Origin of the sequence: Pseudoduganella sp., assembly GCF_041914865.1 — a bacterium.
Classification (GTDB): domain Bacteria; phylum Pseudomonadota; class Gammaproteobacteria; order Burkholderiales; family Burkholderiaceae_D; genus Rugamonas.
Genome location: NZ_JAYSCO010000046.1, coordinates 1 through 43,143, shown reverse-complemented (window position 1 = coordinate 43,143; position 43,143 = coordinate 1). Strand labels below are relative to the sequence as shown.

Annotated in this window: 40 protein-coding genes and 1 tRNA gene; 15 read left to right on the top strand and 26 right to left on the bottom strand. The window is 65.7% G+C overall.

Annotation, left to right across the window (positions count from 1 at the left end; genetic code table 11):
• The 11 genes from ACE3TQ_RS19330 to ACE3TQ_RS19280 all read right to left on the bottom strand — a co-directional run.
• Positions 1-246 (bottom strand): hypothetical protein (locus tag ACE3TQ_RS19330; protein ID WP_374584002.1); only part of this gene is annotated, 246 nt, incomplete at its 3' end.
• 12 nt (positions 247-258) lie between these two features.
• Complete coding sequence (gene rpoE, locus ACE3TQ_RS19325; RefSeq protein WP_374584000.1) at positions 259-837, bottom strand: RNA polymerase sigma factor RpoE; 579 nt, start codon at positions 835-837, stop codon at positions 259-261.
• 24 nt (positions 838-861) lie between these two features.
• Positions 862-1,245, bottom strand: coding sequence for a protein YgfX (locus ACE3TQ_RS19320; RefSeq protein ID WP_374583998.1), 384 nt, complete (start codon positions 1,243-1,245; stop codon positions 862-864).
• A gap of 84 nt (positions 1,246-1,329) precedes the next feature.
• Positions 1,330-2,574, bottom strand: coding sequence for a beta-ketoacyl-ACP synthase II (fabF, locus tag ACE3TQ_RS19315; RefSeq protein ID WP_374583996.1), 1,245 nt, complete (start codon positions 2,572-2,574; stop codon positions 1,330-1,332).
• Between the two features lie 39 nt (positions 2,575-2,613).
• Positions 2,614-2,853: an acyl carrier protein gene (acpP, locus tag ACE3TQ_RS19310; protein ID WP_028104092.1), complete on the bottom strand. Its 240-nt coding sequence runs from the start codon at positions 2,851-2,853 to the stop codon at positions 2,614-2,616.
• A gap of 143 nt (positions 2,854-2,996) precedes the next feature.
• A complete protein-coding gene (fabG, locus tag ACE3TQ_RS19305; protein WP_374583994.1) occupies positions 2,997-3,743 on the bottom strand; it encodes a 3-oxoacyl-ACP reductase FabG in 747 nt (248 codons plus the stop codon).
• 12 nt (positions 3,744-3,755) lie between these two features.
• Positions 3,756-4,697 (bottom strand): ACP S-malonyltransferase, encoded by a 942-nt coding sequence (fabD, locus tag ACE3TQ_RS19300; protein WP_374583992.1) that lies wholly within the window; start codon positions 4,695-4,697, stop codon positions 3,756-3,758.
• Positions 4,698-4,741: 44 nt separating this feature from the next.
• Positions 4,742-5,728, bottom strand: coding sequence for a beta-ketoacyl-ACP synthase III (locus tag ACE3TQ_RS19295; protein WP_374583990.1), 987 nt, complete (start codon positions 5,726-5,728; stop codon positions 4,742-4,744).
• The gene (gene plsX / locus ACE3TQ_RS19290) at positions 5,682-6,782 is read right to left on the bottom strand and encodes a phosphate acyltransferase PlsX (protein WP_374583988.1); all 1,101 of its coding nucleotides are present in this window, start codon (positions 6,780-6,782) and stop codon (positions 5,682-5,684) included. Before plsX ends, ACE3TQ_RS19295 begins: the two co-directional genes overlap by 47 nt.
• Before the next feature lie 84 nt (positions 6,783-6,866).
• Complete coding sequence (rpmF, locus tag ACE3TQ_RS19285; RefSeq protein ID WP_028104096.1) at positions 6,867-7,049, bottom strand: 50S ribosomal protein L32; 183 nt, start codon at positions 7,047-7,049, stop codon at positions 6,867-6,869.
• 144 nt (positions 7,050-7,193) lie between these two features.
• Positions 7,194-7,691: a DUF177 domain-containing protein gene (locus ACE3TQ_RS19280; RefSeq protein ID WP_374583985.1), complete on the bottom strand. Its 498-nt coding sequence runs from the start codon at positions 7,689-7,691 to the stop codon at positions 7,194-7,196.
• 116 nt (positions 7,692-7,807) lie between these two features.
• On the opposite strand from ACE3TQ_RS19280, the gene ACE3TQ_RS19275 reads away from it, so the two are divergent.
• Both ACE3TQ_RS19275 and ACE3TQ_RS19270 read left to right on the top strand, forming a co-directional pair.
• Complete coding sequence (locus tag ACE3TQ_RS19275) at positions 7,808-8,395, top strand: Maf-like protein (protein WP_374583983.1); 588 nt, start codon at positions 7,808-7,810, stop codon at positions 8,393-8,395.
• Between the two features lie 16 nt (positions 8,396-8,411).
• Positions 8,412-9,137 carry an SAM-dependent methyltransferase gene (locus tag ACE3TQ_RS19270; RefSeq protein WP_374583981.1) on the top strand — a complete coding sequence of 242 codons (726 nt, stop codon included), beginning with the start codon at positions 8,412-8,414 and terminating at the stop codon, positions 9,135-9,137.
• Here ACE3TQ_RS19270 and ACE3TQ_RS19265 read toward each other — a convergent pair whose 3' ends face one another.
• The gene (locus ACE3TQ_RS19265) at positions 9,138-10,418 is read right to left on the bottom strand and encodes an EAL and HDOD domain-containing protein (protein WP_374583979.1); all 1,281 of its coding nucleotides are present in this window, start codon (positions 10,416-10,418) and stop codon (positions 9,138-9,140) included. It lies immediately after the preceding gene.
• A gap of 54 nt (positions 10,419-10,472) precedes the next feature.
• Positions 10,473-11,393 carry a 23S rRNA (adenine(2030)-N(6))-methyltransferase RlmJ gene (locus tag ACE3TQ_RS19260; RefSeq protein WP_374583977.1) on the bottom strand — a complete coding sequence of 307 codons (921 nt, stop codon included), beginning with the start codon at positions 11,391-11,393 and terminating at the stop codon, positions 10,473-10,475.
• Positions 11,394-11,463: 70 nt separating this feature from the next.
• On the opposite strand from ACE3TQ_RS19260, the gene ACE3TQ_RS19255 reads away from it, so the two are divergent.
• Positions 11,464-11,928, top strand: a complete 465-nt coding sequence (locus ACE3TQ_RS19255; protein ID WP_374583975.1) for a GNAT family N-acetyltransferase — start codon at positions 11,464-11,466, stop codon at positions 11,926-11,928.
• Here the strand turns inward: ACE3TQ_RS19255 and aceA are convergent.
• From aceA to ACE3TQ_RS19240, 3 genes are all read right to left on the bottom strand, one after another.
• The gene (aceA, locus tag ACE3TQ_RS19250) at positions 11,912-13,210 is read right to left on the bottom strand and encodes an isocitrate lyase (RefSeq protein WP_374583973.1); all 1,299 of its coding nucleotides are present in this window, start codon (positions 13,208-13,210) and stop codon (positions 11,912-11,914) included. The two genes, ACE3TQ_RS19255 and aceA, sit on opposite strands and share 17 nt — an antisense overlap.
• A 234-nt stretch (positions 13,211-13,444) precedes the next feature.
• The gene (gene rraA, locus ACE3TQ_RS19245; RefSeq protein ID WP_374583971.1) at positions 13,445-13,939 is read right to left on the bottom strand and encodes a ribonuclease E activity regulator RraA; all 495 of its coding nucleotides are present in this window, start codon (positions 13,937-13,939) and stop codon (positions 13,445-13,447) included.
• A 133-nt stretch (positions 13,940-14,072) separates the two neighbouring features.
• Positions 14,073-15,290, bottom strand: coding sequence for an MFS transporter (locus tag ACE3TQ_RS19240; RefSeq protein WP_374583969.1), 1,218 nt, complete (start codon positions 15,288-15,290; stop codon positions 14,073-14,075).
• A gap of 99 nt (positions 15,291-15,389) precedes the next feature.
• On the opposite strand from ACE3TQ_RS19240, the gene ACE3TQ_RS19235 reads away from it, so the two are divergent.
• Entirely contained in the window at positions 15,390-16,184 is a 795-nt protein-coding gene (locus ACE3TQ_RS19235; RefSeq protein WP_374583967.1) for a helix-turn-helix transcriptional regulator, read from the top strand.
• On the opposite strand, the gene ACE3TQ_RS19230 is transcribed toward ACE3TQ_RS19235, so the two are convergent.
• The 8 genes from ACE3TQ_RS19230 to ACE3TQ_RS19195 all read right to left on the bottom strand — a co-directional run bounded on the left by ACE3TQ_RS19230 (position 16,113) and on the right by ACE3TQ_RS19195 (position 27,900).
• Positions 16,113-16,763 (bottom strand): HD family hydrolase, encoded by a 651-nt coding sequence (locus tag ACE3TQ_RS19230; RefSeq protein ID WP_374583965.1) that lies wholly within the window; start codon positions 16,761-16,763, stop codon positions 16,113-16,115. The genes ACE3TQ_RS19235 and ACE3TQ_RS19230 overlap by 72 nt on opposite strands.
• Entirely contained in the window at positions 16,744-19,326 is a 2,583-nt protein-coding gene (gene clpB / locus ACE3TQ_RS19225; RefSeq protein WP_374583963.1) for an ATP-dependent chaperone ClpB, read from the bottom strand. Before clpB ends, ACE3TQ_RS19230 begins: the two co-directional genes overlap by 20 nt.
• A 54-nt stretch (positions 19,327-19,380) precedes the next feature.
• Positions 19,381-19,833, bottom strand: coding sequence for a molybdopterin synthase catalytic subunit MoaE (moaE, locus tag ACE3TQ_RS19220; RefSeq protein WP_374583961.1), 453 nt, complete (start codon positions 19,831-19,833; stop codon positions 19,381-19,383).
• Entirely contained in the window at positions 19,830-22,430 is a 2,601-nt protein-coding gene (locus tag ACE3TQ_RS19215; protein ID WP_374583959.1) for a DUF349 domain-containing protein, read from the bottom strand. The genes moaE and ACE3TQ_RS19215 overlap by 4 nt, the downstream gene beginning before the upstream one ends.
• A 79-nt stretch (positions 22,431-22,509) precedes the next feature.
• The gene (locus ACE3TQ_RS19210) at positions 22,510-23,097 is read right to left on the bottom strand and encodes a hemerythrin domain-containing protein (RefSeq protein ID WP_374583957.1); all 588 of its coding nucleotides are present in this window, start codon (positions 23,095-23,097) and stop codon (positions 22,510-22,512) included.
• A 190-nt stretch (positions 23,098-23,287) separates the two neighbouring features.
• A complete protein-coding gene (locus ACE3TQ_RS19205) occupies positions 23,288-25,654 on the bottom strand; it encodes a bifunctional acetate--CoA ligase family protein/GNAT family N-acetyltransferase (RefSeq protein ID WP_374583955.1) in 2,367 nt (788 codons plus the stop codon).
• A gap of 24 nt (positions 25,655-25,678) precedes the next feature.
• Entirely contained in the window at positions 25,679-26,671 is a 993-nt protein-coding gene (locus tag ACE3TQ_RS19200) for a DUF2804 domain-containing protein (RefSeq protein ID WP_374583953.1), read from the bottom strand.
• Complete coding sequence (locus ACE3TQ_RS19195) at positions 26,668-27,900, bottom strand: winged helix-turn-helix domain-containing protein (RefSeq protein WP_374583951.1); 1,233 nt, start codon at positions 27,898-27,900, stop codon at positions 26,668-26,670. The genes ACE3TQ_RS19200 and ACE3TQ_RS19195 overlap by 4 nt, the downstream gene beginning before the upstream one ends.
• Before the next feature lie 263 nt (positions 27,901-28,163).
• Between ACE3TQ_RS19195 and ACE3TQ_RS19190 the strand changes: the two genes are divergently transcribed.
• The 3 genes from ACE3TQ_RS19190 (at position 28,164) to ACE3TQ_RS19180 (ending at position 35,876) form a co-directional block, all read left to right on the top strand.
• Complete coding sequence (locus tag ACE3TQ_RS19190; RefSeq protein ID WP_374583949.1) at positions 28,164-30,722, top strand: diguanylate cyclase domain-containing protein; 2,559 nt, start codon at positions 28,164-28,166, stop codon at positions 30,720-30,722.
• Positions 30,723-30,789: 67 nt separating this feature from the next.
• A complete protein-coding gene (locus ACE3TQ_RS19185) occupies positions 30,790-32,145 on the top strand; it encodes an exonuclease SbcCD subunit D C-terminal domain-containing protein (RefSeq protein ID WP_374583946.1) in 1,356 nt (451 codons plus the stop codon).
• Positions 32,142-35,876, top strand: a complete 3,735-nt coding sequence (locus ACE3TQ_RS19180) for an AAA family ATPase (protein WP_374583944.1) — start codon at positions 32,142-32,144, stop codon at positions 35,874-35,876. The genes ACE3TQ_RS19185 and ACE3TQ_RS19180 overlap by 4 nt, the downstream gene beginning before the upstream one ends.
• Here the strand turns inward: ACE3TQ_RS19180 and ACE3TQ_RS19175 are convergent.
• Entirely contained in the window at positions 35,865-36,029 is a 165-nt protein-coding gene (locus ACE3TQ_RS19175) for a hypothetical protein (RefSeq protein WP_374583942.1), read from the bottom strand. The two genes, ACE3TQ_RS19180 and ACE3TQ_RS19175, sit on opposite strands and share 12 nt — an antisense overlap.
• A 93-nt stretch (positions 36,030-36,122) precedes the next feature.
• Here ACE3TQ_RS19175 and ACE3TQ_RS19170 point away from each other — a divergent pair, with 93 nt between their 5' ends.
• The 5 genes from ACE3TQ_RS19170 (at position 36,123) to ACE3TQ_RS19150 (ending at position 39,191) form a co-directional block, all read left to right on the top strand.
• Entirely contained in the window at positions 36,123-36,611 is a 489-nt protein-coding gene (locus ACE3TQ_RS19170; protein ID WP_374583940.1) for a putative metalloprotease CJM1_0395 family protein, read from the top strand.
• 31 nt (positions 36,612-36,642) lie between these two features.
• A complete protein-coding gene (locus tag ACE3TQ_RS19165; RefSeq protein WP_374583938.1) occupies positions 36,643-36,855 on the top strand; it encodes a hypothetical protein in 213 nt (70 codons plus the stop codon).
• A gap of 61 nt (positions 36,856-36,916) precedes the next feature.
• Positions 36,917-37,840, top strand: a complete 924-nt coding sequence (locus ACE3TQ_RS19160; protein WP_374583936.1) for a hypothetical protein — start codon at positions 36,917-36,919, stop codon at positions 37,838-37,840.
• 74 nt (positions 37,841-37,914) lie between these two features.
• Positions 37,915-39,066, top strand: coding sequence for a methyltransferase (locus ACE3TQ_RS19155; protein ID WP_374583934.1), 1,152 nt, complete (start codon positions 37,915-37,917; stop codon positions 39,064-39,066).
• Between the two features lie 48 nt (positions 39,067-39,114).
• Positions 39,115-39,191: transfer RNA gene (locus ACE3TQ_RS19150), tRNA-Met, on the top strand.
• A 44-nt stretch (positions 39,192-39,235) separates the two neighbouring features.
• On the opposite strand, the gene ACE3TQ_RS19145 is transcribed toward ACE3TQ_RS19150, so the two are convergent.
• Complete coding sequence (locus tag ACE3TQ_RS19145) at positions 39,236-39,625, bottom strand: hypothetical protein (RefSeq protein WP_374583932.1); 390 nt, start codon at positions 39,623-39,625, stop codon at positions 39,236-39,238.
• Between the two features lie 89 nt (positions 39,626-39,714).
• Here ACE3TQ_RS19145 and ACE3TQ_RS19140 point away from each other — a divergent pair, with 89 nt between their 5' ends.
• Genes ACE3TQ_RS19140 through dbpA form a run of 3 tightly spaced genes read left to right on the top strand, consistent with a single transcriptional unit; the run spans position 39,715 to position 43,084 of the window.
• On the top strand, positions 39,715-41,355 hold the full coding sequence (locus tag ACE3TQ_RS19140) for an acid phosphatase (RefSeq protein WP_374583930.1): 1,641 nt from the start codon (positions 39,715-39,717) through the stop codon (positions 41,353-41,355).
• 11 nt (positions 41,356-41,366) lie between these two features.
• Positions 41,367-41,672, top strand: coding sequence for a hypothetical protein (locus ACE3TQ_RS19135; RefSeq protein WP_374583928.1), 306 nt, complete (start codon positions 41,367-41,369; stop codon positions 41,670-41,672).
• 2 nt (positions 41,673-41,674) lie between these two features.
• Positions 41,675-43,084 carry an ATP-dependent RNA helicase DbpA gene (dbpA, locus tag ACE3TQ_RS19130; protein WP_374583926.1) on the top strand — a complete coding sequence of 470 codons (1,410 nt, stop codon included), beginning with the start codon at positions 41,675-41,677 and terminating at the stop codon, positions 43,082-43,084.
• Positions 43,085-43,143: the final 59 nt, after the last annotated feature.

The following is a 43,143-nucleotide window of genomic DNA, read 5'->3' as shown; positions in this document are numbered from 1 at the left end:
GGCCTCCCCGCCCAGTTGCCCGCCGTCGGCGCTGCCGCATACCAGCCCGCCAGCCGCGCCATGCGGCGCGCCGCCCACGCCGCCGCCGGCCGCGCCCCCGGCCGCCGCGTCGAGCGCGGCCGCCAGCCGCGCGGCAAAATCCGGTCCCGGCTCGGCCTCGGCTACGCTTTGCCGCAATGCCTCCCCGATCAGGGCATTGACCTGGGCCGCCACAGGCAGCCCGTCCTCATCCGGCAGCAAGATCATGCCCCCTCCCCCTCACCAACGCTTATCGACCGGCAAATCGAGCAAAGGCCGCAGGCGCCGCGCAATCGCCTCGCGCGCCCGGAAGATACGGCTCCGCACAGTTCCCAGCGGACACTCCATGATTTGCGCAATTTCCTCATAACTCAAGCCCTCGATTTCCCGCAGCACAATGGCGGTACGCAACTCCAGCGGCAAGGCCTCCAGCGCCGCGTCGATGGCCCGCATCACCTGCTTGCTGAGCAACATCGACTCCGGCGTACCGATCTCGGGCGGCGGTGCCGGCGCCTGCGATGGCGCGATGCCCTGCGGTCCGCTGCGCTGCCGGCGCCGCAGGATGGCGTTGCGCGCCCCGTTCACCGCAATCCGGTACAGCCAGGTATAGAACGCCGCCTCGCCGCGGAAGCGCGGCAAGGCGCGGTAAGCCTTGAGGAAAGTCTCCTGCACCACATCCTCCGCCTCGGCCTGGTCGCGCAGCAGCCGCAGCACCAGCCGCAGCAGGCGGCGCTGGTAGCGTGCCACCAGCTGGTCGAACGCCGCCCGCTCCCCGGCCCGGGCCCGCTCCACCAGCTCTCGATCTGGGTCCACCTTCATAAGAGCAGCCCCGCGAAGAATGGTTCATATTTTTTGCAGCTGCGCCCGCACCGCCGCCTGCAGGCAGCGCCATGCGCCGCCCGCCACGCAGTCCGGCAGCAGGACCAGCCACAGGCGCCGGCCATCGTCCAGCTCCGCATGCAGCAGCAAGGCGCACGGCCACAGAGTGCAGTCGCGCAGCAGCCGCGCCCGGTACTGTTGCTGGTATACCGTCAGCCGCAAAACTCCGACACCGGAAATATCAATGTGACTGCAATTGACATCGCGCCGCAGTCCTGCCAGCAGGGCGGCGGCCGGCAGCAGCCAGCCGCTCCAGGCCGCCACGGCCAGCACGGACGCAACAAATCCTGCCCGCAACACGCGCAGGCATGGCGACGCCCGGACAGCGACAGATGCCGCGATCGACATAAGGATTTTTCGTTTTTCTGGGGGGGGGTACAGCAGAAGCGCTCGCCCCGGTGCTATGACCGGGGCGAGGCTGGGAAGTTCCGTTTAGACTTTAGCGAACAGCAGGCTGCCGTTGGTACCGCCGAAGCCGAAGGAGTTCTTCAGCGCATAGTTGATCGTGGCGCTGCGCGCGGTATTGGCGCAGAAGTCCAGATCGCATGCCGGATCCTGGTTGAACAGGTTGATGGTTGGCGGGATCACCTGGTGGTGGATCGCCAGTACCGTGAACACCGACTCCAGGCCGCCAGCACCGCCCAGCAGGTGGCCGGTGGCCGACTTGGTGGAGCTGACAACCAGGTTCTTGGCGTGGTCGCCGAAAGTGCGCTTGATGCCCTGCACTTCCGCCACGTCCCCCTGCGGGGTCGAGGTGCCGTGCGCGTTCACATAATTCACCTGGTCTGGGTTGATGCCAGCGTTGCGGATCGCGTTCTGCGCCGACTTGCTGCCACCAGCGCCGTCTTCCAGAGGCGAGGTCATGTGATACGCATCGGCGCTCATGCCAAAGCCCAGCAGTTCCGCGTAGATCTTGGCGCCGCGCGCTTTCGCGTGTTCGTACTCTTCCAGCACCATGACGCCGGCGCCTTCGCCCAGCACGAAACCGTCGCGGTCCTTGTCCCATGGGCGGGAGGCGGTAGCTGGGTCGTCGTTGCGCGAGGACAGTGCACGAGCCGAGGCAAAGCCGCCCAGGCCCAGCGGCGACACGGTCGATTCCGCGCCGCCGGCGATCATGACATCCGCATCGCCGTATTCAATCAGGCGTGCCGCCGCGCCGATCGAGTGCAGGCCGGTGGTGCAAGCCGTCACGATGGACAGGTTGGGACCGCGCATGCCGTACTTGATCGACAGGTTGCCGGAAATCATATTGATAATGGAGGCCGGTACGAAGAACGGGGAGATACGGCGCGGACCGCGCTTGTCGTAATCTTCCTTCTGTGCTTCGATCATCGGCAGGCCGCCGATACCGGAACCAATGATGACGCCGATACGGTCGGCGTTTTCCTCAGTCACAGCGATGCCGGAATCCTGGATAGCCTGGATGCCTGCTGCCATGCCGAAATGGATAAATTTATCCATGTGACGCGCTTCTTTCGCATCGAGGTATTCCTCGACGCTGAAGCCCTTCACTTCGCCCGCGAAGCGGGTGGAGAAGGCCGACGCGTCAAAACTGGTAATGTTAGCGATCCCGGATTTGCTCTCGGTGATGGCTTTCCACGCGTCGGCAACGGTGTTGCCGACGGGGGAAATCACACCAAGACCGGTAACCACTACACGACGGTTTTTAGAACTCAAGCGAGTCTCCCGGAGTGGATCGGAGAGTCAGCGGGCTGATTAGGCCTTGACGTGTGCAGTTGCGTAGTCGATCGCTTGCTGCACGGTGGTGATCTTTTCAGCTTGTTCGTCTGGGATTTCCATTTCGAACTCGTCTTCCAGTGCCATTACCAGCTCAACGGTGTCGAGGGAATCGGCGCCCAGGTCGTCGACGAAGGAGGATTCGTTCTTGATGTCTGCTTCAGCGACGCCCAGTTGTTCAGCGACGATTTTCTTAACGCGTTGTTCGATATCCGACATGTTATGGCTCCAATATGTTGTTACGGAAAGCGCGCATTTTAGCAGGTTTGCGCGCCGATAAACTAATTTCAGCGTTTGATTTGATCTACGTTGAAATCACTATTAAATGATGCGATCGTGCGGCATTATGCCGCACTTTCGTATCAATTCATATACATACCACCATTAACGTGCAGGGTGGTACCGGTAATATATGCAGCGGCTGGCGAAGCCAGGAAAGCAACGGCGGCGGCAATATCTTCCGGCTGGCCCAAACGGCCCAGCGGGATCTGGGTCAGCAGGGCTGTATGCTGGTCTTCGCCCAGCGCCTTGGTCATATCGGTATCGATGAAACCAGGGGCGACGCTGTTGACGGTAATGTTGCGGCTGCCGATTTCACGGGCCAGGGCGCGGGTCATGCCCTCGACGCCAGCCTTGGCGGCAGCATAGTTCATCTGGCCTGGATTGCCGGCCGATGCGACCACGGAGGTGATGTTAATAATACGCCCAGTTTTCGCTTTCATCATGCCGCGCAGGACGGCGCGCGACAGGCGGCCCACCGACGTCAGGTTGGTGGCGATCACGCTGTCCCACTCCTCGTCCTTCATGCGCATGGCCAGGTTGTCCTGGGTGATGCCGGCGTTGTTGACCAGGATGCCAACGGCGCCGTAGGTCTTCGCAATCTCATCGATGATGGCGGCGCACTGCTCGGCGTTGGTCACGTTCAGCACCATGCCCTTGCCGGCTTCGGCGCCGATCTCGGCCAGGTAGGCGGAAATGGCTTGCGCGCCGGATTCACTGGTGGCGGTGCCGATCACGATGGCACCCTGGCGCGCCAGTTCCTGCGCGATGGCCTTGCCGATGCCGCGCGAGGCGCCGGTCACCAGTGCTACTTGCTTAGCGAGAGTCATTTTTATCCTTTTTTATTTGAGGGTTTCCAGCATGCGCTCGAGGGTAGCCTGGTCGTAGATGGCCTCACCCACCAGGTTGCTGTCGATACGCTTGGCCAGGCCCATCAGGACCTTGCCCGGACCGCATTCAACCACATTCGTGATGCCATCGGCAGCCACTTTCTGCATCGTTTCCACCCAGCGCACTGGCGAGGCAGCCTGGCGCACCAGCGCATCCTTGATCGATGCCGGGTCGTTCAGCACAGCCACGTCCACATTATTAATCAGCGGGATTTGCGGCGCATTGAAGTGGATCGAAGCCATGTACTCGCGCAGGCGGTCCGAAGCAGGCTTGAGCAGCGAGCTGTGGAACGGCGCCGACACTGGCAGGCGCATGGCGCGCTTGGCACCTTTCGCCTTGGCGATTTCGCAAGCCTTGTCGACGGCGGCGGTATGACCGGCCACAACAACCTGGGCTGGCGCATTGTAGTTAACCGCTTCCACGATTTCGCCCGGCACGGCAGCCGCGGCTTCGGCGCAGGCGGCGCGCACGTCCTCGTCGGACAGGCCCAGCATCACAGCCATGGTGCCCTGCCCCACCGGCACGGCTTCCTGCATGGCTTGCGCGCGGAAGCGCACCAGCGGCACGGCATCCTTGAAGGAAATCACGCCCGCCGCCACCAGGGCCGAGTACTCGCCCAGCGAGTGGCCGGCCACCACGGTCGGCACCGGACCGCCGGCGGCGATCCAGGCGCGGTAAGCTGCCACGGCAGCGGTCAGCATGACCGGCTGGGTGTTGGTGGTCAGGTCGAGTTCTTCTTTTGGACCTTCGGCGATCAGCTTCGCCAGGTCAAACTGCAATGCATCGGAAGCTTCGGCAAGGGTCTGTGCGACCACCGGGTTGCCGGCAAAGCCTTCCATCATGCCCACGGCCTGGGAACCCTGGCCTGGGAACACGAAAGCAAATTTATTCATCTTTCAACCTTTAGACTTCTTATTCTAAAAAGGACTGCATTTTATTACATTCGGGCTAGTACGGCACCCCAGGTGAAGCCACCGCCTACACCTTCCATCATCACCACATCGCCCTTCTTCACGCGGCCATCGCGCACCGCGACATCCAGCGCCAGCGGGATCGAGGCGGCCGAGGTATTGCCATGCTGGTCCACGGTCACCACCATCTTCTCCGGCCCCATGCCCAGCTTCTTGGCGGTGCCGTTCATGATGCGGATATTGGCCTGGTGCGGGATCAGCCAGTCGATCTGGTCCGAGCTCATATTGGCCGCTTCCAGCGCCTCATAAGCCACCTTCTCCAGCACCGACACCGCCAGCTTGAACACCGCCTGGCCGTCCATGTACAGGAAGGCGCTGCCGGCAATCGCACCATTCGACAGGCTGCCCGGAACGCGCAGCACATCGGAATGGCGGCCATCGGCATGCAGCTTGCAGGCCAGGATACCCGGCTCTTGCGACGCGCTCATGACAATGGCGCCGGCGCCATCGCCAAACAGCACGCAGGTGGTGCGGTCTTCGAAATTCAGGATGCGGGAGAATACTTCGGCGCCGATCACCAGCACATTCTTGTGCATGCCGGACTTGATGAAGCTGTCGGCCGTCGCCACAGCGTAGACAAAGCCGCTGCACACAGCCTGCACATCGACTGCCGCGCAGTTGTTGCTCATGCCCAGCTTCTTCTGCACGATGCAGGCCGTGCTCGGGAAGCTGCCGTAGAAATCAGGGGTGGAGCTGGCAACGATGATCAGGTCGATATCGTCCGGCTGCATGCCGGCCATCTCCAGCGCGCGCCGGGCAGCGATCACGCCCAGGTCGGACGACGCCTGCTCCGGCTCCGCATAGTGGCGAGCGGAAATGCCGCTGCGCGACACAATCCACTCGTCCGAGGTTTCGATGCCCTTGGCTGCCAGCTGGGCGGCCAGTTCATCATTGGTGACGCGTTTCTCAGGCAGGTAGCTGCCCGTGCCTACGATCTTGCTGTACAGGGTCATGCGTGTCTCTCGTTTCGGTTGTCGGCTCTTCTTGTGGCATCAGTTCGGCGATCATGGCCGACAGGTGCTCTTGTACATTGTTTTTCGCCGCATCATATGCACGACGGATCGCCCATTCATAGGCCTCCGCCTCCGCCCCGCCATGGCTCTTGAACACCAGGCCGCGCAGGCCCAGCAGGCCAGCGCCGTTATAGCGGGCAGGATTCAGGCGATTGCCGATCTGGCGCAGCGCGCTGCGTGCGATCAACGCACCCAGCATGGTGATCGGGTTTCGCTTGAACTCGGTCGTCAGCACCGTCTTCACGAAACGCGCCAGGCCTTCCACCGCCTTCAGCGTCACGTTGCCGACGAAGCCGTCGCACACCACCACATCGGCGGTGCCTTTGAAAATGTCATTGCCTTCCACGTTGCCGTGGAAATTCAGGGCGCCGCGCGCATGGTCGGCCTTCAGCAGTTCAGCCGTCGCCTTGACCACTTCATTGCCCTTGATGTCTTCGGTGCCCACATTCAGCAGGCCGATGGTCGGGCGCTCAATGCCTTCGGCAGCCTGGCACAGCACCGAACCCATAATGGCGAACTGGTGCAGGTGATGCGGTTCGCAATCCACGTTGGCACCCAGGTCCAGCACATAGGTTGGGCCGTTCTTCTGGTTCGGCAAGATGCTGCAGATGGCGGGACGGTCGACGCCCGGCATGGTCTTCAGCACATAGCGCGAGACCGCCATCAGGGCGCCGGTATTGCCGGCGGAGACGCAGGCCGCGGCATTGCAGGACTTGACCTGCTCGATCGCCACGCGCATCGACGAATCCTTCTTGCGGCGCAAAGCGACCTCGAGCGGGTCATCCATGGTGACCTGTTCGGAAGCGTGAAGGATAGTGAGACGCGGCTCGGCGTCGGCGTGGTGCTTCTTCAGTTCAGCGCGAATAACGTCTTCCAGGCCGACGAGGATCAGCTCGGCGTTTGGTTCGTGCTTAAGGAAGGAAAGTGCGGCGGGAATCGTGACTGAGGGGCCGTGGTCGCCACCCATGCAGTCGATAGAGATTTTGATTGTCATTGTATAACTCAAAGAAAAAGCGGCGCGACGTCAGGGGACCTGCGTAGCACCGCTTTGTCTTGTAGCCGAAGCAAAAAACGTCGATTACTCGTCGTTCTTGGTCTTCAGCACTTTGCGACCACGATAGAAGCCGTTAGGCGAAATGTGGTGACGCAGGTGGGTTTCACCGGTGGTTGGCTCTACTGCCAGGTTCGGTGCAACCAGGAAATCGTGCGAACGGTGCATGCCGCGCTTCGATGGGGATTTCTTGTTCTGTTGAACAGCCATGATGACTCCTAATACTAAAGTTCTAAGATTTTAACACATCCGATGCGCAAAAACATGCGAATCGAGCTTCTACATCCATGCCAAACTCGATTACTGCACGCGTTTTGACACGTTCTTTACTACTACAAAACTGATTTAATTCGTTTAGTTTGCTTTCAAGCCCTTCAGGCTTGCGAAGGGCGATGCCTTCTCGCTCTTAGCGCTGTCGACCAGCGAAGTATCAGGACATACTTCGTGTTTCGGCGCTTGAGGCAAGGCCAGCAGGGCCTCGTCTTCCACCAGGTCCATGAGATTCATGGAGCGGGCACCGACGATGACGTCGATGCTTTCATCATCAATGATTTCTTCGATCTCGTCCGCGTCAGCATCGTCTTTACCGAGCATCAGGACAGTGGACGAATCGATTTTGTAGCCAAACGGGGTCAGGCAGCGCTGGCACACCAGTTGCACGTCGCCGGCAACGGTCAGGCGCATCTGCGGGAAGCCCTGTTTGCTGGAACCGCCTTCCACTTTCCAGGTCACCTCACCGGATGGGTCCGCGCATTCCTTGCTCAGTCGGGTCATTTCAGCGACAGGAGTGACTCCTTCACGGCTGCTGTTGGTCCGACAAAATTCAAAGGCGTCGATCTCAAAAGCATTCATTGGCTAAAATTTCCCTCGAAAACCTGCGATAATAACAGGATTTTCCACGCCGCGTCAAAGACTTGCGCATTTTTCGCGCTGTTTGACAGGCGCAGAGAGCATATAACATTTCCCTGATGAAAACAACTGACATCATACTTGCCTCCAGCTCGGCCTATCGCCGCGAGCTGCTGGGCCGCCTGCAACTGCCGTTCGGCGTGGACGTGCCCGACATCGACGAAAGCCCGCACGCCGGCGAAACACCCGCCGCCACCGCCCTGCGCCTGGCGCGCGAAAAGGCCGCCGCCGTCGCGGCACGCCACCCCGGCGCACTGGTGATAGGCTCCGACCAGGTCGCCACGCTCGACGATGAACAAATCGGCAAACCTGGCAACCATGCCAACGCCCTGGCCCAATTGCAGAAAATGCGCGGCCGCGAGGTCATCTTCCACACCGCGCTCTGCCTGTGGGATGGACGCAACAACACGCACCAGCTGGAAGATGTGCAAACCGTGGTCAAGTTCCGCGATTTGCCGGATGAGGAGCTGGACGCCTATTTGCGCATCGAGCAGCCCTATGATTGTGCCGGAAGTGCCAAAAATGAGGCGCTAGGCATCGCCATCCTCGAACGCATTGATTCCAGCGACCCGACGGCGCTCACCGGATTGCCTCTGATTGCACTGACCGGCATGCTGCGCGCCGCCGGCGTGGGCTTTTTCCGCTGAAACCTGACAAGAAACTATGAACGGCACCCTCTACCTCATCCCCAATACGCTCGGCCCCACCGAATCGCTGGACCAGGTCATCCCCCAGCACGTACAGCAACTGACCTCCGAGCTGGGCCACTTCGTCGCCGAAAACGCCAAAACCGCGCGCGCCTTCCTGAAGCAGGTCGGCACCGCCAAGCCGATCCAGGAAATCGCGATCAGCGAGCTTAACATCAACACCCCCGCGCAAGCCCTGCAAGCCCTGCTCGCGCCGCTGCAAGCCGGCCATGACGTCGGCCTGCTGTCCGAAGCCGGCGTGCCGGCCGTGGCCGACCCCGGCGCCGACCTGGTGCGCCTGGCGCACGCCCACGGCATTCCGATACGCCCGCTGGTCGGCCCCTCCTCCATCCTGATGTCCGTCATGGCCAGCGGCCTGAACGGCCAAAGCTTCGCCTTCAACGGCTACCTGCCGACCGACGCCGCGCAGCGCGCCAAGCGCCTGAAAGACCTGGAAACCCGTTCGCGCCAGGAAAAGCAGACGCAGCTGTTCATCGAAACGCCCTACCGCAACGCCGCCATGCTGGAAGCACTGGTCAGCGCATGCGCCGGCACCACGCTGATTTGCGTGGCCACCGACATCAGCCTGCCAACGGAAACGATCCGCACCCAGACGGGCGCGCAATGGAAAAGCCAGCTCACTGCCGGCAAGGCGCCGGACTTCCACAAGAAACCAACGGTCTTCCTGCTGCTGGCCCAGTAACTAAGCAACGTGGTGGGCGTACTCGTTCACCCACTCAAAGGCCTCGCGCTGCAAGGCATACAGCGCCGACGGCGCCAGCTCCAGCTTATGCAGGATGCCGGTCAGCTCCTGCCCCTCCTGCGCCCGCTCGATCAATTCGATCAGGCGCAGCACGTCGCCATAGTCGCCCTCACGGTGCAGCAAGGCATCGCGCACCTCGTCCAGCACATTGACGCAATCAAGGATCTCGCCCATGCGCACCGAGAACAGCGCATCCATCAGCGACATGATGCCGACCGTAAAACCGATATCGGCCGCCACCTTCTCCGCCGGACGCACATGGCCCATCACCAGCTCCATGGTCTTGCCGCGCGTGGTCGCCATCTGCAGCAAAGGCGAATCGAACTCCGCCCCCTTCACATACAGCAGGATCTGCAGCCAGCGCTGCAGCTGGCGCCGCCCCAGCACGATCAGCGCATGGCCGACCGAGTTGATGCGGAAACGCGCCCCCACCGCCGGCGTATTCACCAGCCGCAGCAGGTTCAGAGAAATCAAAGGATCATGTTTGACGCTGCGCTCCACCTCGCGCTGGTCCGCATCGCGGTTCAGCAGGTCGAGCAGCTTCATGATGGACAGCTGTGACGGCGCAATCTTCTTGCCGCTCAAAATCACCGGCCGCGCAAAGTAATAGCCCTGGAAATACTCAAAGCCCAGGTCCATGCACTCGCGGAACTCCTCGACCGTCTCCACCTTCTCCGCCAGCAGCTTCTGGTTCGGATTGCGCAGGCTGCGCGCCAGGGCCGGCAGGCTGCCGCGTTCGATCTGCTTCAGGTCGACCTTGATCACATCCATCAACGGCCGCAGCGCCTCCACCGTCGCGCTCTCGCCCGCCACATCGTCCAGCGCAAACTTATAGCCGGCCTGCTTCAACTCCCGCAAGCGGTTCAACACCTCCGGCGTCGGCTCGACCGACTCCAGCACTTCCAGGATCACCTTATCGTTCGGCAGGAAATGAATAAAATCGCTCATCAGCCCCGTCGTATCGACATTGACGAAGGCCAGCTGGTCGCCCACGACCTGCTCCATGCCCAGCTCGGAAGCATGGGCGATCACGGAAGCGGTGGCATGGGTGCCATCGGTCACACGCGCTTCGTGGACCTCGGCATTTCGGTAAAGCAGCTCGTAGGCCACGAGCCGCTGGGAACGATTGAGGATAGGTTGCCGTGCCAGGAAGAACTGGTTCGCATACGGCATTGGAAGCTGCACTTCATTCTGCGCCACGGCGGTCATGGGTTTCCCCATTGCTAAACTCATAGTTACAAGACTATACCTTTTTGTGTAGTCCTGACAACATTTTTACGCAGTTTTGGACGCACCCTTCTTACCTGTGGCGACCTCGCCACTCTCCAGCGTGAATTGCGCGCCCGAATCGCGGCCCAGCACCTGCACCAGGTAAGGCATCACCTGGCGCAGCATCGGCTCCAGCGTGTACGGCGGGTTAAGCAGGAACATGCCGCTGGTATGCAGCGCGATGCCATCCGGCGTCGGCGTATTGATGCACAAGGTCACATTCAGCCAGCTCTTGGCCGGCAGATGCTTCAGGCGCTCCGCAAAGTTGCGCGCCTCGATGCGCTGCAGCACCGGATACCAGACCGCATACGTGCCGGTCGGGAAGCGCTTCAACGCATCGCCCAGCATATCGGTCACCTTCTTATAGTCCTGCTTATCCTCGTAAGGCGGATCGCACAGCACGATGCCACGGCGCGACGGCGGCGGCAGCAGCGCCTTCACGCCCAGGAAGCCATCCGCCTTGTTCACGATCACCCGCTTGCCGCGCGCCGCCGGACGACGGCCATTGGCCGCCTGGTGCTGCTCCAGCTTGCGGAAGTTATCCTCCAGGATCTTGGCATCGGAAGGGTGCAGCTCGAACAGGCGGATGCGATCCTCCTCGCGCGCCACGATCTCCGCGCAATAAGGCGAACCGGGATAGAAGCGCAGCTTGCCGCTCGGGTTCATATCCTTCACCAGCTGCACATACTCCGCCAGCGGCTCCGGCAGATCATCGCGGTCCCACAACGGACCGATGCCGGTTTCAAATTCAGCGGTCTTGGTCGCCTGGGCGCTGTCCAGCGAATACACGCCGGCGCCGGCATGCGTGTCGATATAGGTATAGGCGACATCCTTCTGGTTCAGGTACTCCAGGACCTGGACCAGGACAAAGTGCTTAAGGACGTCGGCATGATTGCCGGCATGGAATGCGTGGCGATAACTAAACATAGGGAATGCGATAAATGAAGATTAACCCGCATTATCTCATGCGCACACCCGGCCGCGTTACACTAGCCCCATGCTCACCCTCCAACCCGCCAGTCCCGCAGACATTCCCGCCTTATGGGCGCTGCGCACACGCGCCCTGCGCACACAGTGCGCCGGCCACTACGCCCCAGCCGTCCTCGACGCCTGGGCCGCATCCCCAGCGCCCGCCCGCTACCCGGAACTGCTGCAGCAAGGCGGCGGCATCAAAGCCAGCCTGCATGGCGCACTCGCCGGCTACGCCATCCTCGACCAGGCCAATAACGAAGTGGACGCCGTCTTCGTCGACCCGCAATACGGCGGGCAAGGTATCGGCAAAGCCCTGCTGCACGCCCTCGAACAGATGGCAGCGCAGCCAGGGAAGCTGCACCTATACGCCTCCCTGAGCGCAGTTCCCTTCTACCGCGCCGCCGGCTACCGCGCCGCACAAAGCACGCAATACCCGCACCCAAGCGGCGTGCTGCTGGACTGCGTGCACATGGTCAGGCAACCTTCTTAGCGTCGAAGAACTGCTCATCCTCCGTCGAACCATGCAGCGCCGTGGTTGACGACTGGCCCTGCTGGATCGCCTGCGTCACCGCATCGAAATAGCCGGTACCGACTTCGCGCTGATGCTTCACCGCCGTGAAGCCCTTCTCCGCCGCCGCGAACTCCGCCTCCTGCAACTCCACGAAAGCCGACATCTGGCGCCGCGCATAGCCATGCGCCAGGTTGAACATGCCGTAATTCAGCGAATGGAAACCCGCCAGGGTAATGAACTGGAACTTATAGCCCATAGCCCCCAGCTCCTTCTGGAAGCGCGCGATGGTCGCATCATCCAGGTTCTTCTTCCAATTGAACGACGGCGAACAGTTATAGGCCAGCATCTTGCCCGGGAACTTCTCATGCACCGCCTCCGCAAAGGCCTTCGCAAAGGCCAGGTCAGGCTTGCCCGTCTCGCACCACACCAGGTCCGCGTAAGGCGCATACGCCAAAGCGCGCGCGATCGACTGCTCCAGCCCATTCCGCACCTTAAAGAAGCCCTCTACGGTACGCTCTCCGGTGCAGAAAGGCTTATCGTTAGCATCGACATCCGACGTCAGCAGATCCGCCGCCTCCGCATCGGTACGCGCGATAACCAGGGTCGAAGTCCCCATCACATCCGCCGCCAGGCGCGCCGCGGTCAGCTTCTCCACCGCCTCACGCGTCGGCACCAGCACCTTGCCGCCCATATGGCCGCACTTCTTCACCGACGCCAGCTGATCCTCGAAATGCACGCCCGACGCACCCGCCTCGATCATCGCCTTCATCAGCTCGAACGCATTCAGCACGCCACCGAAGCCCGCCTCCGCATCCGCCACGATAGGCGCAAAGAAATCGATATCATCCCGCCCCTCCGACCACTGGATCTGGTCCGCACGCTGGAAGGTATTGTTAATGCGCCGCACCACCATCGGCACCGAATTGGCCGGATACAGCGACTGGTCAGGGTACATCTCCCCCGCCAGGTTCGCATCGCCCGCCACCTGCCAGCCCGACAGATAAATCGCCTTCAAGCCCGCCTTCACCTGCTGCATCGCCTGGTTACCGGTCAGCGCCCCAAGCGCATTCACAAACGGCTCATTATTCAGCAGCGCCCACAGCTTCTCGGCACCCCGCCTGGCCAGCGTATGCTCGACCTGCAGCGAACCGCGCAAGCGCACCACATCCTCCGCCGTATAGGCACGGGTCACGCCCGCCCAACGCGGATTGGACTCCCAGTCATGCTGCAAAGCAGCGATTTGTTCGGCACGAGTAGCCATGATTTATCCCCTTAAGTGCGTATAAAAGCCTGTTAGGGATATCTTAGGCGCAATTGTTCAGTGCACCACATGTCTTATATAAGACATATAAGCACTTTTTACTTAAGCATAATCAAATACTTAAGCCAAATATTGCATGATGCGGAAAGCTGTTTCTCAGTTCGAGAGAAACAGCCTTTGTTGAAATGCTGCACTTTTCATTGCATGAAACGAGCGTTTCACATTATGGAAGGCTTACACAAGTTTACGGCGCGACGCCAGGATGCCATCCGCATCCGCGTAAATCCAATCGCCCGGCGCGATCGGCACGCCACCGAACTGCACCACCACATCGCGCTTGCCGACACCCTCACGCGCGCTGCGTTGCGGATGCGTAGCCAGCGCCATGATGCCGACATCGCACTGCGCCAGCTCCACGCTATCGCGCACGCAGCCATCGACGATGACCCCGGCCCAGCCATTATCCTGTGCCAGCAAGCCCAGCTGCCCACCCACCAAAGCCCGGCGCAAGCTGCTGCCCCCATCCACCACCAGCACCCTGCCCTCGCCCGGCGTTTCCAGGGTAGCCCGCACTAGCGCATTATCCTCATGCACCTTCAAGGTCACCGCCGGCCCCGCAAAGCGCGCCCGCTTGCCGAAGTGATGGAACACCGGAGGCAACACGGTCAAGGAGCCGTCCTCCAGCAAACCAGGGTTGTCATCGCACAGATCGGTCGTAGCAAAGTTCATTTCACTCTCCAAAATTCGGGGTCAGGTCTGACAATCGGACACCCAAACAATATCTTTGATCTACCTCAATACGCAAATCCGGTCGATTTTGCGTATTGAGATATATCAAACTTTGCTACTCCGTGTCCGAATGTCAGACCTGACCCCGAATTTGGGGGCTGAATTTGCGGGTGCGGGTGCCGACGCCGGTGGCGGTGGCGATGGCGAGCAGGAGGAAGAAGGCAATCGTGGCGAATACCAGGGAGGGTTTGCCGGCGTCCATCATCAATCCAAACATCAGGGGGCCTACCGAGAGGCCGCTGTCGAGGCCGGAATAGACGACGCCGTACACGCGGCCAGTGGCATTTTTCGGGGCGGCGGCGCGGATCATCAGGTCGCGCGAGGGGCCGGCGATGCCGGAGAAGAAGCCGACCAGGGCCATCATCACGACCGCGCCCCAGGCGGGCACGATCACCAGCCCCAGCGCCAGCGCGAGTACGGCGGCCAGGGCGAACGCAATGGCAATCGTGCGGTCGTGGTTCTTGCGGCCGGAGGCGAGGAAGCCGCCCAGCAGCATGCCAAGCGCGGACGCAAGCATGTAGGCGGTGAATGCGCTGGTGGCGAGCGCGAGCGACATGCCGTATAGCTTGACCAGCCCGGTGGTGGAGAAGCTTTGGATGCCGCCCAGTGCCAGCGCGGTCAGGAAGAAGAAGGCGAAACACATCCATACCGATGGCAGGCGCAGGAAGTCGAACGAGCCTTCCTGGGCGGCGCCTGCCGGGTGGCGTACGATCGGGTCGGGCCGCAGTGCTTCGCGGTTGATCCACAGGATGGCGAGCACGATCGCCGGCAGCGCGGCGGCGGAGAGCAAGGCGGTGCGCCAGTCGCTGGCTACGGCGACGCCGGTCATGAATACGGGTGCGGCGGCCCAGCCGATGCTGCCGCTCAGGCCGTGCACGGAGAAGCCGTGGGCGACGCGCTCGCGTGACACGCGCTGGTTGAGGATGGTGTAGTCGGCGGGGTGGAAGATGCTGTTGCCCATGCCAGCCAGCAGTGCGCCCGCCACCAGGCCGGCGTAGTTCTGTGCGTTCGACAGCACCAGGGCCGATACCCCGAGCATGGCCATGCCGGAGAACAGCACGCGCCGTGCGCCGACACGGTCGACCACGAAGCCGGCCAGCGCCTGGCCAATGCCGGAGACCACAAAGAACACCGTCATCAGCAGTGCCAGCTGGGAGTAGCTGAGCTCGAAGGCGGTTTTCAGCCACGGGAAGAGCGCAGCCAGGATCAGGTGGTAAAAGTGCGACACGCCATGCGCCAGGCCCACCAGGCCGATCACGCGGGCGTCGTTGCGTAAGGTTTGCTTGTCCATTCCTTGCCTCATTCATTTGAAGAATGAAAACATTGTAGAAAAACCTGCCGCGTCTGTTTTGAGCTAGGATGACATCATTTATCGCAAAACCGCCATCCCATGCCTGTCGCCATCGTCACCCATACCGGTCCCCATGAAAGCCGCCGCGAGCCAACCGAGGTGCAGCCGGTCACCATGATCGCGCGCGACCTGGCCAGCGCCCGCTCCCTGCAGCCGCACAGCCATGATTGTGCACAGTTGACGCTGGCCCTGGAGGGGGTGATCCGGCTCAATGCGCTCGATAGCAGCTGGATCGTGCCGCCGCAGCGGGCCATCTGGACGGCGCCCAACGTCGAGCATTCTCTGACGGTGATCGAGACGGCGCGCCTGCGGCCGGTGTACGTGGCGTCGTCCTTCGATCCCTTCCCCGGCGAGCCGTGCAAGGTGCTGACGGTGTCGCCGCTGCTGCGCGAGCTGGTCATGGCGCTGGAGCAGGAGGATCCGGAGGTGCCGAGCCATCGCTCGCAGCTGATCGGCAACCTGATCCTGGACGAGCTGCCGAAGCTGGCCACGCGCCCCATCCGCGTGCCGATGCCGCGCGATAAGCGCTTGCGCAGTTTGTGCGACAGCCTGCTGGCCGAGCCGGGCTCGCCCCAGACGCTGGAGCAATGGGCGCACAGCGTGGGGGCGTCGGAGCGCACGCTGGCGCGCTTGTTCGAGAAGGAGCTGGGGATGAGCTTCGGCCAGTGGCGCCAGCAGGCGCGCTTGGCGCATGCGGCGCCGCTGATTGCCAGCGGCATGCCGCTGGCGCAGGTGGCCGATGCGCTGGGCTATGCGAGCCAGTCAGCCTTTACGGCCATGTTCCGCAAGACCTTCGGCGTCCCGCCCACCGAGTTCTTCGCGCGCCAGGATTGAGGCGGCGGCGCGGGCGGCGGTCTCGCGGTCGAGCATGGCACGCAGTGCGGCGAACAGCGGCTCGCTCGCGGTGTGCTGGCGGCCGTAGTCCAGGTTGAAGGCGTAGTCGAAGTCGGGCGGGTTGTCGCCCTGGTTGTGCTGCAGGATCGTCTCCAGCTTGTCGAAGGCTTTCACGGCCTTGGCTTCGGGCGTGGCGGCGGCTTCGTATTCGTCCCACAGGGCGATGATGTCGGCGCGCAGCGCTGCGTCGAGGTCGCGCGTGAGCGTCTGCAGGTCGGCCCGTTCCTGGGCCGCCTTGTCCGGGTGGGCGTGCTGGTGGATGGCGGGGATGTCGCCGTGGATGGCTTCGCCCAGGTCGTGCACCACGCACAGCTTGAGCACGCGGGCGAGGTCGAGGCCGGGCAGCTCGTCGGCGAAGACCAGCGCCATCAGCGTCAGGCGCCAGCTGTGCTCCGCCGTCGACTCGGCGCGGCCGGACGAGGTGAAGCCGCTGCGCAGCACGCTTTTCAGCCGCTCCGCCTCGCGCAGGAACGCGAGGCGGCCGGCCAGGCGGGCAGGATCAAGCCTTGTTGAAGACAAGTTCGCTGCCTTCGGCGTCGATGCGGATCGTGTCTTTCGGGCCGAAGCGGCCTTCCAGGATCAGCTTCGAGAGCGGGTTTTCGATCTGCTGCTGCACCGCGCGCTTGAGCGGACGGGCGCCGTAGACCGGGTCGTAGCCTGCTTCGGCGATCTTCTGCAGGGCGGCGTCGGTCACCGTCATGCCCATGTCCATGCGCTTCAGGCGCTGCTCCAGGATCTGCAGCTGGATGCGGGCAATCGAGCCGATATGCTTGTCGTCCAGGCCGTGGAACACCACGATCTCGTCGATGCGGTTGATGAACTCGGGGCGGAAGTGGCCGCGTACTTCGGCCATCACCGCCAGCTTCACCACCGCCGGGTCGGATTCGTCCAGCGACTGGATCTTCTGCGAGCCGAGGTTGGAGGTCATGATCACCACCGTGTTCTTGAAGTCCACGGTGCGGCCCTGCCCGTCCGTCATGCGGCCGTCGTCCAGCACCTGCAGCAGCACGTTGAACACGTCCGGGTGCGCTTTCTCGATCTCGTCCAGCAGGATCACGCTGTACGGCTTGCGGCGCACGGCTTCGGTCAGGTAGCCGCCTTCGTCGTAGCCCACGTAGCCGGGCGGTGCGCCGATCAGGCGCGCCACCGAGTGCTTCTCCATGAATTCGCTCATGTCGATGCGGATCAGCGATTCCTCGGAATCGAACAGGAAGTTCGCCAGCGCCTTGGTCAGCTCGGTCTTGCCGACGCCGGTCGGGCCGAGGAACATGAAGGAGCCGTACGGACGGTTCGGGTCCGACAGGCCGGCGCGCGAGCGGCGGATGGCGTCGGCCACGGCGTTGATCGCCTCGTCCTGGCCCACCACGCGTTCGTGCAGCTTTTCTTCAATGTGCAGCAGCTTGTCGCGCTCGCCCTGCATCATGCGCGAGACCGGGATGCCGGTGGCGCGCGACACCACTTCGGCGATTTCTTCGGCGCCGACCTGGGTGCGCAGCAGCTTGGGCTTGTCGCTGGCCTGTTCGCCGGCGCCAGCCGATTCGGCGTGCTTCAGCTGCGCTTCCAGCTCCGGCAGCTTGCCGTACTGGAGCTCGGACACGCGCTGCCAGTTGGAGGCGCGCGTGGCTTCCTCCATCTGCTGCTTGATGCGCTCGATCTCTTCCTTGATGTGGGTGGTGCCCTGCACATTGGCCTTTTCGGCCTTCAGCACTTCCTCATAATCGTTGTACTCGCGCTGCAGCTTGGCGATTTCGTCGTCCAGCAGCTGCAGGCGGGCGCGCGAGGCGTCGTCCTTCTCGCGCTTGACGGCTTCCTTCTCGATCTTGAGCTGGATCAGGCGGCGTTCCAGCTTGTCCATCACTTCCGGCTTGGAGTCGATCTCGATCTTGATCTTGGAAGCGGCTTCGTCGATCAGGTCAATCGCCTTGTCGGGCAGGAAGCGGTCGGTGATGTAGCGGTGCGACAGCTCCGCCGCAGCGATGATGGCGGGGTCGGTGATTTCCACCTTGTGGTGCAGCTCGTACTTGTCCTGCAGGCCGCGCAGGATGGCGATGGTGGCTTCCACACTCGGCTCGTCGACCAGGATCTTCTGGAAGCGGCGCTCCAGCGCGGCATCCTTCTCGATGTACTTGCGGTATTCGTCGAGCGTGGTCGCGCCCAGGCAATGCAGCTCGCCGCGCGCCAGCGCAGGCTTCAGCATATTGCCGGCGTCCATCGCGCCTTCGGCCTTGCCGGCGCCCACCATGGTGTGCAGCTCGTCGATGAAGACGATGGTCTGGCCTTCGTCCTGCGCCAGCTCTTTCAGCACGGCTTTCAGGCGCTCTTCGAATTCGCCACGGTATTTGGCGCCCGCCAGCAGGGCCGCCATGTCGAGCGAGAGCACGCGCTTGCCGCGCAGGGAATCGGGCACTTCGTTGTTGACGATGCGCTGCGCCAGGCCTTCCACGATGGCGGTCTTGCCGACGCCGGGTTCGCCGATCAGCACCGGGTTGTTCTTGGTGCGGCGCTGCAGGACCTGGATGGCGCGGCGGATTTCGTCGTCGCGGCCGATGACCGGGTCCAGCTTGCCCATGCGGGCGCGCTCGGTCAGGTCGAGCGTGTATTTTTTCAGCGCTTCGCGCTGGCCTTCGGCTTCCTGCGAGTCGACTTTGGAGCCGCCGCGCACGGCGTCGATGGCGGTCTCCAGCGCCTTGCGCTGCAGGCCGTTCTCGCGTGCCAGGCGGCCGGCGTCCGATTTGTCGTCGGAAATGGCCAGCAGCACCATTTCGCTCGAGACGAACTGGTCGCCGCGCTTTTGCGTTTCGCGGTCGGCCTGGTTCAGCATGTTGACGAACTCGCGGCTGACGGTGACGTCGCCGCCCGAGACCTTGGGCATGCGCTCCAGCGCATGCTTGAGGGCCTGCGCCAGGCCGCCGACGTTGACGCCGGCGCGCTGCAGCAGCGAGCGTGCGCCGCCGTCTTCCTGATTCAGCAAAGCCAGCAGCAGGTGGGCAGGTTCGATGTATTGGTTGTCGTTGCCGACGGCCAGGCTTTGGGCGTCGGCGAGGGCTTCTTGCAATTTGGTGGTAAGTTTGTCTTGGCGCATGTCTAACGCTCCTGAATCATTGTCAACAACAATCTAAGGATGCGTTGACAGTTTTCAAGACCACTTTCTCAATGCTTCATCGTCGCTGCTGCGGGCATCGACCCAGCGGGCGCCTTCCGGCGTCTGCTCCTTCTTCCAGAACGGCGCCTCGGTTTTCAGGTAGTCGATGATAAATTCGCAAGCCGAGAACGCTTCGCCCCGGTGCGGCGAGGTCACCGCCACCAGCACGATCTGGTCCATGGGCTTGAGCGGCCCCACGCGGTGGATCACCAGCGCGCCATAGATCGGCCAGCGCGCTTTGGCCTGCTCGATGATGGCCTGGATCGACTGTTCAGTCATGCCGGGATAATGCTCGAGCTCCATCTCCGCCACAGAGGCGCCCTCGTTCAGGTCGCGCACGGTGCCAGCGAAGCTGACTATAGCGCCAACTTTGGGGTTTCCGGCGCGCAGTTGCGCTATTTCCTGGGACAAATCGAAGTCTTCGGCCTGGATACGTACGTCGCTCATTTCCCCTCCGCGCCCAGCTTGCGGAACAGCTGCTCGATGCGGCTGGCCGTGCGGGCGTCCGCCAGGGCGGGCATGGCGCACAGGGCAAGTAACTGGGCGGCGTGGCTGGCCGGTTTCTGGCCGGATTTGAGGGACGATTGCAATACTTCCACCTGCATTTTGAGTCGGTCTTTCGCAAATTCCGCGCCGCTGTCGATGCCGGCCACGATTTCCAGGCGCAGCACTTCGGACAGCAGGCGCTGTCGGTTGTCTTCCAGTTGGGTGGCGTAGGCGGCGCGTCCGCCCTGCCCTGTGCCTTCGACGGCTTTCAGCGCGGCGTCCAGGCGGGCACGCAAAGCGCGCTCCTGCTCCGGCGGCAGCGGCGGCAAGGCCTGCCAGCGGGCGCTCCAGTCGGCGCTGTCGATGGCATCGGCGCCGGCCAGCGCGCTTTCCAGCGCCTGCACCAGGCGCAGTTTCTCGCGCAGGGCGTTGGCCTGTGCCGCGCCGGCGCGCTTGCGGATGGCGTCCGCCTGCGCCTGCAGGGCGCCGACCGCGGCGCGGTAGCGCTGGTCGATGCGCTGCTCGCTGGCGCGCGGCACCACGCCGGAGGCATGCCAGGCTGCGGCGGCTTCCTTCAAGGCCTTGCCGATAGCGGCCAGCACGGCCTTGTCCTCGCCTTCGAACCGGGCGCCTTCCAGGCTGGCGCAGATGGCTTCGCGCGCGTGCAGGTGGGCCTTGCGCTCGTGGTCGGCGGCGTGGGCGTGCTCCTTGCGCTTGGCGAACACCTGGTCGCAGGCGGCGCGGAACTTCTGCCACAGCACTTGCTCGGTCTTGCGCTCCAGCGGCAAGGCGCGCGCGTGGCCCTGCCACGATTCCTGCAGGCCGCGCAGGGTGTCAATGGTGTGGCGGTCGAGCGGGTTCAGCTTGCCCACTTCCTCGATCAGTTGCTCGCGCCGCGCCACTTCGATCTTGCGCTGGGCGTCGAGCGGCGCCATCAGGGTGTCCATGGCCTTGGTGAAGGCCGCGTCGAGGCGCTTCTTGTCCTTGCGGTCGATGGTGCCAAGGCGGCTCCAGGCCTGGCGCAGGCGCTGCGTGCTGGAGGCCAGGGTGCGCCAGTCGTGCGTGTGCGGCAGGTTGCCGGAGGCCGATTCCTCGCGGTGCACCTGGGCGCCGCCGGCCGCTTCCAGCTGCGCCGCGTCTTTTTCAATCAGGGCATTGGCCTCGTCCACCAGCTGCTGCGCCTTGGCGGCGTTGGCGTGGCGCTCGTCGGCCAGGTGCTTGAAGTGGGCGGCGGCCGGGGCGTAGGCGGCGGTGCAGGCGGCGTCGAATTTCTCCCACAGCGATTTGGGGGCGGCGCCGGAGATACTGTCCAGCGCCTTCCAGCGTTCGCGCATGCTGCCGACCTTCTTCGCCAGTTCGCTCATGCCCAGGCCTTCGCCCGGCAGCTGCTCAACGGCATGCACCAGCTCTTCGCGCGAAACATTGCCGCCCCAGCGCGCCCAGTCGCCCAGGCGCTTCAGGTCGGCGCGTACATGGGCCAGTCGCTCGGCCTGGGCCGGCGTCAGGCGGCCGGTCTTGCTGTCTTTCAGGGTCTTGTCGTGTTCGGCGGCAATGTGCAGCTGGCCTTGCGCCAAGGCCGCTTCCATCGCCTCCACCAGGTCCATGAACTGCCGGTTGGCTTCCTGTTCGGCCGGCGTCGGTTTGTGTTTTTCCCGGGGCGGTCGCGGCGGACGCGGGTCGGCGCCGTCATGGCTGGCGGCGGGCGGCAGCTCGGGCGCACCGGCGGCGCCGTTGGGCTGTCCGGCAGCGGCGCTTGTGGCGGACGCTGTGGCGCCTTCATCGTTGGCGCGGGCGCCCGGGGCCGCCGCCGCGGCAGCCGGGGCGGCCGGAGTGGCCGGAGTGGCCGGGGTGGCGGCTGCGGCGCTCGCGGCCTGCGCGGCGCGGCCGGCGGCCAGCGCGGCCTCGAAATCGTGCAGCAGGTGGCGCGGCAGCGAGGCGTGCTCGGGCGCGGCCAGGTGCGCGGCATGCTCGGCCGCCAGGCGCTCGAACGTGGCCGCGTCGGGCTGCTGGCGCAAGGTGGCCAGGGCATCGATCATGGCGCGCTGCAGGGCCACCTGGGCCTCCAGGCGTTCGCCCAGTGCTTGCCGCACATGGGCAAACTCGGCAGCGGCGCCGGGCGCGGCGTCGATCACCTTCCATAGCCGGTCCAGGTCGGCGACCTGGTTGGGCGTCAACTTTTCGTCCGCCAACAGACGCTGCGCCATGGCAATGCAATTGGCCGCCTGCTTCTGCTCGGCCTGGGTGTGGCGGATCGCGTCCAGCCGCCCCTGCACCAGCTTGGCAACGCGCCGGTCCGAATTACGCACGGCGTGCTGGACTTTTTCCAGCGCGTCCTGCGACACCACATGCTCGGCCGCCGCCAGGCGCACATCGGCAAATTCGCTGTTAAGGATGAGCTCGACCGCAGCGGCCTCGTCGCCCGCCAGGTTGCGGGCCAGCGCGGCTTGCGCCGCGCGGCGTTCTGCGGGGGTGCCAAGCGGTGCCTGCGATCCGCCGGCACTCGACTGTCCGGCAACGCTGGCCTGGCTGGCCTGCTGCTTGAAGAGGAACTCAAACATAGTTGTGCTATGAATGGATCAAAACCACCATCATAGCGCAGCGCCGCCCGACCGGGGCGGCGAATGCAGCCACGGCATGTCAGGCCGTGTCCGCAGCGGCGCGATGGGCCGAACGCATGCGCCGGTGGTAGCGCAGCTTCGGCACAGGAACTGCGGCCTCGTCGTCGTTCCGCAGGGATGCGCGCACCTGGCGGGCCTGGGACAAGGCTTTCCTGTCTTTGTCGGCGGCAGCGGGCGAGCGGCGCGCTTCCACCACCTGGGCGTCGTGCGCCAGGAATTTATTCGCGATATCGAACCACGCTTCGCCGCCGATGGCGGTGCGGGCGATGGAGAACAGTTCCTTCTCCTCTTTTTCCAGGCGCTGCAGGAGCACCGTGCAGAACGTTTCAATCGCGGCGCAGATGTCGGCCACCTGCCGCTCGCTGTGTTCGCTGGCCAGGTCCAGCTCCGATTGCAGGCGGCGGATCACGGCCAGCGCGGCCTGGTTCAGCCGGCTCAGTTCGTCCAGCAGCTGGTTGGCTTGCTCAGTGGCATTTTGCAGCGCGGGAATCAGGTACAGCTCGATCTTGCGCCAGTGGCAGGCCTGGTACAGGCGCTCCAGGGTTTCGCAGGCATATTCGAGCTGGGACAGGGTCAAGCGCTGCTGGCGCAGCAGCGTCGATTGCACGTATTTTTGAAACGACAGCAGGCTAAGGCGCACGTTAGCCTGTTCAACGGATAGCGCAACTAATGTATATGTGGCCGTTAACATTCTTGCTCCCTAAGTTCGCTACGCGGAAACGGAAGTACAAGTGTAAATTAGCCCGACAGATACGCTTTGACATTCATCAATGTAACGTCACAGCGCCCTCCACAATTTAGGAGGTTTTCAATTGCAGCGCAAGGCGAAGATCTACCATACCAGCTTCCCGCGACGGCGTCACGGTTCCGCCGAATCTGCGCATCAGTTGTTGCATCCCGCTATTCTCGGACAGGGCTTCGCCCGTGATTTCACGCGTGCCGCGGCTGCGGAAATAGTCAAGCAATTTCTGGAACAGGATATTCCCCAGCCCTTTGCCTTTCAAATCGGAACGCACAATGATGGCGAACTCTGCTTTTTGGTTGTCCGGGTCGGCCACGGCGCGCACCACGCCCAGCGTTTCGGGCTGGCCATCGGCGCCGGTGCGGGTGGCGATAAAGGCCATGGCGCGGTCGTAGTCGATCTGCGTCAGGCGCGCCAGCTGGGCCGGCGGCAGCTCTTTCATGGCGGAGAAGAAGCGCAGGCGCACGTCGTCCGGATCGAGGCGGCTGAAGAAGCGCACATGGGCCGGCGCGTCCTCCGGGCGGATCGGGCGCAGTAGCAACGGCGCGCCCTGCCACTCGATTTCCTGCTCCAGCTCATGCGGATAGGGCCGGATCGCCATGCTGCTTTCCGGCCGGCGCGGACCGAGCGCCAGGCGCGCGCCATGCACCTGCAGCAGGCCGTCGGCTACCGTAAGCGGGTCGATTTCAAGCGCGGCGATTTCGCCGATGTCGGCCACCAGCTCGGCCACGTGGACCAGGGCGCCGCACAGGATCTCGCGCTCGGCGACCAGGGCGCGGCCGACGCCGGTACGGCGCAGCATGTCGCGCGCCAGCACCGTGTTCAGCGGCGGCAGGCCGACCGCGCGGTCGTCCACCACGCGCCCGGCGCTGCCGCCCAGCCCGACGCTGATGGCGGGACCGAACACCGGGTCGACCTGCATGGCGATGCGCAGCTGCTGCACGTCCGGCGGCAGCGCGCTGGCGGGCGCCAGCGGCAAGCCGTAGGCCGCCAGCACGGCCGCCAGGTCGGCCGGCGCCAGTTCCGCTTCGCCGCGCGCCTGCGCCGCCTGCACCAGCTGGCGCGCGGCCTGGCGCTCGGGCACCGAATGGGCCGGCACCTGGCCCGGCACCTCGATCAGCAAGGCCTGGTTGCGCGCGTACTGCACCACCTGGCTGTACGCGCGCACCGCTTTTTCCGGCGTGTCGTAGGTCGGCAGGCCGGCGTCGGCAAAGACCTGGCGCGCGCCGGCCACCGCATCGCCGCCCAGCCAGCAGGACAGCACGCTGCGCCCGCTTTGCCGCAGCAGCGGCGCCAGCGCCTGCGCCACGCCGGTGCTGGCCGCCGCCGAGGACGGCGCGTGCACCAGCAGCAGCGCGTCGGCGTCAGGGTCGGCCAGCAAGGCGCTGGCCACGGCGACGTGGCGCTCGGCGCTGGCTTCGCCGCCGATGTCGATCGGATTGACCGGCGGCAGGCCGGCGGGCAGCTCGCTGCGCAGGCGTTTGCCGGTCTCGGGCGAGAACTGCGCCAGCTTGCCGTGCACGTACTGCAGCGCGTCCGCCGCCAGCTGGCCAGTGCCGCTGCCGTTGCTCATGATGGCCAGGCGTGTGCCGCGCGTGGGCCGCGCGCGCGCCACCGTTTCCACCGCGTCGAACAGGTCGGCCGAGGAATACACGCGCAGCATGCCGGCGCGCCGGATCACGGCGTCGTACACCTTGTCGTCGCCGCTGCGGCCGGCCTTCAGCACCACCACCGGCTTGCTGCGCGCGGCCAGGCGCGCCGCCGAAATGAATTTGCGGGCGCAGGTCACCGATTCAATGTGCATGACGACGGCGGCCGTGTCGTCGTCGGCGGCCAGGTAGTCGAGCATGTCGCCCAGGTCGATATCGCCGCCCTCCACCAGCGACACCACGCGCGAGAAACCGATGCCGTGCTGGCGCGCCCAGTCCAGCACCGCCGTCATCACGGCCGCCGACTGCGCGATGAAAGCGGTCTTGCCCGGCTTGGCGCCGGCGTGGGCAGCGCTGGCATTCAGGCCGGCCAGCGGCGCCAGCAGGCCGATGCCGCCCGGCCCCAGGATGCGCAGCAGGTGCGGGCGCGCGGCGCGCATCACCTGCTGGCGGATGGCGTCGCTGACCGGGGTCAGGATGATGGCGCCGCGCGTGCCGCGCGCGCCCAGCTCGGCGATCAGTTCCGCCACGGTCTCGGGCGGGGTGCAGATGATGGCCAGGTCCGGCGCGCGCGGCAAGGCCGACAGGCGCGCGTAGCAGGGAATGCCGCGCAGCTGCTCGTACTTGGGGTTGACCGGCCAGATGGCGCCGGCAAAGCCGCTTTCCGCCATATTATTCATGACCTGGGTGCCGATGCGGTCCGGCCGCAGCGAGGCGCCGACAATGGCCACCGAAGCGGGCTCGAACAGGCTGTCCATATTCCTGACGCTCATGCGGCTTCCCTTTCCCTGCGCCCGCTACCAGCGCGAATAGTGGTCTTCCGTCACGCCGGGCAGCTGGGTGACGATGCGTTTCGGCGCGTCCGGCGCGCGCCGCACCCAGCCGCTGAAATAGCCGACCGGCTGGATGTAGCGGCTGGCCGCCACCAGCATATTGCGGTCCTGCTTGCGCGCGCCGTCCGGCGTGAAGAACAGTTCCAGCTGGTCGTCCTCGGTGAAGATGTGCCAGCGCTGCATCGGGTCCTTCGGTTCGTAGATGAAGTGCGCCGGGGCCAGCGGCAGCACTTCGCCGTCGATCCAGAGCGCGTTCTCGTTGCCGCCGAAATAGCCCGACTGCAGGTTGAAGCCCAGTTCCAGGTTGTGCGCCGAGGCCCAGCGCCACGAGGTTTCGCGCGCCAGCAGGCCGTTCGAGTAGTCGAAGCTGGCCACGCCGCCGTCCAGGGAGTAGGCGTCGCGGAAGGTGCGCACCTCGCCGCTCAAGGGCATGCCGGGCGACTTCTGCGTGCCGTGCAGCGCCCCGCCCTGCACCGCGCCGGTGGCCAGCAGCAGCGGCGCGCTGGGCGGGCCGAATTCGGCGTCGATCTCCATGTACGGGCAGCGCAGCTTGAGCTGGTAGCGGTTGCCGGGCAGCGGTTCGATGCTGATTTCCGTGCTGCGGGTGCGGAACCAGCTGGGCGCGCCGGCATGGTCGCCGACACCGACCGACAGCCGGCCCGGCAGGCCGTCCTGCGAAAAATTGGCCATCATGTCGCTGTCGTTGCGGTCGAAGGCGTAGGCGAAGCAGGTGCTGGTCCAGCCCAGGTCGACGATGGCGACGGCGGCCATTACCTGCTCCGACACCAGTGCCACATAGTGCCACTTCTTGTGGTGGAAGCGGCGCCACAGGGCGCTGCGCGCATGCTCCCCGGCCAGCAAATGCCAGTCGAAGGCTTGCGCGGCGCCGGCGAAGCGGCCCAGCTGGGGCGCGCCGTCGGCGCCGACGATGCGCGCGGGTGCGCCTGGCAATATCATTGTTCTGCTCCTGCTCGATCCAATCCAGCCTGCAGCGTGGCGGCAAAGCCTGGCGGTTCGCTGGCCGCCACCTGCACCTGCGGGCAGCCATGCCAGCCAGCCAGGCGGCCGATGGCGCCGGCCACGTCGCGTACGAAGCGCCCGGTGACGCGCACGCCCGGCTCCAGCGCCACGTTCTTCAGTTCAAAAATACCGCCGCGGCGGTGCGCCTTGGCGTCGATGCGGCCCACCAGCGCGCCGCGGCGCAGGATGGGCAGGGTGAAATAGCCGTAGCGGCGCTTGGCGGCCGGCGTGTAGCACTCCAGGCGGTAGTCGAAGCCAAACAGCTCCTGCGCGCGGCGGCGGTCCCACACCACCGGGTCGAACGGCGACAGGATGGTGGTCATGGTGGGCGCCAGGGCGCCGTCGGCCGCGGCCTGTGCCACTTGCGCCAGGTCGGGATGGATGTAGACCGGGTCTTTCCAGCCCTGCACGCGGGCGCGCAGCAGCTGCCCTTCGTCCGCCAGCGCTGCCAGGTCGGCACGCGGCGGCCGGGTGCGGTAGTAATCGGCCACCCAGGCGCTGCGCGCCAGGCCCAGGGCGCGCACGGTTTTCAGCGCCAGCTCGCGCCGCGTCTGTTCCATGGCCGGCATCTGGCTGTCGTGCCAGCCCGGCAGCACGCGTTCGGCCAGGTCGTACACGCGCTGGAAATTCTGGCGGCGCGCGATCATCAGCTCGCCGGCGGTAAACAGCACTTCGAGCGAGCGCTTTTCCGGCTTCCATTCCCACCAGCCGCCGCCCTTGCCGTCGGTGCGCTCGAAATCGGCCGATCGCACCGGCCCGTTGCTGCGGATATGCTGCAGCACGCGCTCGACATCGGCGCGCCGCTCGCGCATCCACTTCTCGGAATACTTCCAGCCCATGGCGCCCGGATCGACCATGCGGTGGCGCAGCAGGCGGTAATCCTCCACCGGCACGAAACAGGCTTCGTGCGCCCAGTATTCAAACAGCGCGCCTTCGGCCAGGTGCTCCTCCAGCCAGGGCTGGGGATAGTCGCCCAGGCGGCTCCACAGCACCAGGTAGGGGCTGCGCGCCACCACGTGGATGGTGTCGATCTGCAGCACGCCCATGCAGCGGATGGCATCCAGCACGTCCGCCTTCTGCGCCTTGCGCCGGCGCGGCTGCAGCAGGCCCTGGGCCGCAAGGTGCAGCGCGCGCGCCGTGGCCAGGCTGAAGGTCAATTCGGTCAAGACTCGTTTTCCTATGAAGGTGAACGGCTATTCTAATATCTTATTGACAGTATTTCTTGGCAATTTGCGAATGATGGTGGCCGCCAAGCAGCACTGGCCCGATTTTTTTGCCCGGCAGGCCGCGATTAAGGGCAGAATAGGCAGGTGCCCCCTAACTCGGACCAGGACAATTGACGACCCCCGCTTCCCCTGCCCGCCAGGTCATGCGCAGGTTGTACCGCATGATACTGCTGCCATCATTCACCTTGGTGTTACTGGTGATAATGTGGGCCGACGTTTTCTATCAACTGGAACAGGAAGCCGAAAGCGCGCACTACGACGCGGTGCAGCATAGCCATTCGCTGGCGCGCACGCTGGCCGAACATTCCAGCCACCTGCTGCGCCAGGCCGATCACGCGACCCAGCTGTTCAAGCTTAAATTCGAAGAAACCGACGGCAAGCTGCGCCTGCCCGAATTCGTCAAGCGCGGCGGCCTGCTCGATTCGGTCATGCCATCGCGCCTGCAGCTGCCGATTGCCCTGATCGACGCCAACGGCAAGGTGGTGGACAGCCTGCATGGCGCCTTCCCGGCCAATTCGGCCAATATGGGCTATTTCAAGACCCTGGCCACCACCGCCGGCGACGCGGCGCTGGTCACCAACCCGATGGTCGACCCGATCACCAAGAAGTGGCAGATCCAGATTGCACGCCGGCTGGACGACAAGGCCGGCAAGTTCGCCGGCGCCATCGTGCTGATGATCGACCCGGCCTACTTTGTCGAAGACTACGACCGCATGCACATCAAGGAAGGCGGCCTGGTGATGCTGATCAGCCGCGACACGGCGCTGGCGGCCGGCCGCATCGACGAAAAACTGTTCATCAGCGACGCCATCGACTATGTGGCGCCGTCCGACCCGATCAACCTGCCGGAGGAACTGATCCTCAAGACGCCGGTCGACAAGGTCGACCGCATTTACGGCTTCCGCGACATGCCGCGCTACTCGCTGACAGCGGTGGTGGGCGACGCCAAGCAGCATGCGCTGGCCAAGTTCTACAACCAGCGGCGCCTGTATTACGCGGTGACGGCCCTGATTTCGGTGGTGGTGCTGGCCTTCTCCGTCCTGCTGACGCGCCAGGCGCGGCGCCTGCGCGAGAGCATCCGCGAATCGACCGAGGCGCGCGAAAAGCTGCATGCCGCGGTGGACGCCAGCCTGGACGCCCTGTTCCTCATCAAGGCATGCCGCAGCGGCGGCAGCGGCGGCGAGATCATGGACTTCACGCTGGTGGATGTGAACGAACGGGGCGCGCGCATCCTGGGCTACGCCGCCGACGAGGCGCTGGGCAAGCGCATGGGCGAAATGCTGCCGCAGTGGCGCAGCGAGGGCCTGTTCGCCAAATGCCTGGGCGTGATGCGCACCGGCGAGCCGCTGGAGGAGGAATTCGAGTCCACCGTGTTCGGCGAGCATATGTGGCTGCGCCACCAGATCGTCGCCATCGAAGACGGCGTGGCCGTCACCGCGCGCAACATCACCGAGCGCAAACGTTCGGAGCTGGAGGTGCGGCGCAACCAGGCCGAGCTCCAGGCCGTCAACGACGCCTCGCCCCTGGGCCTGGTGCGCGCCGACGCCGACGGCAAGTGCACCTACGTCAACCGCACCTTCGAGGCCATCACCGGCATGCCGCGCGAGAAGGCCCTGGGCGACGGCTGGCTGGAGGCGGTGCACCCGAACGACCGCGAAATGCTGCGCGCCTCGCTGCGCCACCTGACGCAGACCCAGCAGGCGTTCCAGGAAACGCTGCGCTGCGTGCACCCGGACGGCAAGATCGTCTGGACCTCGATCAAGGTGGCGCCGATCGTGGTCGACAACACGATCGGCGGCTATGTCGGCACGCTGGACGACATCACCCTGGTGCGCAAGTCGGTCATGGCGCTGCGCGAGAGCGAATCGCGCCTGCGCACCATCGCCGATACGCTGCCGGCCATGATCGCCTATATCGATTTCGAGGAGGTCTACCGCTTCCACAACCTGGCCTACGAGCGCGAATTCAGCAAGACCGGCCTGCACGTGACCGGCCGCACGGTGCTGGAAACGGTGGGCGAAAAACGCTATGCCGTGCTGCAGCCCTACATCGCGCGCGCCCTGGGCGGGGAAACGCTGACCTTCGAGGAGGAGGACGACAGCGGCGACTATCCGCGCACCTTCGACGTGGTCTACATCCCGCAGCTGGACGAGGATGGCATCACCGTGGTCGGCTTCCACGTCATGCGGCAGGACGTGACGGCGCAGAAGCGCGAGAAACAGCGCCTGCTGCGCCTGTCGCAGGTCGATGCCCTGACCGGCCTGACCAACCGCGCCGGCTTCCTGCAGAAACTGAACGAAACGATGGCGGCCTGCCGCGAGAACGGTGGCCTGATGGCGGTGATGTACCTCGATATCGACCGCTTCAAGCCGGTCAACGACACCTACGGCCACGCCGTGGGCGACGCCCTGCTCAAGGCCTTCTCGGCCCGCCTGTCGAACACCGTGCGCGCCAGCGATACGGTGGCGCGCCTGGGCGGCGACGAATTCACCATCATCATGGACCGCATCTCCAAGCCGGAAGACGCCGCCACCACCGCCGCCAAGATCGTGCACGCCATGCAGCAGCCGTTCGAGCTCGATGGCGTGCTGGCCAACGTCTCCACCAGCATCGGCCTGACCTACTACCGCTCGGAGGATGTCAGCCCGGCGGAATTGCTGAAACGCGCCGATACGCTGCTGTACGAGGCCAAGCAGGCCGGCCGCAACACCTTCCGCCACGGTTCGCCACTGGCCGATATGCGCTCGCCGAACGCCGCCTGATGCGGATCAAGACAGGGGCGTGCCGTTTGCGCTATATTTGCGCTTCCCACGCCTAGCTTTACTTTCCATGCGCCTGCTGCACACTTCCGACTGGCACCTTGGCCAGTCGCTGCATAATGTTGACCGCCACTACGAACACCAGCGTTTCCTCGACTGGCTGCTGGAGACGATCGTCTCGGAACAGGCGGATGCCTTGCTGGTGGCCGGCGATATATTCGACAACGCCAATCCCTCGGCGGCCTCGCAGCGCCAGTTGTACACCTTCCTGCAGCAGGCGCGTGCCCGCGCGCCGCAGCTCGATATCGTCGTCATCGCCGGCAACCATGACTCGCCCGGCCGGCTGGAGGCGCCAGGGCCGCTGCTGGAAGTGCATGGCACCACGGTGATCGGCTACCCGCACCGCGATGCCGACGGCGCCATCGCCGTGGAACGCATGCTGGTGCCGCTGACCGGCAAAGACGGCAAGGTCGGCGCATGGGTCCTGGCCGTCCCCTTCCTGCGCCACGGCGACGTGCCGCGCCCCGCCGCCGCGCCCGAGGCGGCGCCAGCCACGGAGACGCCCGAGGCAGCCGACGCAGCCGACGCAGCCGACGCAGCCGAAGCCGCCCGCGCAGCCGACGCGGCCGCCGCAGCCGAGCCGGCGGCAAGCGACGCCCCGGCGCCGGCGCAGCCCGACCCCTACCTGGCCGGCATCGCCGAGCTATACCGCCAGGCCATCGAACTGGCCGCCGCCCGCGCCGCCGACGGCCAGGCCATCGTCGCCATGGGGCACTGCCACATGGTCAACGGCACCATGTCCGCCGACTCCGAGCGCCGCATCGTCATCGGCGGCACCGAAATGCTCCCGGCCAGCATCTTCCCGCCGCCGATCGCCTACGCCGCCCTCGGCCACCTGCACCTGGCGCAGCAAGTCGGCCCGCATGAGCATATCCGTTACAGCGGCAGCCCGATCCCGCTCTCCTTCGCCGAGACCAGCTACCCGCACCAGGTGTTGCGCATCGACTTCGACGGCGCCCAGGTCAAGGCCATCACGCCGCTGCCGATCCCGCGCGCGGTCGAGCTGCTGCGCATCCCGGCCAAGCCCGCGCCGCTGGAAGAAGTGAGCGCCGCCCTGGCCGCCCTCGACCTGCCGGACGCCCCGCTCGAGCAGCAACCCTTGCTCGAAGTCCGCATCCTGCTCAACGCCCCCGAGCCCGGCCTGCGCGCCAGCATCGAGAAAGCGCTGGAAGGCAAGCCTGTGCGCCTGGCCAAGATCGAAACCAGCAGCGCCGCCCGCGCCTCGTTCGAAGAAGCCGCCCTCTCGCTCGACCAGCTGGCCACGCTGCAGCCGGACGACATCTTCAAGCGCCTGTACCAGCAGCGCTACGGCTGCGACGCGCCGCCCGAGCAACTGGCCGCCTTCGCGGAACTGGTGCAGCCATGAGGGTCCTGCGCATCGCCGGCAAGAACCTGGCCTCGCTGGCCGACGAATTCTCGGTCGACTTCACCGCCCAGCCGCTGTCCGACGCCGGGCTGTTCGCCATCAGCGGCCCCACCGGCGCCGGCAAAAGCACCCTGCTGGACGCCCTCTGCCTGGCCCTGTACGACGACACGCCGCGCCTGCACAAGGCGGTCGGCAAGACGCCCGACGTGGGCGAGCCGGTCTCCTCGCAAGACCCGCGCACCCTGCTGCGGCGCGGCGCCGCCGAAGGCTGGGCCGAGGTCGACTTCGTCGGCAACGACGGCGAATCCTACCGCGCCCGCTGGAAAGTCTGGCGCGCCCGCAGCAAGGCCGCCGGCGCCCTGCAGCCAAGCGCCATGTCGCTGCAAAAGCTGCCCGGCCTGCAACCGCTGGGCCACACCAAGACCGAAGTCATGGCTGAAATCGCGCAGCGCATCGGCCTCAGTTTCGAGCAGTTCACGCGCGCCGTGCTGCTGGCGCAGAACGAGTTCTCGGCCTTCCTCAAGGCGCCCGACGACGAACGCGGCACCCTGCTGGAAACCCTGACCGGCAGCGCCATCTACAGCGACATTTCGAAGCGCGCCTTCGAACGCTGGCGCGCCGAAGAACTGGCGCTGAAGACCCTGAGCGCCGGCCTGGCCAGCCAGCAGCCGCTGGCGCCCGAACAGCGCGCCGCGCTGGCCGCCCAGTCCGAAGCCGCCGACGCCGCGCTGGCGGCGGCCGCCCAGTGCGTCAGCGCGCTGGAAGCCGACTTGCGCTGGCACCAGCAAGCCGAACGCCTGGCGGCAGCGCTGCAGCAGGCGCAGGAACAATGCCGGCAAAAGCAGGCCGACTACGACGCCGCCGCCACGCGCCGCGCCACGCTGGCCCAGCTCGATGCGGTGCAGCCGGCGCGCCCGCTGGACGAGGAGGTCGCGCGCCTGGCCGCCGAACGCGCCAGCACCCAGGCCGCCCTGGCACTGGCCGAGCAGGAGGCCGAGCGCACCCGCCTGGCGCTGGCCGTGCTCGAAGGCGACGTCCAGCAAGCCAGCGCCGCCCTGGCCGCAGCGGAAAGCGCGCAGCAAGCCGCCGCGCCCCAGCTGGACCAGGCCAAAGCGCTCGACACCCGCCTGGAAACCCTGCAGGCCGCCTTCGCCCAGGCCGCCACCGCGCGCGACGCCGCCGCCCAGGCCGATGCCGCTGCGCAGGCGGCCCTGCAGGCGCGCCTGGCGCAGCAGCAGGCCCTGTCCGACGAGCAGGAAGCCGGCCAGCAATGGCTCGCCGCCCACAGCCACTGGGCCGCCCTGGCGCGCGACTGGCCGCGCTGGGATGTCCTGTTTGCGCAGGCACGCGAGCAAGCCGCGCGCGCCGAGCAGCAGTCGCAAGCCCTGGCCGTGGTGCAGGAGGCCGCGGCCCGCCAGCGGCAGGAGGAAAGCCATGCCCGCAGCGGCCTGGATGCCGCCGCCGAACGCCTGCGCCAGGCCGAAAGCCAGCGTGAACAAGCCGCCGCCGCGCTGGCCGGCATCGACGCCGACGCGCTGGCCGCCCAGCGCCAGCAGCTCGACCAGCGCCGCGCGCAGCTGGCCGATGCCGGCGCCGCCTGGCAGGAGCTGGCGCAACTGGGCGAACGCCAGGCCACCCTGGCCGCCCGCAGCGCCGCCCAGCAAGCCGCCCGCGACAGCGCCGAACAGGAAGTTGCCGCGGCACGCCAGGCCAACCTGGCCCTGGTGGCCGCCTCCACCCAGGCCGAGCGCTCGCTCAAGCTGGCCGAAGCGGCCACCGGCGAAAGCGTGGAAAAGCTGCGCGCCGCGCTGCAGGACGACGCGCCCTGCCCCGTGTGCGGCGCGCTCGAGCACCCGTACCGCCAGGAAGACGGCCCGCTGCAAGCGATGCTGGCGCAGCTGCAGGCCGAAGTGCACGACTGCCGCGACAAGCTGCAGCGCAATATGAAGCACGAGGCGGAGCAGCAGGCCCGCCTGCAAACGAGCGTCGAACAGCTCACCATCCTCGCCGCCGAGCAGCACAGTGTCGCCGCCGCCCTGGCCAGCGCCACCCCGCGCTGGCAAGCCGCCAGCAGCGCGCTCGCCGCTGCCGGCAGCGCGCCGCCCGACGCCGGGGTGCCGGCCTGGCTGGCGGCGCAGGAAGCGGCGCTGCAGGCGGCGCTGCGCACGCTGGAAAGCCAGGAGCAAAGCCAGCGCCGCGCCGCGCGCGCGCGCGAAGTGGCGCAGACCGCCTGCGAGCAAGCGGCGGCCGAATGCCAGCGCCACCAGCAGGCGCTGGCCGCCGCCCACACCGCCCTCGCGCAATCGGGCGCCCAGGCCGAAGCGCTGGAAGCCCAGCGCATCGACACCGCCCTGCAGATCGCCAACCTGCTCGACCAATTGGACGCGCCGCAGGCGCGCCCCGGCTGGCAGGACGAATGGAAGGCGGGGCCGGCCCGCTTCCACGAGCAGCGCAGCCGCGAAAGCCAGCAATGGCTGGCGCAGCGCCAGGCGAGCGACGAGCGCGCCGCCGCGCTGGCGGCGCTGGCCCTCGAACTGCAGGCCCTGCGCTCGGCCCAGGAGCGCAGCAGCGCCGACGCCGTCGCCACGCAGGCCGCGGCGGACGCCGCGCACAGCGCGCTGGCCAGCGCCACTGCGGAACGCCAAGCCCTGTGGCAAGGCCGCCCCGTGCGCGAGGTGGAAGCCAGCCTGCGCGCGGCCGTCGAGCAGGCGCGCGGCACGCTGCAGGCACGCCAGGAATCGGCCCAGCAAGCCGCGCAGCAGCGCACGCGCGCCGACGAGGCGCTGGCGCAAGGCCGGCAGCGCCTCGCCGCGCTGCAGGCGGCCGCCGACGACGCCGCCAGCCGCCTGCACGCCTGGCTGGCCGCCTGCCACGCGCCAGGCGTCGACAGCGCGCAGGCGCTGCGCGCCCTGCTGGCCCACCCGCAACAGGCCATGCGCGACGAGCGCGCCGCCCTGCAGGCAATCGAGCAAGACCTGGCCTCGGCCCACGCGGTGCAGGCGGAACGCGCCGCCCAGCACGCGCAGCACCTGGCCAGCGCCGCGCCGGACGGGCAGCGCAGCGCGGCCGAGATCGAGGCCGCGTTGACCACCGCCCAGCAGGAACGCCAGCAAACGCACGAGCAAGCCGCCGCCTTCAAGCTGCAGCTGGCGCAGGACGACGCGCGCCGCCAGGCCGCCGAGAGCCTGCTGGCCGACATCGCCCGCCAGCAGGAGACGGAACGGCGCTGGGCGCAGTTAAGTGAGTTGATCGGCTCGGCCGACGGCAAGAAGTTCCGCAACTACGCCCAGCAGTTCACCCTCGACGTGCTGCTTGGCTACGCCAACGCCCACCTGGCGCAGCTGGCGCCGCGCTACCAGCTGGAACGCATCGCCAACCCGGCCCAGCCCTCGCTCGGCCTGCTGGTGCGCGACCTGCACATGGGCGATGAAAAGCGTTCGGTGCATTCGCTGTCCGGCGGCGAATCCTTCCTGGTGTCGCTGGCCATGGCGCTTGGCCTGGCCTCGCTCTCCTCCAACCGGGTGCGCGTGGAGTCGCTGTTCATCGACGAAGGCTTTGGCAGTCTCGATGCGGAAACCCTGCGCGTCGCCATGGACGCGCTGGACGGATTGCAGGCAATGGGAAGGAAAGTGGGCGTCATCTCCCACGTGCAGGAGATGACCGAGCGGATCGCCACCCGTATCGTGGTGCAGCCCGCAGCCAACGGCAGCAGCGCAATCTCAGTCGGCTAGGCGCCAGGTGCGCTCGTCCTGTTCGACGCGCACCATTTCCCACCCCAGCTCGCGGCGGATCTGCTGCGGGTCGGGCAATGGGCGGCGTTCCTCCTGGCGCGATTGCAGCCAGTGGCGCACTGCTTCCTTGCTTGGTTGCTTGGACTGTTCCATCGTAAACCTCCATCGGCGTGACGGTCACTCCTTCAACGCCGCGGCCGGCCGCGCGTTGACGGCAGCCCCGCAGCAATTTGTTATGATGTGTAAATGGGAATCGGTGCCGTTACATCGTCGACCAGCTACGCGCCGCAGGCCAGCGCGCCTGCCCGGCAACGCACGCCCGCCGAACCCGAACTCTCCCCCGAGGACCAGGCCAAGGTCGAGCAGCTCAAGGCACGCGACCTGGAAGTGCGCCAGCACGAGCAGGCGCATCTGGCCGCCGCCGGCGGCCTGGCCACCTCCGGCGCCAGCTATACCTACCAGCGCGGCCCGAACGGCGTGAATTACGCCATCGGCGGCGAAGTCAATATCGACACCTCGCCCGGCCGCACGCCGGAAGAAACCGTGGAAAAAGCGCGCCAGGTGCAGGCGGCCGCCCTGGCCCCGGCCGAACCGTCCAGCCAGGACCGCAGCGTGGCCGCGCGCGCCGCCCAGATGCAGCAGCAGGCCCAGGCCGAAATTTCAGCCAAGCAACAGGAACTCAGCCGCGCCTACGGGCTTTCCGGTACGCAATCCACGATTGACGTCTTTGCCTGATAAAATCGATCTTTTGCCCGGAGTCCGGCCCATGTTGCTGAAAGCCCCACGCACCCTGACCTTCAAGTGCGTTAAATGTTCCAAAGCAGTAAAAGTTTCACTCCAGAAAACCTCTGCCTGCTCCCACATCACGCCTTACTACGGCGTGTGCACCTGCGGCGAAGTCAAACTGCACGCCACCGGCGCACCGGATGCGGTAAAGTCCTATCTGGAATCCAACGGCCTGTGGTCGCACCACCATTGACCTGCCTCAAGAAATCTGGAAATTTGCCGTATCAGGGGTAGCACCCTAAAGGTTTCTTATCATGAACTACCTGAACTCTATTGGCCCACGCTCGTACCAGAACACCGCCCTGACGCCGGCCCAGCCGCAACAGGACGGCAAGACTTCGCGCGCCAACGCGATCAAGGACGTTGCCCAAGACAACCCGGTGTCGCTGTCCAGCGGCGCGGTCGACCTGCAAAAGCGCGTCGACCGCCTGGGCAACAAGACGGTGGACATGGCCCAGGACCTGATCGGCAGCTTTGCCCGCAAACTGCTGGGCGATGATGCCAAGGGCGCCACCATCGACTTCGACTCGGTCGAACTCGAGGCCAGTTCCAGCTTCTCCGCCGCCGCCCTGCGCTCGGAAAGCGCCGGCGGCGTGACCTCCGCGCTGGGCTTCAGCCTGAACGAAGATTCGCACTTCATCGGCAAAGGCACGATTACCACCGCCGATGGCCGCAAGCTGGCCTTCGAAGTCGAGATCCAGTACGAAACCAGCATGACCGCCGCTGCCGCCAGCAGCGTGCCGTCGCGCCGCCAGGACCTGGCCAGCCAGAACCCGGCCATGCCACTGCCGGAAGTCGAGTTCCCGGACATCGATTTCCCGGGCAGCCTGGCCGACCTGTTCCGCCTGATGGACCGCAATATCAGCGCCACCCTGAAGCAGCTGGGCGACGACGGCCAGCAGCAGGATGCCGGCAACCTGACCATGCGCCTGCTGAAAATGGTCGATGCCGAGTCGCCGCTCGACACCTACCTGCCGCCCAACGCCAGCGACAAGGCCAAGGCTTACGGCCGCCAGCAGGCCGAGCCGGGCCAGGCCGCCGAACTGGCGCACGCTGCCAAGGAAGCGCGCGATGCGGCCAAAGGCGGCGCGATCGACCCGCCGGCGGCGGAGATCGATCCGCCCGCCGCGCCGGCTGGCACCGCCGTGCCGGCAGCGCAGGAGCCGCCAGCCGCTTAAGGCCGCGTATAATGGCGCATCCTGACGAAACCGCCTTTTCAGGCGGTTTCGTCGTTTACACCCGGGCAAAATAAATGCAAGAAATCCACTGGACCGAACAAGGCGAGCCGCGCGCTGCGCGCTGGCACTCCGAAGCAGGCAATCCGCCGCCCAAGCGCGTGCAGGTGGCCGATGACACCATGAATGCGGACGTCGCCTACCGCCTGGCCTGCGAAGGCACCGCCCTGCTGTGGCGCGGCGACTTCCAGAACGCGCGCCAGCTGCTGCAGGCGCTGGCGCGCCGCGCCGACCATAAAAAGGCCAAGGGCGGCAAAGGCAGCAAGGCGCGCGCCGCCAAAGTGCCCGCCAACGCCACCGAAGCCTTCCACCTGCACCGCCAGGCCCAGTCGCAGCGCGCCCGCATCCTGGCCATGCTGCTGATCCCCTTCGAACCCGGCTACCGCATCCCGCTGCGGCGCGCGCCCGACGTTGCGCTGGCCTGCAATGAAGCCTACGGCCGCGGCGAAGACGCCTTCGTCATTTCCCTGCGCGAGCTGCAAGGCCTGATCGGCGCCCACGAATGGCGCAAGGCCGGCGTGGCGGTGGTGGCGCTGGACGAGCGCATCCACCCGCATTACGGGGTGTTCTCGCCGGTGCGCGGGGAATATGTGCAGCTGGTGGCGGATGCCCCGCTGCCGCGCGGCGCCGGCGAACTGGCCTTCGACATCGGCGCCGGCACCGGCGTGCTGTCGGCGGTGCTGGCCAAACGCGGCGTAAAACGCGTGGTGGCGACCGACATGGACAAGCGCGCTCTCAGTTGCGCGCGCGACAATATTGCCCGCCTGATGCTGGAGGGCCAGGTCGAGCTGCTGGAAGCCGACCTGTTCCCGCCCGGCCAGGCGCCGCTGGTGGTGTGCAACCCGCCCTGGGTACCGGCACGCCCCAATTCCTCGGTCGAGGCCGCCGTGTACGACCCGGACAGCCGCATGCTGCGCGGTTTCCTGTCCGGCCTGAAAGCCCACCTGGCGCCCGGCGGCGAAGGCTGGCTGATCATGTCCGACCTGGCCGAGCACCTGGGCCTGCGCACGCGTGCCCAGCTGGAGGAATGGATTGCCGCCGGCGGCCTGAAAGTCCTGGGCCGCCTGGACGCCCGCCCAGTCCACCCCAAGGCCAGCGACGCCAACGATCCGCTGCACGCCGCCCGCTCGGCCGAGGTCACTTCCCTCTGGCGTTTGGGGGCTGCATAAATCGACCTTGCGCAAGCGCGATAGGCGAGCTATAATGCTTGCCTCAGACGCGGGGTGGAGCAGTCTGGCAGCTCGTCGGGCTCATAACCCGAAGGTCACAGGTTCAAATCCTGTCCCCGCAACCAGATTAAAAAAGCCGTTGATTCGCAAGGATCAACGGCTTTTTCCATTACAGCGCGCCGTGCTTGCGCCGGGCCTCGCGCATCGCCTCCCGGCCAAGGCGGGCATAGGTCTGCGACAGCGCTTTGCACTCCTCCAGCGCGGCCGGCAGCACGGCTGGCGCCATGTCGGCCGCACCACTCTGGTGGGCGCGCGCCACAATCGCATCGTGCGACTCCTGCATGACCGCCATCAGCAAGGCGGCGCGCTCCTTGTCGCCTTCCGGCAGCGCCAGCTTGCGCGGCAATTGCGGATTCTTCAACTCCTTGACCATGCCCTCGGCCAAGGCCCGCCAGGCATCGCGATCAGCCCCGCGCGCCACCGACTGGACGGCATTCGCCACCAGCGCGGCCCGCACCTGCGCCAGCTCCTGCTCCAGGGCAGCAATCCGCTCTTCCATGTTTCCTCCTTGCAAAAACGGCATCATAGCCTAAGCGCCAATGCTTGGGATACACTGCGCCTCTTAGTCATCAGCAAGAGGAGATCGCCGTGACGGACCAGAAAGACCAGCCCGCCCAACCTTCCCGTCGCAGCATCTTCCGCGCCGCCGCCGCGACCGGCGTGGCCGCCGCGCTGCCTGGCGCCATGGCCGGCGCCGCGCCCGCCCGGACGGTCACCCCGACCGCGCTGGACGCCAAGCTCAGGGCCAACGTCAAGAACGTGGTCGTGATCTACCTGGAAAACCGCAGCTTCAACAACCTGTTCGCCGACTTCCCCGGCCTGGCCGCGCCGCTGTCGGCACTCAAGCCCGCCGATTACCAGCAGCGCGACTACGACGGCAGCATCCTGCCGGTCCTGCCCAAAGTCTGGGGCGGCCTGGTGCCGGTGCCGCAGGATATCGCCGGCAAGCGCTACGAGCTGAAAGAAGAGCAGCTCAAGGACTTGCCCAACGCGCCCTTCAAGCTGGTCGATGCCGAAGGCAAGCCGCTGCCGGAAGCCGTCATCACGCGCGACTTGTGGCACCTGTTCTACCAGAACCAGATGCAGATCAACGGCGGCAAGAACGATGGCTTCGTCGCCTGGGGCAATACCGGCGGCATGGTCATGGGCTATTACGGCGAAACGGAAAAGAACCTCGGCCTGTGGCAGGTGGCGCGCCAGTTCACGCTGTGCGACAACTTCTTCATGGCCGCTTTCGGCGGCTCCTACCTGAACCACCAGTTCCTGATTTCGGGCCGCTGCCCGGTCTACCCCGACGCCGCCAACAGCCCGGCCAAGCGCAAGATCGCCGTGCTGTCCGACGGCCCCACCGGCCACAGGCTGGCACTCGACGCCAAGAGCCCGAAAACCGCCCTGGAAGGCAAACCGCTATATGTGCAGGACGGCGCCATCACGCCGGACGGCTACGCCGTCAACACCATGGCCCCGCCCTACCAGCCAAGCTGGGTGCGCCCGGCACCGGGCGGCGACAGCGCGCACGCCAATCCGGACGACCCAAGCTACCTGCCGCCGCAGAGCTACGACACCATCGGCGACCTGCTGTCGCGCAAGGGCGTAAGCTGGGCCTGGTACGGCGGCGCCTACCAGGCGGCACTGGAGCACAAGGGCGGCGGCAGCAAGCCGAACTTCCAGTACCACCACCAGCCGTTCAATTACTTCAAGAACTTCGCGCCCGGCTCCGCCGAACGCGCCGCCCACCTGCGCGACGGCGGCCTGGGCGACAGCCCGATTTCCAACAAATTCCTGGCCGACGTGGTGGCCGGCAAGCTGCCGGCCGTGAGTTTCTACAAGCCGCAGGGCAACCTGAACCTGCACGCTGGCTATTCCGACATCGAATCGGGCGACCAGCACGTCACCAACGTGCTGGAGCACCTGAAAAACTCGCCACAGTGGAAAAACATGGTCGTGGTGGTGACCTTCGACGAAAACGGCGGCTGGTGGGACCACGTCGCCCCGCCCAAGGGCGACCGCTGGGGCCCCGGCTCACGCATCCCCGCCATCATCGTGTCGCCGTTCGCCAAGAAGGGCACGGTCGACCACAGCTTCTACGACACCACCTCCATCCTGCGCTTCATCACCCGCCTGCACGGGCTGCCGCTGCTGCAAGGCCTGGCCGAACGCAACCAGGCCTTCGCCGCGCGCAATGCGCTGCCGCCGGGCGACCTGACGGGAGCGCTTGCCTTCCGTTGAGCGGGTTGCCCGTGTTACAATCCAGCCGTTTTACAAGGGAAGCCCGACTGATTCAGCCGGGCTTTTGTTTTCTGCGGCTGAATATGAGAGATAAAAAAGACAACGCGACAATCGACCTGCCCGGCTTCGAGCCAGCAGCGCCGATGGCACCGGAAGCCAAGCTTCCGCCGCCGCCGCGTGTCCGCCGCGCACCGCGCAAGCAAGAGCAGCTCGACCTGCTCGGCGAGCTCGGCCCCACCGATGCCTCCGGACTGCCAATCTGGCAGAATGACCCTAACCTTGATTTGACCGGCCTGCCGATCTGGCGCCGGGACTGAAAATGACCTCTTTCGCTACCCTGCCGCTGTCCGAAGCTTTCCTCGCCAACCTGGACTCGCTGGGCTACCGCGAAATGACGGACATCCAGGCCCAAAGCCTGCCCGCCGTCATGGAAGGCCGCGACCTGATCGCGCAAGCCAAGACCGGCAGCGGCAAGACCGCCGCCTTCGGCATCGGCATGCTGTGCAACCTGAACACCGCCTGGTTCGCCGTGCAGGGCCTGGTGCTCTGCCCCACCCGCGAGCTGGCCGACCAGGTGGCGGGCGAGCTGCGCCGCCTGGCGCGCTGCGTGCCCAACGTGAAGGTGGTGGTGCTGACCGGCGGCACGCCGATGCGCCCGCAGATCGCCTCGCTGGAATTCGGCGCCCACATCGTGGTCGGCACCCCGGGCCGCGTGCGCGACCACCTGTCGCGCGAATCGCTCGACCTGTCCACGGTGCGCACCCTGGTGCTGGACGAAGCCGACCGCATGACCGATATGGGCTTCTATGACGAAATCGCCGGCATCGTAAAAGCCTGCCCCAAGCGCCGCCAGACCCTGCTGTTCTCCGCCACCTACCCGGAAGACATGCGCCAGGCCACGGAAGCCTTCCTGGCCGACCCGCTGGAAATCACGGTCGAAGCGCAGCACGCCAGCAGCAAGATCGAACAGCGCTTCTACGAAATCGGCTTCGATGAACGCGACCGTGCGGTGGGCAAGCTGCTGCGCCACTACCAGCCCGCGTCCGCCATCATCTTCTGCAACACCAAGGCACACTGCAAGGACTTGCTGGACGAGCTGCGCGCCGAAGGCTTCTCCGCCCTCGCCCTGTACGGCGAGCTGGAACAGCGCGAACGCGACGAGATCCTGGTGCTGTTCTCCAACCGCAGCTGCTCGATCCTGATCGCCACCGACGTTGCCGCGCGCGGGCTCGACATCGCCAACCTGGAAGCGGTGATCAATGCCGACGTCTCGCGCGACACCGAAGTGCACATCCACCGCATCGGCCGCACCGGCCGCGGCGGCGAGACTGGTCTCTCGCTCACGCTGTGCGCGCCGAACGAAAAGAAGTGGGTCAAGCTGATCGAGGAATACCAGAACGCCCCGGCCGAATGGCACGACCTGAAGGAACTGGGCGAAGACGAATACGCCAATGCCGAACCGGCGCCGATGCTGACCCTGTGCATCGCCGGCGGCAAGAAGGAAAAACTGCGCGCCGGCGACGTGCTGGGCGCCCTGTGCGGCGATGGCGGGCTCACCAAAGAGCAGGTAGGCAAGATCGCCGTAACCGAATTCCAGACCTACGTCGCCCTCGACCGCCGCATCGCCCACGCCGCCTTCGACCGCCTGAAAGCCGCCAGCACCATGAAAGGTGGCGACTTCGGCAGCTTCAAAGGCCGCAACTTCAAGATGCGCTTCATCGAAGTCTGAACAACAAAATGTCCATGTTGGGGTCAGGAAGAAAAGTGGACATTTCCTGAAGAAATGTC

Excerpts from the sequence above, each read along its gene's own strand:
- rpoE (WP_374584000.1), bottom strand. The coding sequence starts at position 837 with ATGAAGGTGGACCCAGATCGAGAGCTGGTGGAGCGGGCCCGGGCCGGG.
- ACE3TQ_RS19320 (WP_374583998.1), bottom strand. The coding sequence starts at position 1,245 with ATGTCGATCGCGGCATCTGTCGCTGTCCGGGCGTCGCCATGCCTGCGC.
- acpP (WP_028104092.1), bottom strand. The coding sequence starts at position 2,853 with ATGTCGGATATCGAACAACGCGTTAAGAAAATCGTCGCTGAACAACTG.
- fabG (WP_374583994.1), bottom strand. The coding sequence starts at position 3,743 with ATGACTCTCGCTAAGCAAGTAGCACTGGTGACCGGCGCCTCGCGCGGC.
- fabD (WP_374583992.1), bottom strand. The coding sequence starts at position 4,697 with ATGAATAAATTTGCTTTCGTGTTCCCAGGCCAGGGTTCCCAGGCCGTG.
- ACE3TQ_RS19295 (WP_374583990.1), bottom strand. The coding sequence starts at position 5,728 with ATGACCCTGTACAGCAAGATCGTAGGCACGGGCAGCTACCTGCCTGAG.
- plsX (WP_374583988.1), bottom strand. The coding sequence starts at position 6,782 with ATGACAATCAAAATCTCTATCGACTGCATGGGTGGCGACCACGGCCCC.
- rpmF (WP_028104096.1), bottom strand. The coding sequence starts at position 7,049 with ATGGCTGTTCAACAGAACAAGAAATCCCCATCGAAGCGCGGCATGCAC.
- ACE3TQ_RS19280 (WP_374583985.1), bottom strand. The coding sequence starts at position 7,691 with ATGAATGCTTTTGAGATCGACGCCTTTGAATTTTGTCGGACCAACAGC.
- ACE3TQ_RS19275 (WP_374583983.1), top strand. The coding sequence starts at position 7,808 with ATGAAAACAACTGACATCATACTTGCCTCCAGCTCGGCCTATCGCCGC.
- ACE3TQ_RS19270 (WP_374583981.1), top strand. The coding sequence starts at position 8,412 with ATGAACGGCACCCTCTACCTCATCCCCAATACGCTCGGCCCCACCGAA.
- ACE3TQ_RS19265 (WP_374583979.1), bottom strand. The coding sequence starts at position 10,418 with ATGGGGAAACCCATGACCGCCGTGGCGCAGAATGAAGTGCAGCTTCCA.
- ACE3TQ_RS19260 (WP_374583977.1), bottom strand. The coding sequence starts at position 11,393 with ATGTTTAGTTATCGCCACGCATTCCATGCCGGCAATCATGCCGACGTC.
- ACE3TQ_RS19255 (WP_374583975.1), top strand. The coding sequence starts at position 11,464 with ATGCTCACCCTCCAACCCGCCAGTCCCGCAGACATTCCCGCCTTATGG.
- aceA (WP_374583973.1), bottom strand. The coding sequence starts at position 13,210 with ATGGCTACTCGTGCCGAACAAATCGCTGCTTTGCAGCATGACTGGGAG.
- rraA (WP_374583971.1), bottom strand. The coding sequence starts at position 13,939 with ATGAACTTTGCTACGACCGATCTGTGCGATGACAACCCTGGTTTGCTG.
- ACE3TQ_RS19240 (WP_374583969.1), bottom strand. The coding sequence starts at position 15,290 with ATGGACAAGCAAACCTTACGCAACGACGCCCGCGTGATCGGCCTGGTG.
- ACE3TQ_RS19235 (WP_374583967.1), top strand. The coding sequence starts at position 15,390 with ATGCCTGTCGCCATCGTCACCCATACCGGTCCCCATGAAAGCCGCCGC.
- clpB (WP_374583963.1), bottom strand. The coding sequence starts at position 19,326 with ATGCGCCAAGACAAACTTACCACCAAATTGCAAGAAGCCCTCGCCGAC.
- moaE (WP_374583961.1), bottom strand. The coding sequence starts at position 19,833 with ATGAGCGACGTACGTATCCAGGCCGAAGACTTCGATTTGTCCCAGGAA.
- ACE3TQ_RS19215 (WP_374583959.1), bottom strand. The coding sequence starts at position 22,430 with ATGTTTGAGTTCCTCTTCAAGCAGCAGGCCAGCCAGGCCAGCGTTGCC.
- ACE3TQ_RS19205 (WP_374583955.1), bottom strand. The coding sequence starts at position 25,654 with ATGAGCGTCAGGAATATGGACAGCCTGTTCGAGCCCGCTTCGGTGGCC.
- ACE3TQ_RS19200 (WP_374583953.1), bottom strand. The coding sequence starts at position 26,671 with ATGATATTGCCAGGCGCACCCGCGCGCATCGTCGGCGCCGACGGCGCG.
- ACE3TQ_RS19190 (WP_374583949.1), top strand. The coding sequence starts at position 28,164 with ATGTGGGCCGACGTTTTCTATCAACTGGAACAGGAAGCCGAAAGCGCG.
- ACE3TQ_RS19185 (WP_374583946.1), top strand. The coding sequence starts at position 30,790 with ATGCGCCTGCTGCACACTTCCGACTGGCACCTTGGCCAGTCGCTGCAT.
- ACE3TQ_RS19180 (WP_374583944.1), top strand. The coding sequence starts at position 32,142 with ATGAGGGTCCTGCGCATCGCCGGCAAGAACCTGGCCTCGCTGGCCGAC.
- ACE3TQ_RS19175 (WP_374583942.1), bottom strand. The coding sequence starts at position 36,029 with ATGGAACAGTCCAAGCAACCAAGCAAGGAAGCAGTGCGCCACTGGCTG.
- ACE3TQ_RS19170 (WP_374583940.1), top strand. The coding sequence starts at position 36,123 with ATGGGAATCGGTGCCGTTACATCGTCGACCAGCTACGCGCCGCAGGCC.
- ACE3TQ_RS19165 (WP_374583938.1), top strand. The coding sequence starts at position 36,643 with ATGTTGCTGAAAGCCCCACGCACCCTGACCTTCAAGTGCGTTAAATGT.
- ACE3TQ_RS19160 (WP_374583936.1), top strand. The coding sequence starts at position 36,917 with ATGAACTACCTGAACTCTATTGGCCCACGCTCGTACCAGAACACCGCC.
- ACE3TQ_RS19155 (WP_374583934.1), top strand. The coding sequence starts at position 37,915 with ATGCAAGAAATCCACTGGACCGAACAAGGCGAGCCGCGCGCTGCGCGC.
- ACE3TQ_RS19145 (WP_374583932.1), bottom strand. The coding sequence starts at position 39,625 with ATGGAAGAGCGGATTGCTGCCCTGGAGCAGGAGCTGGCGCAGGTGCGG.
- dbpA (WP_374583926.1), top strand. The coding sequence starts at position 41,675 with ATGACCTCTTTCGCTACCCTGCCGCTGTCCGAAGCTTTCCTCGCCAAC.